The organism is Acinetobacter sp. HZNU-JH01 (assembly GCF_037996845.1).
In the GTDB taxonomy this organism is placed as follows: Bacteria; Pseudomonadota; Gammaproteobacteria; order Pseudomonadales; family Moraxellaceae; genus Acinetobacter; species Acinetobacter haemolyticus.
The window spans coordinates 1-55,828 of sequence record NZ_JBBMZX010000002.1; the positions used below are offsets into that span (position 1 = coordinate 1).

Genomic DNA, 55,828 nt, shown 5'->3' on the forward strand with positions numbered 1-55,828 from the left:
ATGAAAAAGAATAATCCATCCAAATTTATCGACTTCACAAGAGGTAGTGAAATTTGGACACACCAGTTAAAAATGTTTTTAACTGGAATCTCAAATGTTTTGATTTTAGCTTTATTCCTAACTATCTCAGTGATGGGATTATTTTTATATTTAAAACTAGATAATCGTCATTTCTATGCTTTAAAAACGGAAATGGAAATTGTCTATAAGCAATCTCTTAATGTACCTAATCAAGAGATTGAACTTATGATAAATAATGAACCAACAAAGCTAACAATGGAACAAGCTGAACAGGTAATTCAGCCTTATGTTAATACTTTTTGGTGGGCAGTAAAACGATCACTTTTGATAGGGATGATATTCAGTTTTGCTATCGTTGGTGGGTTAATTTGGTACTGGTACTCTTATGGTCGAAAGATTATGGAAGATGAACAATTAAGGGGAGCTAAGCTAGTTGAAAAAGAAAAGTTAATTGAACTAATTCATAACAATAAAGATGCCAGCCCTTATAAGATTGCTGGTGTGCCAATGCGTAAGGGAACTGAGGGTACTAACGTTTGTTTTGTTGGTGCGCCATTTTCAGGTAAATCACAAGCTATACGTGCTTTATTAGCACAGATTAGAGGACGAGGAAAAAAAGTAATCTGTTATGATCCTAGTGGAGAATTTACACAAGAATTTTATCGAGAGGGTAAGGATATTATTCTTAATCCGTTTGATGAAAGAAGTCCACAATGGAATGTTTGGAATGAAGTAGAAGAGGATCATCACATAGATTCTATTGGAGACGCTTTAATTCCTATTACACCTAACGGTGATCAATTTTTCCCACCAGCTGCACGTAGATTAATAGCTGACGTTATACGTGTTCTTGGTCAAAACGAAAACACCAAAACCAATAAACATTTATACGAATCTATTTCGCTTGCTACATTGCAAGAACTACATGAAATGTTAGCTGGAACTTCTGGTGCAACGTATGTTGATCCAAAGACAGAAAAGACTGGCGTTAACATCAAAATGCAAATTTTGAACTATCTAACACCTTTCAGATATTTAAAAGATGAGGGTGAAAAATTTTCTATTCGTAACTGGATTCATGAAGAGGATGATAGCTGGATTTTCATCACGACAAAGGAGGAGCAAAAAGAAGCTATTAAGCCCATTATTTCACTTTGGATAAGTACAGCAATCAAGGCAACAATGTCGCTTCCAGCGATCCATAGAGAGCGTATGTGGCTATGTATTGATGAAATGCCAACATTACAAAAAATGGATGATTTAGTCTTGTCTCTTACAAATACACGTAAGTATGGTTTGTGTCATATTATCGGGCTTCAAGACTTTAGCCAATGTGATAATACTTATGGTAAAGACGTTACCAGTACAATCATTTCTACACTCCAAACCAAATTGATTTTGCGTGTTACTGATAGTGTTTCAGCTGAACGTTTATCAAAAATTATTGGTCAGATGGAGGTTGATGAAAAGAATATGTCTAGGAGTATGGGGGTTCAGGATAATCGTGATGGTGATAGCTTTTATAGCCAACGTAAGGAGAGAAATATCGTCATGCCATCCGAGATCATGGATTTACCAAATTTGGTTGGATATTTAAAAATTGTAGGGAACTATCCTGTAGCAAAAGTAACAACAAAGTATGTTCCATTTGCTAATAATGCCATTCCATTTATTCCAAGAAAAAAATCAATCAATATTGAACTTATAGAGGAATTAACAAATAAGGATACTAGAGCTGTTATTGACTCTTTGACGCATAAAAGTAAAGAGATTGAAAACGCAAATGAAATTGTTAATTCTACAGTGAATGATATTGAAAATCAGGCAGTGGAAGATCAGGTTGAAATTGATAATACAATTGGTAATCTTGAACATGATACTGCTGATAACATTGATTCATTAGCGTCAAAAACTGAGCCAGTTGAAGTTGCGGAAGATGCAAATAAATTTGCTGAAAAAGATGTTAAATCTGAGCCTAAAGAAGCTGAAAATGATTCACTATTAGAACAAGGGGAAAATGATTCCAAAGATCAAGGTGAAAAGAAAACTTATCAAACAAGTTTTTTTGACAATATGGATGACTTAACTGGAAGTAAATAATTATGATGAGTATGACCACTTTAAAGTCTGCTTCACAGGCTTCAACTTATTATTCAAAAGATAACTACTACACTAAAGAGGAAACACCTGAAAGCCTAGAGAAAGCTGGTTGGTATGGCAAGGGCGCAGCTGTTTTAGGTTTGGATGGAGAGAATTTTGACCCTGAAAAATTTAAGTCTTTATTGGAGGGAGAAATTGATGATAATAAGAAAATTGGTCGTACTGTTTATGATGAAAATGGGGTTGCGGTAACGCAACACAGACCAGGGGTAGATTTAACTTTTTCTGCCCCTAAATCTGTTTCAATTCTTTCTGAGGTTTTTAAGAATGATGATGTTAGAAAAGCTCATGAAGATGCCGTTAAATCAACGTTAGATTTAGTAGAAAAAAAATATGCTCAGACCAGAGTTAGTATTGATGGTTCAATGCAAAGAGAGGATACAGAAAATCTAATTGTTGCATTATTTTCACATAACAATAGTCGTGAACTTGATCCACAGACTCATACCCATGCAGTAGTAATGAATGCAACACTGAATAGTAAAGGTGAATGGACTGCATTAACCAATGAAGAGATATATCAAAATCAAAAGTTGGTAGGGGCAATTTATAATTCAGAACTGGCGAGTAACTTAAAAGATTTAGGTTTAGATTTAGAGTTTAAACCTAATGGAAATTTTGAAATTTCAGGAATATCTCAAGACGTTATTGATGAGTTTTCTCAACGAAGAATGGCAATGATTGAAAGCGCAGAAGCTAAAGGAATTGATCTTTCTACAGCTTCCGCAAGTATGCGTGAAGTAATTGCATTAGATACAAGAAAAACTAAAAAGAACGTTACACAAGAAAGTTTGGATAATGACTGGAAAGAAAGAGCTGATTCATATGGCTTAACAAAGGAATATGTTGAAAGCCTTTTTTCAAAAGATAATGTAAGAGAAAAAGAAAAATCTGATCCTGACAGCAAGCAACCTGGCAATGGTAATAAACAGCCTGAGAGTGGTACACAACAACCTGAGCATGGTGATAAACAGCCTGGGAGTGGTACACAACAACCTGAGCATGGTGATAAACAGCCTGAGAGTGGTACACAACAACCTGAGCATGGTGATAAACAGCCTGGGAGTGGTACACAACAACCTGAGCATGGTGATAAACAGCCTGGGAGTGGTAAAGGAGAATCTGCACCTGGTAGTAATCAACCTGGCAACGGGAAAGAACAGCCTGAGCGCAATAAAAGTAAAACGATTGAACAGGATGGACAGGACACAACAGAAACAAAAAGCTGGCTAGACAGGTTATGGAATTTTTTAAAAAGAGACCAGCCGAAACAGAAACCAAATAATACGAATAAGGAGAAAAACCAAACAGCTGAACCAATAAAAGAATGGGATGGATTGTCCGAAAAAGAAAAGGCATTGAGAGAAGCTGTATTCTATTCAGTAGGTCATCATACTGAAAGAGAAATGATGATTAAACGTGGTGATATTGAAGCTACGGCCTTGGATAAAGCTGAGGGATTGTTTACATACAAGGATGTGGAAAATGAAGTAAATCGCTTAATAAAATCTAATATTCTAGTAGCAACAAAAACAGGAAAGATTACTACCCAAAGACTAGCACATAGTGAAATATGGTCAATTGACCATGTTAGGGAAGAGCGAAAGTCAGTCGATAAAATATTAGATTCTGATGTAATTAAATCTGAAATTGCAGAGAGGGAAGCATTACAAAAATTTAAATATACAGAGGGGCAAAGGGATGCAATTGAAAGCATTTTCACTACAGATAGTCGTTACCATTCTGTGAATGGTTTAGCTGGAACAGGTAAGACTACAATGTTAACGGCATTAAATAAGATTGCTGAAAAACAAGGGTTCATTGTTAAAGGCATGGCTGGATCAGGAACAGCTGCTAAGAATCTCGAACTTGAAACAGGCATCCCATCATCTACGAATGCGATGTTCCAGCTGAATGAAAGCAAATTGCAAAATGATTTAGCTAAAACTAATGGGGCGGTAAGTAGGAAGAATGAAATTTGGGTAGTGGATGAGTCTAGTATTACTGGTCAGGAAAACTTTGCTGAGATCATGAAATTAGCAAAATCAGCAGATGCAAGAATAGTATTTTTAGGGGATAAGCTACAGCTTCAAGCAATTGATGCTGGTAAACCATTTGAGATTTTACAGAAAGAAATGTCATTCTCTTCAATGGAAAATATTAACCGGCAAAAAACTAAGGAGCTTAAGGATGTTGTTGCGGTTATTACTGCGAAGAACTCCAAAGGTGAAATTGCATTATCTGAGAATGAAAAGGCATTCGATCTACTGGATCAACAAGGTCGAGTAATGCAGGTTAATCAAGAGGACTTACATCATGAGCTGATTGATGAATACATGAGTCATGATCAATCCAAACGTGACAATAGCTTAATCATAACCCCATTCAATAGCGATAGAAAAATCTTAAATGAAATGGTTAGAGAACAGCGTTTAAAAAAAGGAGAGTTAACAGGGGAGGAATTAGAGTTTTCTACATACTCGAATAAGAATTTAACGAAAGCTCAGCAAAGTGAAATTATTGAATATAAGGCTGGTGATGTTATTAGATTTAATAAAACTTATAGTCCAGAGGGAAAGACATTTAAAAAGGATGAATATTACACTGTAGTTGATACTTATAAAAATACCAAGGGTAAACGAGAACAGGGTTTAAAACTCAAAGATAAGGATGGTGTTATTCAAGATTGGAATAGTAAAAATAAAAATTTAATTGAAGTTTACGAAAAAGAAGAAAAAAAATTATTAAAGGGTGATCTAATAAAAATTAATAGAACAAATGGTAATTTTAAAAATGGTGAGAAGTATACGTTTAAAGGAATTGAGGGAAATGAAGTCTTATTAACTAATGAAAAAAATGAAGAGCACAGAATGCCATTGAATGAGTTTAAGCATTGGGATCATGGCTATGCAACGACAATATATTCGAGTCAGGGCTTGACGAAAGAGAATGTTTTTATGTTAATTAATAGTAGCACTCTATCCAATGCTAAAAATGACGAAAAGGCAGCCAAAAATTTAGGTAAAATCTTTGGAAATAGAGCGTTCTATGTGGGCGTGACACGTGCATCTAAAGAATTAAAGATATACACTCACGACAAAAATGTAGCACGAATGGCTGTGGGTTATTCACAAGACAAAACAAGTTTTGCCCAAGAAACTCAATATGGGAAAGATGAAAATCAATTTGAAAACAATAAAGGGTTTGACATGGAACATTGATGCAATTTGAAACTTATTGAGTACCTAAAAATCTAAAGACTGTAATATAAAAATATAGCTATAATGTTATATAAATGACTATGGTTGTTGATGTTTTAGGGGAGTGGGGCAAATGGGCGAAGTAGTGGTTGAAAAAGGCATAATGAGTAATGTTAGTGCAAAATTATACGATGAGAAAAGGACAGTTGATACTCTGTACATAGAGCCTGAGTTAAAGAAATTTGCTACTTCATTGGGGAAGAGAACTAATCTATCTCTAACTTATGTTGTATCAAGAATTATCGAATTTTGTGTAGAAAATAAATCAAGTATCTATGTTGATGAGAACCAACTTGAAAATAAAATTTCAAAGACTGGTTTAAAAACTACTGTCAGGGTAAAAAAGAATGTTTATTCAAGTTTTACTCGATTGGTTGAGCAATTGGGAAAGCAATTGGATCGAGAAGTCAGTAGGTCAGCTTACTTAAACATGGTTTTAAGGAAGATGTATGAGAAGCAAGAGCCGGACAATGAATTTAGCGCAAAACTCTTAGAACAAGTATTGATCATATAATTAATAAAATATTTAGCCCATAGAGGGCTTTTTTTTTGTCTAAAGATTTATTTTTCTGTTTAAAAAAAGTAAAATGCTGAAAAATAGAGTTGACGGTTCTGTCTATTTTTGAAAATAAATGCGATTTATAAAATATTGTTAATAAAAATAAAAAATGAATAAAAAAATAACTTTTAAAAACAACGATGTATAAATTTCTGATTAAAAATAATTCTAAACGTCACTTTGACAGCCAAAAAGAAAACAGTGATAATTATTGAACAGTTAAAAGGTGTGACTTTTCTCTTGGATTGTTTCACTTGTCAAAAAATACAAAAAGTGGATAATCCATCACATTTTTGTGTAATTGACTTGTTAATGAAATGTAAAGGGGAGTGAGGGTGAAAATCTCTAATTTTAAAGAGATTTAAAAAGTAAAAAATTTACCCATAACAAAACTAATTTAATGGAGTTCTTGATGGGTTTAGCGACCAAGACTCTCTCTCAAATTGAGGGTGATATAAAGCGCACTGTATCAAGCATTCAAGTTTTATTAGCCATATCAGTAATTGGCTGTTCTCAACAACTCAACTCAAATTCAGGTGGGTGCAGTCAAAAAAACAATAATCTTCCGGATTATTGATTTTGGTGTGTTAAGCCCTGGTCACAAAAAAATTGGGGCATTTCTTAAAAACCAGGTTGAAAGGAGTTCCTCATGGAATTGGCGTTACAGACCCCATCACAAAAGATGGATCAAATCATGGTACGTGTTCGTCCATTGCTTCGCACAGTTTTATTAGTGCTTGCTGTACTTGCAATGGGAACAATGTTGGCAATGTTTGCAGAAGCAGCGTCAACAACAGCTAAAGAGTTCGATGCATCGGCTACCAAGGTTGAAGCATGGATCAAAGGTAACTTAGGTAAAACGATTATCTTGGGTGGTTTGATCTTCTCATTAGCGGCATTTGCTTGGACACGTGACTTTAAATTGTTGTTCCTACCATTAATTGCAGCTGTAGTTATTGGTGTTGTGATCGGGATTATTAACTCGTCATTTACGGCAGTTATCTAATTCTAATTAACTAAAAAAAAGAAAGGTGATGTATGAACGATGATCTACAACATTATGTGCCGACCAAACTGGACGATCCTGGCAAGTTTCTGATCTTTGATCAAAGCGTAGCAATCCTGGCATTGATGTTATTCATTGCTGGATATTGGGTAAATCATCCGTTTATAGGTTTGGTTGTAGGTATTGGCTTGGCCTATTGGTTCAATAAGGTTAAAGCTGGTTATCACATCGGTTTCGTACAACACCTTTTTTACTGGATTTCGGGTACTCCAAAACTGGATGAACTGCCCGAATCAGGTAATAGGTACTTCTTTGGATAAACTTTTGTCGAAGATTTTTCTTCTATTTAATAAGCAGTTTTACCAAGACCGTATAAGACAATGTTTTTTATAAAGAAAATATTGTTCTATACGGTCTAATTTTTTGGACTTCACTTTGACAGCCAAAAAGGAAAAAGTGATAATTATTAGGTGCTTTGAACCTCATTTGAGCTTTGAATATGAATGTTTTTAAAGAACTAAACTTACAGACTGAGACCAAGAAAATATTTGGTGCAATTGTGTTGGTGATGGGTGGTTTCGGCATTCAGGCAGTTCATGCCGAGTGCTGGGATGAAGCAGCTGCTATGTATGGTCATGATCCCTACTTGTTGAAAGCAATTGGCTGGAAAGAAAGCAGAGGGCATGTTGGGGCAGTTGGCTCATTGCTACGTGATGGAAATAGAGCATTAGGGTTGATGCAGATAAACACGATCCATTTGCCAGCTTTAAGCAAGCAAGGAATAACTAGGACTGATCTATTTGACCCATGTACATCACAAAAAGTCGGTGCTTGGGTTTTGGCAGATTGTCTAAAAAAGAAAGGTGAAGTATGGGCAGCGGTTGGTTGTTATTACGGTGGCCCAGCATCTAAAGCTTATACCGCTATGAGGAACTATGCGAAAGACGTAAGGCGTTATTACGAGGGCTATAAGCGTAAAGCTGGACTGCCTATTACCTATCAGCCTTTGCTTGGTTATCAACAACCAGCAACCTTACCAAGTCCTTTATCGAGTAAGAATCAACAGGTTTCTTATAAGAATCAAGAAGAAAAGAAATCAACCAGTTTCAAAATAATCCAGTTCTAATCGACCCAAGGAGGTGATGGAAGATGAAGTTAAAAAACATATTCATAGTTGCTGTATGTTGCGTTACCGCAACAACAGCAATGGCAACTGAACCCAATAAGTCTAAAAAGGAAAAGGCACAACCAATGAGTGAACCTAATCCAGTTCAGGCTTATGTAAACGTTGTACCTCAAGGTGGAGAGGGGCGTGATACATCCTTCATCCTTTGTGAGCATTCACAAAAAGGTTGCGAGAAGCCGGTTCGGACAAAAAAGCATTTGGCAGTATCCAACAACTCAACTCAAATTCAGGTGGGTACTGCCAAAAAAAACAATAATCTTCCGGATTATTGATTTTGGTGTGTTCTGCCTTAGTCACATATAAAAAAATTGGGGCATTTCTTAAAAAAACAAGTTAAAGGAGTTCCACATGGAATTAGCGTTACAGACCCCATCACAAAAGATGGATCAAATCATGGTACGTGTTCGTCCATTGCTTCGCACAGTTTTATTAGTGCTTGCTGTACTTGCAATGGGAACAATGTTGGCAATGTTTGCAGAAGCAGCGTCAACAACAGCTAAAGAGTTCGATGCATCGGCTACCAAGGTTGAAGCATGGATCAAAGGTAACTTAGGTAAAACGATTGTATTAGGTGGTTTGATCTTCTCATTAGCGGCATTTGCTTGGACACGTGACTTTAAATTGTTGTTCCTACCATTAATTGCAGCTGTAGTTATTGGTGTTGTGATCGGGATTATTAACTCGTCATTTACGGCAGTTATCTAATTCTAATTAACTAAAAAAAAGAAAGGTGATGTATGAACGATGATCTACAACATTATGTGCCGACCAAACTGGACGATCCTGGCAAGTTTCTGATCTTTGATCAAAGCGTAGCAATCCTGGCATTGATGTTATTCATTGCTGGATATTGGGTAAATCATCCGTTTATAGGTTTGGTTGTAGGTATTGGCTTGGCCTATTGGTTCAATAAGGTTAAAGCTGGTTATCACATCGGTTTCGTACAACACCTTTTTTACTGGATTTCGGGTACTCCAAAACTGGATGAACTGCCCGAATCAGGTAATAGATTTTTCTTTGGGTGAGAACTAGATGCGTAGACAAAATGGTGAAAAAACAATAGGGGAGTTAAGTGCTGATAGGCGAGCAAGTAGATTATTTTCGTTAATTATGAGTGTTTCCAATATCGGTCTGATCGGGCTATTGGGTTATGTGCTCATGAATCAAACAGTAATTATTATGCCATCACAGCAGTCAGCTCAATATTCAATCGGTAATGATCAGGCCAATAAAGAATATTTTATCGACATCACAAGAGACAATCTCAATCTTTTATACAACGTAACTCCTATCAATGTTGATGAAAATTTTGGGAAGTTGCTAGAGGGTGTTTTACCTGAACATCAGAAAGATATGAAAAATTATCTTGATAAAGCAGCAGAACAAATCAAACGTGATCAGGTAACTCAGGTTTGGTCAACCACTGGTATGTATGAATTTTTCCCAAGTGAAAAGGCAGTAATCGCAACTGGTGTAACAAAAACATATTTAGCAGACAAACTCGTTACATCCAAAACTCAAAACATCCGTTTTGACTATGTGATGAAAAATGGTCGTTTGTATCCTAGAAATATAATGGAAGTTAAGCAGGATGAGACTCAGTAAATTCGCATTAATACCACTATTGCTATCAGTTAGTGGCTTTACATGCGCTGCTCAGCATGTAGATAAAGCTTACCTTGATAATGTCACTGTCAATGTATCTAGTACAGAACAAAACGTTTTAGCAGTAGATGGAAGAAAAATCACAAGTGTAATTCCCTCAATAGGGGATGCACTGGAATATCAAAAAGATGTTAGTCAGGGAGTGCTTTATTTCAAAGTAGCACCTTGGTATCAGAACCGCACAATTTCTGCATTTGTTAATGATGATCAAGGTACACGTTATAAGTTGGTTATGCGTCCAACCGCAAGTTTGGGTGCCGAAGAAGTTATCTTAATACCGCCAAAAGCAAGTGACTCAGCTGGGACTGATAAAGGGGCACAATCATTCTTACAGCAAATCAAAGAGCTGATTTATGTAATGGGTGATGATTCAGATGATCCTCAAGATGAATTAGCAATTTCAGGAATCAATCGGAGCTTTGTGAATCAACCAATTCCGTTGTGGAAAGAAGCAAATATGCTTTTTGTTGCACGTTATGATGGTGATGAATTATACGGTGAACATTACCAAGTTACGAATACTACAGCATCTAATTTAATCCTATTAGAGCAAGAGTTTTATCGTAAAAAAGTATTGGCTGTATCAATAGAGCACCTTAATTTGCTGCCTGGTCAAACTACCAATGTATATGTGGTTCGAGAGAGATAGGGAGTAGATTATGAGTGATGATATTGAATTAAACCCTAATGAGAAAAGAAAAAAGCAGCAGACCACTATTTTAGTTATAGGTGGAGTGCTCTTACTTGTAGCGATTATTGGTTCATTGTTTTTTTTAGGTGAAGCTCCACAAGAGCAATCTCCACAAGCTAAATCAGAACAGGTTCAGCTCACACCGCCTGGTGGGGTTGATGATAATGCTGCATTACGTTCAGGTTTGTCTCAAGAGCTTGCAACAACCAATGAACGATTATCAGGATTAGAAACTCAACTAAACAACCGTGATCAGGAAATTACAGGTTTAAAAGATGAGCTTAATGAGGTTAGCTCAAGAGCAAAAGAAGCCGAAAGACTAGCTAACGAAGCATCAAGAGCACCTAGAACAATAGCATCCCCAACAAACACAAACCCACCGACTAATACTTCATCTGCATTTGGAAGTATTCCACCTAATCGTCAGGGGTTGCATGGAAATTCAATCTTATCTGATCCAATGGGAACAACGGTTGATCCAGCTACAGGCCAGGTAATCCCTTTACCTAATAACGAAAATGTAGCAGCTGCAAAAGGCTTTGGAATTATTGACCTAACCCAAGGTGATACAAACCAAACAAGTAATACAGTTGCGTCAACGCAACCGAAAGCAAATAGCACATTCATAAGTGATGGTTCTTTTGTTCGTGTTGTGATGGTGACAGGGATTGATGCTCCAACTGGCGGCCAAGCCCAAAGCGATCCTTTACCAGTATTGTTTGAAACAGTTGGTAAGTTGGATATGCCAAACAATTACAAAGTGAACATTAAGGGATGTCGCTTCTTGGGTTATGCCTGGGGTTCATTGTCAACTGAGCGTGTCAATGCTCGTATTGAATCTGGCAGCTGTATTGTTAATGGCAAGTCAGTACAAGTGAATGTGAAAGGTGTGCTGGTTGGTGAAGATGGTAAACCAGGTATTCGTGGCAAGGTCGTTAGTAAGCAAGGGCAAGCATTAAGTGCAGCAGCTTTAGCAAGTGCATTAGAAGCAATTGGTGGCTTATATAGCAACACACAAGGAACAACAACAATGGGTGCCTTGGGTGTACAGCGAACTGTTAGCGGTCAAGACTTGAAAAACAGTGCCGTTGGTGGAGCGATTTCAGGCGCAGCTGAAAAACTATCAGACTTCTACCTAAGACGTGCTGAAGAGTTATTCCCTATTGTAGAGGTTCACGCAGGACGTGCAGTAGAGATATTGGTAACAAAAGGTGCTGAGGTTGAGGGTTTAAAACTTCATGGTTCAGCTGGAAGCAATAGAAATAAACGTACTTTATTGGATGATTAAAATGAAAAAATCAGCACTACTAATTTGTTTATTGGCCGTATGTAGTTTCAATGCAAATGCAAATGTTGCAAAAGCAACGGCTAATTTAAAAAAGACTTATCCAGCAACCACATTCAATAAGATCAATGAGACACCAATTAAGGGAATCTATGAAGTTGTGATGGGGCAGAATGTAGCTTATACGGATGAAAAAGGTCGCTATTTTATCTTTGGTAATCTTTATGATATGCATAGCCAAAAGGACATTACAGCAGAAGCGGACAACACAAGAAAAGTGTACTTCCCAAATGCTGAACAATTAAAAAATGCAATTAAAGAAGTGAAAGGAAATGGGCAACGTAAAGTTGTGGTTTTCTCTGATCCGGATTGCCCTTACTGTGCCCGTTTGGAACAAACCTTAATAGGGCTTGATAACGTCACAATCTACACTTTCCTTTATCCACTAGAGCAGCTGCATCCAACAGCGAAATCTACAGCTATTAATATTTGGTGCTCTGATAACCCAGTTAAAAGCATGAAAGATTATATGCTTGCAAAAATTAAGCCTGAGATCAAAACCTGTAAAAACCCGATAGATAGCAATATTGCGTTTGGCGCAGGTTTTGGTGTTCAGGGAACACCAAGTCTAATTTTTGAAGATGGCACCTTAATTCCTGGGGCTATGAGCCTAGAAGCAATAGAACAGCAATTGCAAAAATCTCATGACAAGGTGGTGAACAATGCGAATTAAATTATTAGCACTGTCATTAACAGTGGTTGGGCTGACAGGTTGTAATACATTGGATGGCCTAAATGCAAAGGGAAATTTTGATTGTAAAGCACCGGATGGAGTCATCTGTGACTCGATGACTGGTGTAATGGCAAATGCAAAAGCAAATAATCTGCCTGGTCAACAAGTAAGAAGATCAGAAAAAACACCAGCAAAAGGCAGCGAATATATAGCTGTCAGATCAAAACCTACAGCTTCCGTTTTACCAACGATGGAATATACCGGTGCGCCAATCTTAAGAAATCCAAAGACATTGCGTGTATGGGTGGCACCTTGGGAAAGTGCGGATAGAACTTTATTCGATCAACAGTTTTTTTACATCGTAATTGATAACTGGAAATGGAATATCGAACATAACAGTAGACGTGTTCGTATGGCCTATGCGCCTAGTTCTGCAAGTGATTATGTGGTTTCACCAAGTAGCTCAAGCTCAAATAGCCAGGATTCTTATAAATATAGAATTGATGGAGATAAAGCTATTCCTGATGAAAATGCACCTATCCCTGTAAATGGTGGAAAGGGTGAATCAATTAATCCTATGCCAGGAAAAAGAGATATTGATGCGAATGTGGCTAAAGAGCTGCAAAACATGAATGTTGATATTTCGCAGTTTACCAAACCTCTAGCAGCTGGGGGGCGTTAATACTATGTTGGATATAAGAGAAACACTAAAAAGATTTTGGAATGAGGCAGTTTTAGGTGAAACACCTGATTCTAAAAAGCCTTCTCCGGTAAAACTCTCTAATAAAATTTTAGAGTCATACGGAATGCACCAAATCTTTAAATACGATATGTATGATGAAGAGACTGGAATATTTATTAACGAGGGTACTTTAGGCTTTTGCCTAGAAGTTCTACCTCAGACTGGTGCAAATGAGGAAATGGTTAGCCGACTTTTAACCATGTTCACGCCTATTCCAGCTGAAACAGGTATTCAGATACAAATGTTTGGCAACACTGTATTTGATGGAATGATTGATCGCTACTATTACATTAGAGAACAAGCTAGACAAAAAGGTGATATTGATAGTTTTGGGATTGAGTTAGCAAAAAAACGTGTAGAAGCTGTATTTACTAAAAAAATTGGCGAACCTCTATACGGAGTTCAAGCTAATTTTTCTATTAAAAAACCAACTCTTGTTATTTCAGTAACAAGGGATGGGGATTTTAATAATAAGGAACAAGTCGAAAAAATGACTACTATGAAGCATTCTATGATGGCTTCATTACGTCAAGCTGAGCTTTTAGCATTCCACATGGATGTGACTGCTTTAATCACTCACCTAACAATTATCCTAAATCCTGAAATTCTATTCAAGAAAGATGCTCTACCTGTTATTGAATATGATGGGTACAAGCGAGTTAAAGAGCAAATTACCAAAATAGGGCATAGTGCAGAAGTCAGAAGAAAATCAATTGTATTTGGTGCTATTCCTGAAAAGGGTGAAGCCGATGAGCGCATTGCTATGCGACATTTTGGAATCACACGTTATCCAAAGAGAAAGCAGCTATGGGAAATGGGGGATATTATCGGGGCAATGTTCGATGATGCTCTACAATATCCTTGTCCGTATATTATCACATGCGGTATTTACACATTAGACGCAAACCAAACTGAAACGATGGCACGTGTTAAACAAGCACGTTCTAAACAGAATGCTCAGTCAAGTATGGCGAAATTTCAGCCTGAATATGCAGAAATTGCACAAGACTGGGATTCAGTGGTTTATCACACAAGTAATGGCGGTGCCATGTGTGAGATGTACCACATGATTACTCTAATAGCTCCTTTAGAAAAAATTGAAAGCTACACACAAGCAGCTGTAAACATTTGGTCGAGTAACAAATTCAATATTATTCCATTGGATTTTATACAACTGGCTTCTTTGTATGTTTCATGTCCAATGACATTAAGCAAAAGAACACGTGATGATCTAAAAAAATTAAAGATCATGACAACAAAGAGCACAATTAATGCAATTGATATGAGTCCTTTATTAGGTGAATGGCAAGGGGTAGGTGATCCTGTAGTTATGCTGTTCGGCCGTAAAGGAACTCCTTGTTTTATTGACTTTTATGCTAATACGGATGGTAACTATAACCTGTATGTTTGCGGTGTATCCGGAGCTGGTAAATCGGTTCTTCTACTTGAAATTCTTGCTGCATATAGAGCAGTAGGGGCACAACTATTTATCCTGGATGTTGGGCGTTCATTTAAAAACTTTGTTGATTTAGCGAAAGGCACCACATTTGACTTTAATAGTGGTAGACGCTTGTGTATGAATCCTTGGTCATGGATTCAAGTAGCAGAAACAGAAGAAGCAGATGGACTTAATACATTCCAGCAAGAACTTCGTATGTTGTTACCAATTTACGCAAAAATGGCATCACCAAAAGGTTCTTTGACACAATTCCAAGAAGCATTACTCAGTGAAGCTCTAACAGCAACTTGGGAAAAATTTGGGAATCAGAACAATGTAGATAATGTTCAAGCGTATCTACTACAGATTAAGGATGAAACAGGTCAAAACGTTGACCGTATTGCATTTGAGCTTGGTAAGCAGCTACAGCCATTTACTACAAAAGGCATGTACGGAGTGTATTTTAACGGTGAAGCAAATATCTCATTTGATAATGATGTTATTTACTTAGAGCTTGAAGAACTCAAAGATGCCCCTGCTTTACGTGCAGTAGTGATGTTCTGTGTAACAAGCAGAATTATGAAAGAAATGTACTTATCACGTGACCGTAAAAAGCTATGTTTCATTGATGAAGCTTGGCAATTGTTGGGTGATGATGCTGAAACTGCAAAGTTTATTGAAGAGGGCTACCGAAGAGCACGTAAGTATAACGGTATTTTTGGAATCGGTACTCAGGGTATTGATGACGCATTTAAAAATGAAGCTTCACGTGCTGCATATACGAACGCTGACTGGAAAATATTCTTACGTCAGGATGAAAAAAACTTCCAAGAACTGATTGACTCTAAAAAAGTTAGTTTCTCGCCATACATGCAAAGAACCATTAAATCATTGCGTAAGGTAAATGGTATGTATGCAGAAATGATCATTAGTTCGCCAAGGGGTGAGCACCTATTACGTCATATTCCTGATGATTTCTCATTAGCAATGGCTTCAACAAACGCCAAAGACTACACACGCCTGGATCAATTAATGAAAGAGGGCAAAACAACGATTCAAGCTATCGAAATTTTACTTGCAGAAAAAGAAACTGAGAAATATGGGAGAAGTGCATGAGTGATCAATTGCTACAAGAGCAAGCTCAGGAAGAAGTGAAAACTGTAGAGCCAAAAAAAGAAAGTCAAAAAACAAGGAATGATAAATCAGGCGATAAATGGTTAAACATCACAAAATTTGTCATGGCAACGGCATTTATATCGTCACTTATCACTATTCCTGGCTTGTACATTGTCAAACAAGGTCAAACCAAAATTGGTGTGGTGGATGTTCAAGCTCTAATTATGGAGCATGAAAAGAAAGTGACTCAACAGCTGTATGCAAACCAAGGGGCATATCAAAGCAATGAATCAGCAGCTTTAAATAGCGGTGTCGTAGAGGAACAGACAAAACAATTTGTTCAACGAATGGAATCATCCATTGATGAAATAAACAAAGATTGTGGTTGTGTATTGATTAATAAAGCAGCGTTGCTAACTCAAACAGGTAACGTTTCTGATTACACGCAAACGGTTAGAGAAGCATTAGCAAAATGAAACTGAATCGAACCAATGTAATAAATACGATTTTCTACTTTTTTATTTTGTTGCTGGCTCTAGCTGTCATGGTCGCTATTAGTAATCGCTGGTTTATTTATAACATCAACGTAACACATAGTTTGAATGGCCTGGTTTATGCGATCCATAAGGGAGCAAAGGTCGAAAAAGGAAATTATGTTGGTTTTCGCTGGAAAGGTGATCAGTTTTATAAGCAAGGTTCAATTTTTGTGAAAATTGTCTCAGGTGTGCCAGGTGATGAAATTAAGGTTGAGGGAAGAAAGGTCTTTGTAAACGATAAGTTTATTGGCATTGCAAAGGAAAAATCAAATGAGGGTATGCCACTTGAAGCAATAAAACCTACTGTTATTAAAGAGGGAGAAATTTTTGTTAGTACACCGGCCAAAGATGGCTATGACAGTAGATATGCAAGAGTTGGGTTAATTAAAGACAAACAAATTTTAGGAAAAGCTTATGAAATTTTTTAAAGGGCTTGGAGTAAGTTTACTTGCTTTTAGTTGCGTTACCGCAACACTAGCAGCGGACTTAGGTAAACATGGCGAAGTATATAAGATCGAGGAAAAGAATGCCTTAGATGCCATTTATGAAAAACTCAAAACAATGGAAAAATCAGGCGAACTAGCAAAAAAGAAGAAAGAAGCTATCGACCGTTCTATGCATTCAGCGAAGAACCCTAAACCAGTTGTGGGGATCGTAACTGCAACTCAGAAACGTGTTTTTAAATTTGACCCAAGCATGGTTTTGAGCAACAACATAACCACAGATGAGGGGCATATTATTGCTTTAGCAGGCACAAGAATTAATCCATTAGACACCATTACCATGTCACGTACATTGGTATTTTTTGATGGAACTAAACAAGATCAAGTTAATGCAGTTGAGCAACTAATTAAAGTTTATGACCGAAAAATCACACCTGTTCTTGTAAATGGAACCTGGCTTGAATTAACAAAAAAATGGAAACGCCAGGTTTATTTTGACCAAGCCGGTTATATGACAACAAGATTTGGGATCAAAGCAGTACCAGCAATAGTACGTCAAAGTGGCAAGGTTTTAGAGGTCACAGAAATGCCAGCACAGGAGCTTAAGCCATGATGAAAAAATTTATCTTAGCGTTTATTTTGATATTCAGCTCATTAGCAGTGTTGGCAGAAGAAAATAACAATGGTAACAGCGCATCTAATATTAAATGCGCTGGAGAATTTGCAAATCCATTAACAGATATTTGCTGGAGCTGTATTTTTCCTCTTTCAATCGGTGGACTGGAGCTATGGAGTGGTGGACAAGAAGATATTAAAAACCCACCCGATGTTTTGTGTAGCTGTATTGATGACCTCATGTTTTTGGGGATTACACTAGGATATTGGGAGCCAGCTCGAAGAGTTGATGTTACACGTACACCATATTGCTTTGTCAGTCTTGGAACTGAAATTGATGTAGGGGGAGCTGCACCAGAGGGTGAAGTAAGACTTTATGATAGTGATAATACACGTAGCTCTTTCTACCAAGCTCATTGGTATTCAGATCCAATTTTATATTGGTTAGAAGTAATGTATGAGCATCCTTGTTTAGAAACAGGGAAACTAGACATTGCATACATGACAGAACTTGATCCTTTATGGAATGATGATGAGCTATCAGCAATTTTAGCCCCTGAATCAAACTTGGTTGCAAACCCACTTGCTCAAGCTGCCTGTGCTGGTGACTGTGTTCTTGCTTCAAATGGATTCGGTACAAATGCATTATTTTGGTGTGCCGGTTGTCAAGGAAGTATTTATCCATTTACAGGAAATGTGGGATACCACGTCAGTCATATTCAGGCAAGTTCTCTCATTGCACAACGTTTAGCTGCAAAGATGCACCGCCAGTTCTTAACCTGGGGAACACATGGTTCACAAGGTTTATGCGGTGTATATCCACTGCCTGTTATGGATAAAACAGCATACAAATATCAAATGCTTTACCCACGACCTCAAACTGACAAGATCGGTGGTAAATGCTGCCAACCGTTCGGACGTACAACAGTTAAGTGGGGAGCTGGCCGTTCATATCCAGTTAAAGGTGAACATTTCTCTTATGAAATGTTTAGAAAGAAAAATTGCTGTGTCGGCATCATCACATATAAATAATAGGTGTTCACATGAAAAAAACTACATTTTTGGCAGCATTACTTATTGGTTTAGTTGGGCAAAGTGCTCACTCAAATTACTATGTAGATGAAGCAGATATTAAAAAGAACATGCTCAATCCAAATGTGTTTAATGAAGATAATGCAAATTGGAAAAAAGCGCAGGAAAAGGCAAAGGAACAACGACAGGCTTTCGATAAAGTACAACTTCCGGAAAGAAATAGTTTCCCGAATGTACAGGTAGGAAAGTTCAGTAATATTGATGTTCAAAAAATTGCTGAACGTTATAAAAAACGTGTGGATGAAGAAAAGAAAACAGTAAGCGGTGTAATTGCTTTTGTCAGTTTTTCGATGCCTGATGATTCGATTAAAAAGATCATTGCGGATACGTTAAAAGTAAATGGAACGGTTCTTTTTATTGGGTTCAAAAATAACGAGTTCAAAGAAACAGCAAAAGAAATCAGACGTTTGGATATTCGCAAGGGCAATATTCAAATTAACCCTAATGCTTTTAAACAATACAAAATAGACGTGGTGCCAAGCATTGTTTTAGTAAAGGCCAAAGCAGAAGAGCGTATTGATGAAGAGGGATGTGTTCTGCCTGAGAATTACTCAAAAGTAACAGGTGATGTATCCCTTGAATATGCCTTGGAATTGATGGCAAAAAATGAAACAGCTGATCTTAAGAGCCTTGCAAATGAGTATCTAAATCAGGCGAGAAGAGGGAAAACGTATGAATAAGTTTTTTCTGCCATTTATGGCAATGCTTCTAAGCACGAATATTTATGCAAACACTTCTCAAGGCCAACAGTTAGGATTAGAAGCTGGTAATCAGGGGTTGAGTGGGGCATCCAGTGCCGTGAATAAGGGTAATGGTAGCCAATGGCTTCCAGGATACTCAGAAAAGGCAAAAGAAGAGGGCTATTATCAAGGGGGCATGGGTAATGTTAATCAAAGTGGTGCTGATAAATATGCTCGATGTGCAAATGCCAATACTGTCTTAACGGCTGATGAGAAAATTGAATGTGATGCGATTAATTTCGTCAATAAAAATCCACGTTCAAGAAAGCTGTATGAAGTTGATCCGAAAAAAGACCCAGTAATCAAAAGTAGTAATGAGATCAAAAATAATACTTTTGAATCATTTAAGAACAATCAAACGTGTTTTCAAAAAACAGTAAAAACTAATCCTGTTTATGAGGAGCAAGTTTGTACTCAAGGCGTTGCATTGTCAGAGCAACAATGTTTCGAGCAAACTGTGAATGATGTATGTCCTGTTTCAATTGATGGAAACACGTGTAATGGTGAAACTGGAATTGAGCGTGGTGCTCTAACAACAAGCGGAGATCATAATTCATATATAAAGTATGAGGGTAATACACTAAAACTAGGACTAGGATATAGATCAAAAAATGCAATAGGTTCAGCAACATCAACATTTAGAGTGACTATTAGAAATCGAGCAAAATTAAACAATATCAAATTGCTCAGTAGTTATTACGATGATGCTTATGTACTAAAAATCAATGGTGTCGAAGCTCTTGCAGTCAATATGGGGGGAGGAAGTGACGGTTCAACAGACCACTCTTCAAATCAGGAGTTAGGACAGTATTTTGTAGAGGGTGAAAATAAAATTGAGCTAACTGTATATAACAACGTTAGGAACTCACCTTATTTCGCTGATCTGATCATAAGTGTTCCAATGTATTGTGAGTGTACAACCAAAAAAACAAATACATGCAGCGAAGATGTTCTAAAAAATGCAAATTGTGGCATCAAAGACAGTGTATGTGTTGAGCAAGACTGGAAAGGAAACTGTATTAAAAAACAGATTAACTACCTGTGCAAGAACACAATGTACACACAGAAAAAGCAGAGTTGCCAAACACAGACTCAAATGCAATGTAAGAATCCTTCAGGTGTCTTAAGAGACAAGACAACGTGTGACCAGGGGATTGATTACGATACGTTGCAAATGACTCAAAATGATGGGAACGGTAGCTTTAATAAGCTTCCTGCATCGTTCACTGTAAGTACAAGTGGTGATGATGGGAGAAGAGGTTCTAGCAAACGCAATTATGTTGTGACCTTTAACATAAAGGACGTTAACTCAACAAAAATGTTCTTAAAACAAGTTCACTATGACAATAGAGGAATTGTTTATGTAAACGGTACAGAAGTTTTTAACAGAGCTACTGGATCGAATCAGACTGACAACGTAAATATTGATCTAAAACCTTATTTGAATGTGGGTTCAAATACGATCAGATTGTATATAGACAACTGGGCTGGGCCTTGGTCGGGATCAATTAATGTGGAAACGAATTATCAATGTTCATGCCAGGAGCAAAAAATTGATACATGCAGTACCAATAGTTCATGTAAGTTAATTTCAGAGACATGCTCAGATGATTCAACAAAAATTATTAATGGCGTGATGGTTAAAGGTTGCTGGAATACAACTAAAAATTATAGCTGTGAAGCAAATGGAACAACTGTATCAGATTGTCGTCCTTTGCTAGAGCGAGGATGTTCACAGATCGGCAGTGTTTGCACCAGTAAAGATGCCAATGGAACATGCCTAACTTATAGTCAAAAGTATCAATGTGAAAAGACACCAGCTAAAGAAGAAGAGCAAACAATATGTGTTGATGCTGATTGTGTTGATGGTAAATGTTTAGAAAAAGCAGCTGATCAAAAGGATGCTGACTTTGCTCAGGCCGTTACTATGATGGAAGCAGCACGTGAAGCTGGTGTTTATATGGAAAAAGACTATAAAAACACATTGCGCTTATTTGTTGGTGAAGAAAATAAATGCACAGTTAAGTTACTTGCTGGAAGCAACATTATGAGTTGCTGTAAAGAGGTAAAAATTGATGCAAGTTCAGCAACAAATAAAAACTCCGGTAGTACAGCAACAGGCGCATTTGGTAATGATCCAAATGCACCAACTCAACAGACACAAGGTTCAAGTTATCAGTATGACGATGTGTATAACGATGACAAAACAATTAAACAATTACAGTCGCAACTTACTTTCGGTTGGTTGGAGTGTTCTGAGGGTGAACGAGAATTAGGTATTAAACGTGGTAGCAGTTTATGTACACATGCAAGAACCTGGTGTTCAAAGAAAGACCCAATTTTCGGATCATGCCTGGAAGAAAGTCGGGCGTGGTGTTGTTTTAAATCCATCCTTGCAAAAATTATTAACCGCCAAGGTCGAGAACAGTTGGGTTTATCACTTGAGACCTGTGAGGGTATCAAGATTGAGGAATTGCAGCGTTTAGATTTTTCCAAAATGGATATGACTGAATTTAAAAATTCAATTACACCAGCCAATATGAATTTGGATCAACGTGTAAAAGAATTGCGTGACCAAGTGACAAAGCGTTCAGTTGGGGGGTACTACAATGATGCTGAATAAAATGAAATATCTTTCCTTACTAATTTTGGCATTGGCTGGAACAGAGGTAAGAGCTGAAAAATCGGTGTTTGATTACGATTCAATTTGGAAATGTGACCAAGCAAAACGCAATTGGTATTGTGATGAAGAAGAAAAGAAATCAACACCAGCTCAGCGACCTGAGCAAAAACCAGTTGCGGCACCGCAACAGTTACCCCAATTGAAAGACCTAAGCAAGATAAAAACAGCAGAAGAGCTTAGACAGGAACTCAAAGTTCGAGAGGACATTGCTGTCATGGCTCCTACTGAGAAGAACATTAAAAACTATCTTGATGCTTGGCACATGACAATGGATAAGGGCACCGTGTTTGCAGATCAGTGGCGTAGAGTCGTATGGAAAAATCCGGAATACGATTATTCATTAAAGAACCCTGTAAACAGTACGGCAGTTAGAACCAATAATCAGGCCAAAGACCAAAATAGAACGAACTATATGCGAGAAATCGCTAAAGAGCATGGGCTGATTTTCTTCTTTAGAAGTGACTGTCCTTATTGCCACCAGTATGCACCAACTCTAAAAATGCTTTCGGAAATGTATGGCATCGAAATATTGGGAGTATCTATTGATGGCGGTGGATTGCCTGATTTTCCTAACCCTAGGGATGGTAGAGCAGTTGCTCAGAAATGGGGGATTGAAAAGGTGCCAGCAACATTTATTGCATCTAAGAAAACCGGAGAACATGCCCCTGTAGGCTTTGGAGTCATGTCACTTCAAGAAGTTATCGAACGTATTTGGACTTTAACCAACACTCAACCTGGACAAGATTTTTAAGGTGAAAATATGAATAAGAAAATAAAAGCCCTGATCTTGGGTATTGCTTTAGGTAGCGCATCGGTGAGTGTGAATAGCTCACAGTCTATGGGTGATGTATTTGACCAAATAAACGCCTATGGAAACATAGGCGGTGGAACTGCAATTGAGGGGCAGACCATGAACTACTATAGCGGTGGTTCTGCATTTGTCCGCATCCCTAAGAATACATACAACCTTGCTAGTTTAACTCCACCCTCAGTTAGTGCGGGTTGTGGTGGTATTGATTTGTACACTGGTGGATTCAGCTTTATCAATAAAGAACAGTTTGTTGCAATGGCGAAAAATATTGGCTCAAACGCATTGGGATATGGTTTTAAATTAGCGATTCAAAACCTATGTCCAACGTGTGATAACGTCATGCAAGCTTTACAAGCGACAACCCAAGCGGTCAATAGAATGAATATTGATAGTTGTGAAGCTGCAAAAGGTGTTGTGAATGCTACAACAGCACAGCTCGACCTGAAAGGTCGAGAACAGTCAGCAATCAACTTTGGTACATTTAAAAATATCTTCTCAGATGTAACTGATGCCTGGGGAGGAATTAAAGGGAATGCTGGGAAAACTGAACAAGTCAATCAAAACTTACAACAAAATGACCCAAACATTAAAGATCATACTCCGGCCAATGGAAATTTAACCTGGAAAGCGTTAAGTCGTGCTGGCTTAACTACTACAGAAAAACAGATGATCATGGGTATGATCGGAACGGTCGCTATTACCAAGGATTCAAATAACAACAATATTGTTAAACCATACGCTAGACGAGTGAACAATATTACTGACTTTATTGGAAAGCCTGGTGAAACAAGCGTTAAATTACCTGTTTGGGCTTGTGCAAATGGTACAGGGGTTGACCAGTGTACAGAACTAACCGCAGCGGAACAAAACAGTACAAGCTTCTACTGGATGGTTAAGCTGAAACTGGATGGTTTAATCAATGCAATTGCAAATAGACAAAATATAGCCAACTCACAAGAACTTATTGATTTTGTGAATGTTACTGATATTCCAGTCTACAAGCTTGTTGCTGTAAATACACGTTATGGCAATGGTGATGCTGCTCGTTTTGCATTGAATAATTATTATGAGTTATTGGCCGCAAAATATGCTCAAGCATATGTTGAAATGGTGGCTCGTGATGTTAATGCTGCCTTAGACAACTATCTAGCTGGTACTCAAAGTGAATTGTATTCTCAGGAACTAAAACGCCTGAAAGAAGAAATCATTCAATTAAGAGCGGAAATCAACACTTCTATTTCAACAACATATCAGCGGACTAATGTTGCTTATAACATTGCTATGGAAGTAAACCAAATGGAGAGAACATTACATTCTAATATGTCTCAATCTCTTCGCCAGTCAGTTAATTTTGCAAACTCCTTGCAACAGTAAGGATAAGGGGGAATTATGGATTTTGAGATAAATACATATTGGAATGTGGATGTCACATATCAAGTATTCAATGGCGTTTCTGCAATTATGCAAAGCGGAAACTTTGTTGGTTTAATTAAATTAGCCTTTCTTATTATGTGCCTTATCTCCTTGATCACATTTATGTGGAATAAGGATATGGGGTTCTTTAGATGGTTTTTCCAGGCATTACTTTTCACTATGCTGATCAATATGCCGATTGCAAAAGTGGTGCTTACGGATAATTTGTCTCAGCAACCACCTAAAATTGTACAAAATGTACCTTGGGTTTTAGCAGCTGGCGCAGCATTCATTAACAATGCATCGGGATGGGTAGTAAAAACTTATGAGACAGTCTTTAATATTCCTAATGCTCTAAGTCTGCATGGTACTGGCGATATGGGATATGGTCAGGCTTTAATTAAACATACAAACAAGGTAACAATTACTGATCCTGTTTTGCGTAGTGATGTAATGCAATTCTTTAAAGAATGTACCATTTACGATATTCAGGATGGATATGTTAGTCCTGTAGAGTTAGCGAACAAAACAGATACATGGAATTATGTTCTTAATAATACCAACCCTGCCCGTTTTGTGACATTTGGTTCATTAGGAGGTACACGTGTTACAAGAACGTGTACAGAAGCAGCGAGTGACCTAAAAACAAGAGTACAAAATGGTCTTGAAGCTTCAATGAGAATGTATGGGAAAACTTTCTTTAATAGATTTTCTGATGAAATGGCGTACCAAATGTACCTTAACTCTTTAGGGACATCATATAGCTGGTTAATTAATTCCAATCAAAGTGCAAGTGATGCTGTCAAACAATCAATGTTTAACAACGTATGGCGTGAAGCTGGCACCGAACTGCCAGCATTGTTAAATGATCCAAGTAGAGTTGCTGAAATTACGGCAAATGCTGGGGCTGCATTAGGAGCACAACAAGTACAAGGAAGCATGAGCGTGGTTACTAAACTCGCTTATGAAGTCATTCCTCAGTTAAGAAACTGGCTTGAAGCAATCCTATATAGTATTTTTCCTATTGTGCTTGTAATGATGGTCTTAAGCAAAGCTGACAATATGTTAGCGATTTTAGGGGCATATTTTTCTTCATTACTGGCTTTAGGAATGATCCCAATTTTCTTTGCAGTCATTAATCACATTTCAATTCTTTATATGGAAATGAAAGCGAATGCGCTTGACCTTGCAAGTGGTGTACCTTTTGGAAAAATGGGGGTACTAGAAAGTACATTGATTGATGAACAAACAATGGTGGGATACATGGTTATCCTATCACTTGCTTTAGCTGGCTGGTTGGCTTTTAAAATGAATGGTTCAATTACCGGTGTAGGTCAAAGAATGATGATGGCTTGGAGTGCAGCTGGTGGAGCTGGTTCAAGTCTTGCAACTGGTAATGCCAATATTGGTGAGCAAACGATTGATAATATCAGTGCAAACAATACAAATATGCATAAGATGGACACAAGCGAGCTTTATAACAACAACGGCCGTAGTTATGTTGGTAGTGATGCAACCAGGACTCAATATAATAATGGAGACGTTGCAACTCAATACCATAATAATGACTTGCATTATGGTGCCAGTGTAGGAAGTGGTATTTCACGTAATTTGGGTTCTGAAAGAAGCTCAGAAATAGGTTTAGCCAAAAATTCTAATTTTGAAACCAATTCAACCCAAGGCACAACTTTTAGCCATGAAGTGAATAGAGGGCAGGGACGTTCTGATTTACAAAGTATTGGTGTTAATGCAACCAGTGGTGTTAATGGCGGTGATCGTAGAGGGTTCGATAACAATTTAGGAGTTGGTTCTACCTCAGCACAACATAGTGGTTATACGGATAGCAGATCGTTTGATCAAAGTCTAAATGGTGGTATGAATGGTAATTTAGGGCTTGCTTTACCTGGCGGTGGTGGCGGTAGCAACTCTGGAGCAATTAATCCTAATACTGGTGTACCAGCAGCAAGTTCACAGGGTATACCAGGCGCACCAGGCGGAGCTGGTGGCGTTCCAGGCGGAGCTGGTGGCGTTCCAGGTAATAATGCCGTACCAAATGCAAATAACGCTGCACCTGGTAAGGGCGGTAAAGGATTACCTGTCTATGGTAGTTTGGGTGCTCAAGGTGGAATTGATTTCCGCTACAATGAGGGTGCTCAAGTTACGGATGGGGCTGAATCAAGAGTTCAAGGTGATAAGAACCAAGGTGTAAACCAAAATATCTACCATGACAAAACTGGCAGTCTTACAGACACGAATGAATCTCAACGCCAATCTAATCAAACATGGGGTATGCAAAACACAGGCTCGATCTTTAATAATGATCAGGTTATTACTGGTCAAGGTACAAACTTAAGTGAAAATCAAGCATCAAGAGAAACTGCCGGACTTAACTATTCACGATCTCTTAACTTCGATACTGATTATGGACGTAGTGTTACACACGCAACAGATGTTGCTAAAGCAAATAATATGTCGCCTGGACAATTCTCACTGTTAAGTCCTAAAGAGCAACAGGCGTTGTCGCAAGAGTATTTGATGAAGCAAGAAGCTGGTTCTTTGCAAATGCCAAAACAGTTCCTTGATGGCTCTAACGTTCAAAATAGACCTGATTTGTATGTAAGTTTTGATCAATACAAAAATGAAATTGCTGAACGTTACGGCTTTGATCAGAAAGCACAGGATAATTTAGATCGGGTTGGTGTTACTAACAATGATGTTGCAGCATTAAAACCTAATCTAAGTACGCCTAGTGTGGTATCCGGAGCAGCTGGTGTAATTAGTAGCCAGGCTGCCGATCTAAGCGAAAGAGAGAAGAGACTACGTGATGGTACAAATGAACGAGTTGACTATGATCAGAAGCTTGAACCTAACAGCAAAATAACCAAAGAACTTCAAGATAAATTGGGAACATGGGGCGGTGGAGATAATCAACCAAAAAAGTAAAAGACCATGCCTTAAGACCTAATTTTGATAGGCATGGTAATCATGTAATTCAGGCAGCAAATGAAATTGGTGTTAATCCAAATTTAGCTGTCTCAATGGCAGCAGTTGAGAGTTCTTTTAATCCGAAAGCAGTATCGAGTTCGGGAGCAACTGGGTTAGGACAGTTTACAAGAGGAACATGGCTCGATAGGATCAAAAAGGCTGAACATCCGGAGCTAAAAGCATTGCAGAAATTGCCAGCAGCAAAGCAATTGCAGTACAGAGATAATCCTAGATTAAACTCACTTGCACTTGCTGAAAATATTGTAGAAGCTGAAAAGCGTATACAGAATGCATTTAAGCTTAATGGGATTCAAAGTAAAGTCACACCAGCTGATATTTATGCACTACATAATATCGGCAACCCTGGAATGTCAGTGGCAGCAAGACAGGGTAAAATGGCAAGAGTTGCGGTAAGTCAATCTGCATTGGAGCTGAACAAAGGTTTATATATCAAAGGTGTTAATACAACGGCCAGTGAGTATTTAAACCAGGTAACGAAAAAGATGAACCAAGGTATGTATGACATACAACATGGTCGGTCACGTAAGTAAATAAAAAAACCGCTTGTAAAAAGCGGTTTTTTATTTGATGTGTTATGCACCCAATTCAAATGCAATAGGTATTCTTTGAGCATGTTTTCTAATAGTGCGAATGCCTTTTTCTTTGTCAGTAAATCGCCAGACTCCCTGAGCATCGTTCAAATGACCAAAGCTTGAATAGGGAGTTCTACTAATATTTCGCAATGCAGCCGAATAGAAGCCCTTATGTGAAAATATAACAAGCTCTAATTTCATATCCCCCCATTCTTCAATATTGTCCATATTTTCTAATAAACGCTTAGTTTCAGTGTTTAGCCGGCCGTTAAATTGCATATATTCACCTTTAAATGAGCAATATAGCATCGTTTTAGTATGATACTTTATTACCTAGTATGAGACTTTAATACTTGGTATGAATCTTTATAATTACTCACCCATACTATGCACTGGGCAGCAGGGTTATCGAATTACGACCTGTAGAAGCCTGTAGGCGGTGTCTACCGCCACAGTCGGGATGTTCGCCCTGGCACAGTCTCACTCCTTGATTACCTAATCCCTTAAGTCGCTGTGACGTGGTGCCGGCAAAGCAAATTTGAGGGGGCAATAAAAATCTGTGATTTTTTGCAGCACACTCTAATTTGCGACATGGAGTAATTATGATTTTTCGATACTTCTAACTTGATTAAATTTTAAATTATTGAACTCAATTGCGAAATCACATAGGCTTAGGTTTTTATCAATATGTAAATTATCTTTCGGTGTAACCTTTAATACTTCGGTTTTATCTAAGTGGTTCTTTAAATCACTATCATAACTTTCCAGTGCATTACTATAATCATAACCTCTCACATAACCTGGCTTATTGACACTTCTAAAACTTGTTCCCTCAGTAGTACATGGTATAACGATTGAATTTACAAAACCATTTGAACCCACACCATCCTTTGCTTGTTGAAGTAGTAAATTTTTCACATTGTCTTGAAGTATCCCAGGGATCGGGGCTGTATTCATTGATAGATAAGCAACAAGAGTTAAGGGGAATGCAAGGGAAAAGGCTAAGGAAAATACTGATTTTACTGGGACTTTGAATAGGAGTAAGGTAATTGAGCCTAATATGTGCATAAGCATAAACAATACTAATGTAGAGTAAAGGCTGCTCTCATACATAAAATTTAAAAAAGTAATCATTAATAAGACCTACTTGTTACTTCATAGACTCTTAATCAGAGTGTAATATTTTGCCAATTTGCTAAATTTATGAGAAAAAAGTTTTTTCTTATAAAACATTGTGTTGCTAGAATCAGTAAGTTGGATCTCCGATCGTTCCAGCTCAGCGGTCGATGTTATATTTTGCCACAAAAAAAAGATTAAGTTGAACAAAGTGCTTTCAGTATGACTATTGCATTGTATCAATTCTCTTTAATATAGTTATCTATAATTTCATTTTAAACTACTCATAAAAAGTGTTTCTATATGCAAAATTTAAGAGGTTAAATAAACTAAATTTTGGTTTTAATAATCATATTTTGATTGATTAATATACTTGATAACTCATTAGAATTAAATATAATTAAACGACATAAACAATGTTGAAAATTAATTAAACGAGAAAATTATGACTGATATTCAAAATTTATCTATTGAAGAATTAAAAAAACTTCAAGAAGAAGCCGGTGCTTTGATTGTAGTGAAACAAGAACAGGAAATTATTGATGCTTATGACAAAGTGTATGCAATTGCTGACAGCGTGGGGCTTACACTTGAAGATTTATTGGAAGAGGGTGCAAAAAGAAAACGTAAATTGCAGAAAAAACCAGTTGAGCCAAAGTATCGTAATAAACATAATGCCGAAGAAACTTGGACAGGGCGTGGGAAACAACCAAAATGGCTTGTGCTGGAACTAGAGAAAGGTGCTAATCTACAAGATTTTGCAATTTAAACTAAAAAGCTTCTGAAATATTCAGAAGCTTTTTTAATTTTAAATATAAAATTAAAAAGGTAAAAATACTGATTAATAATTGCGTTAACGCAACAAATTAATGTTTATTCGTGAACTGATCATGTAGTGGATGATCCGGAAGATTCACTATGTTTTGTGGATTATTATTCAGTAATGGACTATTGGCTGCATCTTCACACCACTTTTCTGCTTCATATTCATCTTTAATTATTTTTACAGATAAAATAAAAAGTTTAAGAAAAATAAGAGCAAATACCATTGCCATGATTGGATTAAACTCAAACAATACAGGCACAAAAAGCACTAAGAACGTACCTGTTATTAGTGCATTGAAAAACCAAATGAGTTTAGACATAAACTACTCCTAGAAAGAAGTAGAAATATACAAACGATCCCAGGATTTATTGTTGTTCAATAATTAAAGCTGCAATATTTCCTTGAAATGCTAAAGATGCTACTCGATAGCCCTTGCTGTATATTTCCGAAATTGTTAAACGCTCAGCTCCAAGATCAGGACACTGAAATTTAACTTCATAGATATTAGACATTTGACTTGATACACTGGTACAAGCAGTACCTTTTTTTGCTGCCTGGGCAGAAGTTACGAAGCCAAGTGATAAAGTTGCAGCCACAGCTACTAGGCCAAGTTTGGTTAAGAGTTTGTTTTGGTTCTGCATACATTTTCCTTTTTGTAAAAGTTTTAACAATGTTTTTTATAGGTTAATATTGATTTCAGAATGAAGTCAAACTTTTTAAACAACAAAAGTTGAACATAATAATTGTGTTTTGGGTATGCCAAAGCATAAAATAGACTTCAATGTGAAGTCTAAATTATAACAGGGTAAATTCAATGAAAAAAAGAATTGCGTTAACAACACTGATAGGTTTATGTTTTCTTTCAGGGTGTTCAACATTTCACCAATCAGATTACAATGGTATAGGCCAATGTCGTACTGGTTCAGTTAATTGCGGATCATGCTAGAAATTAACGCTAGAATTGGCATATTATTTATGATAATTTATTTACAAATTTGGACTTCACAATGAAGTCATTTAATTTATATAGGGTTTCTTTTTCTTTATACTTTTATAAATAAATATGAAGAAAAATTAAAGCCCAAGTCTGGAAAACTTGGGCTTTAATCGGTTTCAGCGGAAACTAAAACCTTAAATTTTTGGGATGGCACCCATTAGGACTAACATACAAGTTATCGAATTGGCGTTCAGACTTGTAATGTACTTAAGCAATAATACATGCGCTTTTTTCTTTTCGCAAGTGTATTTCGATGCGTGAGGTTTGTCCTGGTGGTTAAAAACAGGATAAAACCATGTTCGGAATGACAAATAATAACTTAGCACTTGCAAGCAATGATTCATTAACCATTGTTCTCAAACGTTTTTATAATAACCTTCCCGATAAGCCGTATCACTCAAACGGATTTGATGTTGAGGGGCTAAAAATTAATCGGAAAATTGAAGCAATTAAGAAAAAATACATCCAGTTTAATCATCCAAAATGGAAAAAATACATTTTAATCGACATAGATCGCCCTGGAGCAGTCACAGATTGGCTATATGAATCTCCGCATCTACCGGCACCGAACCTGATAATAGAAAATAGAAAAAATGGACATGCTCATTTTGTTTATGAATTAATAGATGCTGTGAGTTTTACAGAGAGAAGCTCATTAAAAGCACAGAACTACTATAGTGCAGTAGAAAAGGCATTAACCAGCGAATTAGGCGGTGATGAACGATACAATGGGGTTGTAGGGAAAAACCCATATTCTGATGAATGGCGTACTTCAACATATAGAACCGAAGCTTATCACTTAAAAGACTTAGCATCTAAACTAGAGTTAACATCTATAGGTTTAATGCCAATAGAAATGCCACAAAAAGCTCAAAATGATGAATGTGCTATCAATGGGCGTAATGATGAAGTGTTTCATTCAGTACGCCACCTAGCCTACAAAGATATAAGGGATTTCAAGAATAATGCTGGGTTGCTATTTAATCACTGGTTTGATCATGTACTAAAACTGGTACAGGAAAAAAACTCGTTTTTTATAAATCCGATGGATTACAAAGAATGCACACATATTGCTAAATCCATAAGTAAGTATTGTTGGCGCAATCATGAAGAGTGCTACAGAAAATTTGTGGAAAGACAACGTACTAAAGGATCAAAAGGGGGAACCAAAAGATCAGCAAAATACGATGAAGCAAGACGTATGACAAAACAATTGTTTCGACAAGGCGTAACTCTCAAGCAAATTGCTGAAAAGCTCAATATCTCGTATAGAACAGCCGTTAGGTACACGAAAGGGTTATTGCGAATTAAATTACTAAGCTTTAATGACATAAATATTTTGCGTAAATCCGCTTTAGCGGACAAAAAAGCACGAAGCGAAGCGAAGTGCATAAAGAACGAGCGAAGCGAGAGCATTAATAATGTTTTTAGTTTATGTGACAGTAGCCAAAATCAGGTATTAGCCGCTAGGCATACCCATCTAGGCCATAACGGAGTATTTTTCAAAAAGCTCTTAAGCTTCACTTTTAAAAATTTAAAATTTGAATTGCTAAAGGTGGGAACAATATTTAATTATTATGCAAAAATACCTTAAACATTAGATAGCTTAGGCTATTTTATAGGCTATATCTTATATTGAATTATATCAAAGTGCTTGATAAGTTTCCATATTTTAAAATTTATTTGTTACTAATTAATAGGTTATCTCAATTTTAGTTGGCTGGATGTTGTATAGGGTTTTGCTGTAAAAGTTGCGTCAACGCAACAATAAAACTTTTGTTGCTTAAAGTTTATTATGGTCAAAAGATAACCTTTATAATGTGGTTAAAGGAGTCATTTATGTCAATAGCTTTCGATGAATCAGAACGAAGAGAGTTTGACCGCAGATTTTATTTGCTTACTAATATTCAATACGCTATTTCAATTTACCAAGGTGTTTTATTGGAAAAATATATTGAAAATCCAAAAGAAAAGATTATAGAGGATTTTAAATCTTTAAGTGAATTGCAAGCAAATTTAGCTCAACAAAACACTCAGACTTTAAGAAATATATATCATGATATATCAATTAAAATGGGAGGACTTTTAAATGCGAGATAATTTTGAGAATTTTATTAAAGGTCTTGTTAATCTTTCAAGTGCCCATTGTATTGAGCAAGAACATCCAAAAGCAATTATAACTGTTGGAGAAGAGGGATCAGGTAAAGAGGTTCTTGCATTACAAGCCCAAGATGAACTTTCTAGGCGTGGTGGAAGTGTCTTAATTGGCGAAAACTATTATAAAGGCTTTACAGAAAATTATTTAAATAATGTTAAAGATAATGACATTAAAGCTGCAAAAGATTCAGAAAAAGAAGCAAAATATTTATCTGACAAAGTTTTAGATAAAGCTATTGAAAATAAACATAATGTTGTTATCAATGAAAAAAGTGAAAATCCTTATGACTTCAAGGATGTAACAGATAAATTACATAGTAATGGCTATGAGGTTGAAGTCAGAGCTATGGCAACACCGCATGAGCATAGTTTGATTAGAAATAATACTCAATATGAAGATCAAAAAGGTAATCTAGGTTTTGGTGATCATAAGGGTTTTAAAGATTTTGATTCAAAGAGTGTTGAATCAATTCTATCAATTTCAGAAGATCATAATGCTGCTGATAAAGTAAAAGTTTATGATCGAGTTGGTAATGAAGTATATAACAATGAATTAAATCCGGATAAGGAAACATGGTTTAAAGCTATTGATGCTGAGAATACGTTTAAGTTTGAAACAAATAAACCATTGGCTAAAAGTGAGTATCAATATAATCAAGTGGCGTGGGAACAATTGATACACATGAAAAATTCACTTATGGCACCAAAAGGTGAAATTGATCAGACGATTGCTGAAAAAGAATCATCCAAAGAACAATTTTTAAATAAAGAAAAGATCGAAGAAAAAGATTTGAGTAAACTTATTATTAAATCACCTGATTTATATAAGGGTTTGCAACATGGAAAGGTTATAGACCAGGATGAAAACAATGTGTTTATGCAAATTAATCGTTACACAGCAATTAAGTATGCTCGTGACAGGTTGCAAGATAGCAATAATCAAGAACTAGAAATAGGGCAACAGCTTTTTATTAATCATGGTTCACAGGGTAATTATCATGTGGTAGAGCACCAAGAAGCACAACAAATGCAAGAGCAGCAAGAAATGGCTCAGCAACAGAATCAACAACAAGATTTAGATCATGAGTTTACGAGGTAACTATGTTAATCAGAATAGGTGGCATGGAAGTTGATCCACATGCAGAAAATATCCAGGATATTTTACGTCAGGCTTATGCTGAACGGCAAAGGCCATTATGCCTATGTGTGAATGGCGGTGTACCACTATACATAGCAAAAGTGAATAACTCGTTTATTGTAAAAAGGATGCCTAATACTGGTGGATCACATAATCCTGGATGTGTAAGTTATGAACCACCACATGAACTTTCAGGACTTGGAGAAGTGCTAGGCCAGGCCATTCAAGAAAATCCGGAAGATGGATCGGTTGCATTGAAGTTTGATTTTGCCTTAACAAAACGAGGTGGGAAAGCTCCACCACCAGCTACAGGCAAAGAACATGATAGTGTTGCAACGGATGGGAAAAAACTTACATTACGTGGACTGTTACATTACTTATTTGAAGAGGGCAAACTTAATTATTATCAACCTAAAGAGAAAGCAAATAATTGGTATTTTGTACGGAAACAGTTGTTACGTGCTGCATCTGATAAATCAGCAAAAAAACAGGACTTAGCTTCAACCCTATACATCCCTGAAACATATAACCTGGATATAAAGAAAGACATTGCTGCAAGGCGACATGAGCAATTATCAAATTTAAGTGCTCAGAATTTAATGATTGTAATTGGTGAAGTTAAATCAATTGAAAAAGCACGTTATGACTTTAAGCTAATTGCTAAGCATTGCCCAGACTATCATTTTTTTATGAATGAAGATGTGCATAACAGAATAAATAAACGCTTTGAAAAGGAGCTAGGCTTATGGAATATGTATGGGGATCAATGTCATTTGATGTTTATCTGTACTATTCTCAAGACAGCAAGTGATCTTCCACTGGTTCAGGAAATTTCATTTATGCTAGTTAATAAGCAATGGGTTCCATTTGAAAGTAAATATGAGTATGAATTAATTGAGGATATGATAGATAATAGCCGGCAATTTATTAAAGGATTGCGTTATAACCTACCATCTGATAAGCCGTTAGCTTCTCTTGTTGCAGTAGATACAGAACCAAAACCTACAGCAATGTATATCATTCCATCCAGTGAAAGCGAAAGTGAATCATACGCTCAAGGGATCGAACAGATGATAGCAGAAAGTGACTATGCAAGTTGGCAATGGTTTGTTGATAAGGCAATGCCTGGATTGCCTAGTAAAAATGTTGAATGAGGTGTGTCATTGAAAATTTCTTATGCTTTCACGTGTGGTCGTTTGGAAACGGTATTTAAAATATCTAATCATATTCAATATGGTCAGGCAAATGACGCTGCAAAAGAGAAAGAAATTGTCGAAAAATTTAGAAGTGATGTTTCTTCAGGGAAATCCTATGAAGAAACAGAACTCTTCAAAGCACTAAGCAAAAATGAAGAAAAAATAGTGGTTAATAGGTTCACCAGGACGTTGAAAGAAAATGCTGGGAATCGAAATGTTCCATTTTCATTTAATGAGTATCGAGCTGGCCTTTATAATGAACTCGATGATTACAAACTTGCTGTAAGATTTAATGAAGCCAAAGAGCTTTTAAATAAGAAGCATTTGGATAAAACAGGCATGAACATTACTGTGAGAGATATATGTGCAAAAACTGGGTGGAATCCAGCAAATGTAAAAAATAGTATTAATCATAAAAGGGGAATTGTTCTTGGAATGCTGGAAACTCTTGAGAAATTAGCAAAAGACTATTAATATAAAGGTGTGTTTTTTGTGTATTTTACGCTATGTTAAAAATGAATCTAATTTATCCTGTAATTAAAACAAAAGGACATGGAACACTTTCATTCCATTCTAAAGATTTTAATTTGCATGTTGAAGCTGAAAGTGTTCCGGAGGGTATCCGGAAAATCAAAGATCAAATGGTTCTAAAAATTACCGAAATATCTAAAAATGGTAATCCTCTACCTGATCCTGACTTAGAGCTTGATGAACCAGGTGTAATTTATATTGAAATTGACTCAAGCCTTGCTAAATATAGGGTTGAACGTGTAAACATGACTATCCCTGTTAATCAGTTAAAATGGATGGATGATCGAAGTTTAAATAGGAGTAATTATGTGTCTGAACTGATTTGGGAGGACATGAAAAGACAAACTAAATAAACGGTAAAATTTACGAATAATGAATAAAATATCTGTGGTAATAATTTACAATTTAATAAAATATCGAATGATAAAAACTTTATAAAGGGTGTGTTTTTTGTGTATAATGAGGGAGTAAAGCTAATGGCTTTGAGTACGATGATGAAAAAACACGTTAGATTTTGGGCGTTCTCTTCCGAAATTATTCAAACTAATGGGGTTCATGAAGATCTTCATAGCTTTGAAATTAATATCGGGAAAGACGTATTAGAAGCTTTAAATGACCAAATTGGTTATTTAAAGGAAAATGACTTAACACGGTATTTTGCTGCCTATATTTTCAGCTCAGATGAAATGAAGCATGTATCTGTTCACATGAATGAACCTGATACGGTAGAGGTCAATGATCTTTACTTGATGGGGAATACAAGTGGCTTATATGCTAAGTTTCATATAACACTGCATGAAAAACTTGTTTTTTACCTGGTGCGACTTATAGCGTATGGAAAGGGATAAATTTGTGGATCAGCTATAGGCATTCTGCTAATTAGATTATAGCTTTTTTGCCAGTGTCTTTATTTTTGCAGTCACAAAAATTTAGTGTTCTTCAAAAAATCACAGATTTTTTTTGACCCCGAAATTTTGTTCGGTAGACACCACGTTAGAACAATTTTAGGGATTGGGTAATCAGGGAGTAAGAAGTTGCTGAATTTTGATATTCCGACTGTGGCGGTAGACACCGCCTACAGGTTACTACTGGAATGAAGCAGGAAATATTGGTTGCTTTTACTGGCAGGGTAAAGTAAGATTTTTATATAACCTAGGTTATATATAATTAAACCTCAATCAACAAATGCCGAAAGGCTTGGAGTCAGAAACATGAATAGTTTAAAAGAATTGTTATCGTTAAAGCCTGGATTCTTAATTGAAGCTCATGGGAATGGACATAGTATTTACTTTGCATCGTGTGGAAGTAAACGGAAAAAAATTAAGATTTCTCATGCACTTTTTGCTTATGCAAAAAAAGCAAATTTATACCCGATTGTTAATAAGCATTTGAACTTGGTGAAATAGTCAAATACATAGTTATATACTGCTATCCTGAGAAACAAGGGCGAGAGATATGCAAAAGGTTGAATGGAGCTGGGGCTTTAAGCTGCAAGAAGAGCAACTACGTTCACTAATGGCTGATGGTGCATTGGATTACGTTAAATTTCACTATGCAAAAGAAAGCAATAATGGTGAGCTGTTATTGTGGTGTGTTTTTAATGCGAAATTTCAGCGTTCAGCACGATATTTAGAGGACGAAAAAGGTGAAAAGACCTGGCTAACCAAAGCAGATGCAATAGCCTATTTACGAAGTATCGGCTATACAGGTGAAGTTCTTGAAGATGATATGGATTATCCAAAGCCTGAGAATGAAGATTTTCTGTTAAAACGTGCTAAAAATGCCCAGGATTACAATCAATTTAAAAGTCCGTATGAATTAGCTGCTGAGCTAATTTTTGGTGAATTTGCAGATCGTTTTAATGAAGTGGAAGATATTCAGGAAGACACTGAATTGAGAGCTGAGATCAACCAGGAAATTGCGTTGTTGATTAGCAAGGCACTTGAATACTGGCCGCAGCGTTAAATAAAGTAAAAAATTGGAGAAAGATTTCATGTCGAATGAAATATTAAATGAAGCGTTAAGTGAAGAAGTCTTAAACTTATATCGAATGGGGCGTAAATGGAATGCCGAACCTTTCCTTGCGAGTCAATCAATACCAGCTCATGCAGATAAAGGAACCCCTAAAAAGCAGAACCCAGCATTTGAGGACTACATTCGTAGCTTACCATTTGGTAGCAAATTGCCACGTGGTAAATATTTCCAAGGTCGTTCACCAAAAGATAATTTATACATGATAGATGAACTTTGGTTGGCAAAAAAATAATTTAGGTTTTGTGATTTGGTACAAATATAAGGAAAGAGGATGACTGAGCGTTCAAGTCAAGATGATGCAGCGAATGATGCTGAGTTAGAGTTAAAAAAATTAGATAATTTTTTTAACCCATTAAATAAGGTAATCAAAATCTCATTTTGGATTTGCTTTGCTTTGTTCATTTGCTTGGTTAGCTATTTGGAATACCAATTTATTTTTAAACAGGTTTTTCCAAGATTTAAAGGATACTGGGGTTATCTTACCAATTTTAGTTTTTGCTTTTTAATCTGTTTTTATGCGATCAAAAATTTTTTAATTGCGTTGAAAAAACGAATGACCTTAAAGATTTTAGCGGACTTATTAACTGTTGATGGTAGTCATAGTGACCTGGCATCATTGCGGATCAGTCACAATAATCTCTATATTTCAAGTCATGTGGCCTTGTTCATTTTTGGATTGTCTTTGGCTTTCATATTGCATAAATATGGAAATATGCCATTAGTAGAAGCAGAAACTCTTCTATCTAAACCTGGTGCATTGCTTTGTATAGGTGCTCTTATTTACTATGTGTTAACCAGGGTATTTTATTATTTTAGAAATAAAAGTCTGGACGATGCAGTTTTTTATGCTCAAATTGAACATTACAAAGAAAGATATTACAAAGAAAAGGCTGAAAAAGAACAGCTTGATTCAAAAAGTGAAATTTAGGATTTCTTTATGTCTTTACATAACTGGCTGGTATTTAAGCCATTCGATGAATCAGAGGAAGAGTTGCATTTTGATTTAAATCAGAATCAAATTTATTTGTTTCTAACAATTGTGACTTGGGTTTTGGCCTTATGCCTTATTGGTGTAATGATCTACGATATTGATAGCTTTGCATCAATGGTGTTTATTGGTTTGTATTTGGCGACAAGATCAGTCCAGGTATTGATGGAATGGCATTCAGGGTTTAAGAATATAGCGAAAAATCACCTATATTACATACTGTTTATGACTATTGCTTTTATGGTTTTAAGAACCACATGGTAATTAGAAAAATTTATAGATTAAAGAGTTGCGTTAACGCAACTTTTTTTTGCTTACCACTTGCGAAAGGTGTGTAAATTGTGTATATTAAAGACTGGATACCGAAAGGTAAGGAGTCGTGAAAAATGAAATCAAACAAGGTTAATCCTATGAAAAAATTAGTAGTAAGCAATCGTAAGGGTGGTGTGGGCAAAACATTTATTAGCACACATTTGGCTCATTCTGCTTTAGAAAAAGAATTGAAACTATTATTTGTTGACAATGACCCACAGGGAAATGCTGGTGATAGCTTAGAAGCCTATGCCACTAATGTTTTTAAAACAATTGATATTTTCACGCAAAGAATTGATTTTGCAGGTTGCTGTGCTGGTGATCAATATTTCATTCTTTTTAAAGGTACTGATGACCTAGAAGAGTTGGAAGTTGAAAACCTTGAAATACTGGTTGATAACATTGTAGAAGCAAGCAAATACTTTGATCTTTGCTTGATCGACACACCACCGACAAGTGGCAAGCTACAAAACTATTCGTTTTTGATTTCGGACTTTATCTTAAGCCCTTTCCAGTTAGATAACTTTTCATATACTGGCTTTGCTACTCTAATTGAAAGAATTGCAGAAATTAAAGAGATTAATGAATCTATTCAATTCCTTGGTTTTATTCCTAACTTGGTAGACTTGAGAAGTAGTTTTGATCGTGAACAGCTGAAAACTGTCACAGAGGAATATGCGAGTTATATGTTTGGTGCTGGTGCATATATTCCATTAAGAACTCATGTAAAACTAGCGAATCATACTGGTATTCCAGTATGGAAAGTGAAGAATGGCGCAAAAACTGGAAAACTTGTTCGCCAATTGAATAATGCTATTTTTGACAAGATTGGAGTGTAATGACCATGAGCGAACCAAAGAAAAAAGGACTAGATGCACTAAAAGGTGCGGTATCAAAACTACACACCAATAACTTAGCAGCTGGTGACAAAATTCATATTCTTGCTATTGATGATGTGCAAGAAGATCCAAATAATCCACGCAAAAAATATAACGAAGAAAAAATTGTTGAATTAGCTTTATCCATTGCAGCGGTTGATCAGTTACAGCCAATTTCTGTACGTGATAATCCGGAAGAGAAAGGGAAATATTTAGCTAATTTTGGATCAAGCCGTATACGTGCAATACGCTGGTTGAAAGAGAATATGCCGGATCATCCGAACAGTTCTACCATTAAAGCTGTAATTAATAATAATTTCAGAAAGATGGGCAAGTTAGTAGAAAATGTCCAGCGAGAGGGATTAACTGCTTTTGAAATCGGAATGATGTTAAAGGAAGAAGTTGAAGAAACTGGTATTACACCTAAAGAAATTTGTAGTGAAGTGGGCAAGGATAAGACCTGGGTGTCACGTCACTTGAAAGTTGCCGAAGTGTCAGAATATGTAAAATCTCTGATCAACGAGGGTGTTATATCAAATGTCGAAGTTATCTTAAATGTTGAAAAACTGTATAAAGAAAACGCAGATAAGCTAAAAGCAACAGTTGACGCATTTTTATTTGAAAATAAAGATGCAGATATAAGAGTAGTTACTTTGGCTGAAAGCCGTAAATGGCTAAAAGAAGCAGCTGCCCCTATTGCCATTGAAAGCAATCAAACAAACAGTGGTAATAGTGAAGAACCTACTACTATTGTTATAGAACATGATGAGCAGAGCAATGATGGTGAAGAACCTAAGCAAATTGCTGATAGTCATTCAGATCAGGGCGGTGATACAGACAGCTTTAAGTTGACTGAAACTGATTCTACAACTTCACAAGAACAAGATGGTGAAATTCATGGAATCGAACCTAATGATTATGTGAAGATCGTTATTAACGATAAAAACGGAGATGGAGAAAAGCCGGCACCAAAAGACAGCAAAACGTCTAAAGAAAAATTGAGTGCTGGGTTGAAAAAAGAATATGCAAGCGGTGCTCTTTTGGGTTATCGCCATTTATATGAAATGGCAACCGAAAGCGAGGATGAGATTGAAGCAAAGCTAAGTAAGATTGTTTTGAAAAGTTTTGCTGGTCAGTCATTGGCACTTAATTGGTCAGAAATTGGCGAATATCCTGATTTATTGGAGGAAGTTGGTCAAATCCTGGCATCATTCCAAAGCGTAGGTTTTGTTCCACCATCGGCTTTGAATGATGAAGAGATAAACAATCTGATCAGTCAAGAAGATTTAATATAGTAAGTATGGGCGGTCAATTTGACCGCCTTTTAGGTGTTTTATGAATAGATACATTAGCCTATACGATAAGCAAAAATTAGAAGATTTAGACTTTATTACACCAGCCAAGAAAGCACTTCTTTATGGGTTTTTAGGAATTGTTTTGGGTGTGTTTGGGTACTTGCTGGCACCATTGGCAAACTTGAATAATTACTCCTATGGCAATCTTTTTCTTGGAATAGTTATAGGGTTGATCATTTTTGGCATCTGCTTTAAAAGTTTTTTAAGGCTCAAAAGGCTTCATAAAGCGAAAATTGCAATGCTGGGAAATATTGCCGAGATTGAAAATAAATTATTTGTTGAATCAGGCGTTAATCCTTGGGAAACATTAATCGGGTTGTCTAAAGAAAATGCTTTGCTGGTATTGGGGCGAAATAAGGACTCAAAATACTATGTTTTTATAGCAACGCATAAGTATCTACACTTTTCACCAGTTAGGATGACAGAAAATCAAGCATTAGATTTTGAGCATAGCCTACAGGGTGAAAAAATGTTTTTCCAAGTCAAAGAAAGCTTGTAGGAGATTTTTATGTCAACGCAACAAGACGTGATAGCTGTAATTGTAAACAATGAATTTCAGGAACAGTATTTCACAAATGAAAATCAATTAGCTACTTATATTGAGTCAGTACGTTCAGCTGGACACGATGCTAAAGCTTTGGTTGTTCCATTCTATAAATTTAAAGCTTTACTGAATATTCAAGAGCTGGTGAGTACCTATCCGGATTTTAACTCGATCATGCTGGCAATAGAGCAATTGCCACAGGATCAACAGGAAAGTATTTATAAAAATATTAGCATGATACACAAATCAGCTTTTGCAAAAGAATACCTGGATTACTTTGTAGCAAACAGATTGTTGTTATCAAGTGATCCGGAGTTTATGCCTGAGTTCGCTGAACGAGAAAATACAGCTTCATATAAATCTTATGTGCAGCTGCAAGCTAATTTTCTAACAGACTTGCTGACTACACTGGAATAGCTTTGAGGTAGGAAAAGCGCAGCATGGAAAATAATGAGTGGTATGAGAAAGGATATAAAGCAGGTTGTGAATTTTTGGCTCACCAATCCGACAATGATCTTCTCTACTGGTTAGATAAGTATGGTTGGGATGAAGATTGTCCTGAATGTGATGCTTTTTCTAAAGGTTTTGGTTCAGCTTATGGTTGTGATGATCTAATTGATGGATAGCTGGTGGTTAAAGAATTAAGAGTACGGCCAGATATGTGCCAAAATAAAAACCACTGAAAAGTGGTTTTTCTACGTTTAAAACTCAGATCATGCTGTATTTACACATTAAATTCTTAAACTCATACAATACTAAATCAATAACTTACATTGTGTGTTTTGAACAAATTTACATTATAGTTCTAAACTCAATCTGAATTGAGTTTAGAAAATTAAGCAATTTTGACATAATAGTTTTAAACTGTAGCCTACTTTTTTGAGGGAAATAATAAAAAAGGTAGTCCCAAAACAGCTAGAATCAATAATGATAGAACACCATCAAGCCATTGATCGAAAAGAGCTGAGAGATTCAATGTAATTAAGTTGTCAAAAGCACTAATGACATTTGAACTCAATGTATTAAACATTACTTCTACAGAAGTAGCATTACCTGTTAGATATAAGACAGCAATAAATCCAAAAAAACCTAGCATAGACAGCATGAAAATATAAGTTGCCTTTCTAATTGTTTTTTCAGGAGCTTTTTCTACTTTTACAGCCATATCAAATTTACTCCGATAATTATGAACAATGAAATTTTAATATAATCTAATTAAAAATATCAGTTGCTTTTGTTAAGTGTACGTCTTGATTTGTCGCCAGTAAAACTCAGTTTACAACTATATTGTTTAAGTTTAGAACTTTGATGTTTAGTTTGAGACTATATTGTCTAAACATACATGCATAGATAAAAATGTCTATGCTCGATTCAAATTAAAAGACCTGGGAGCATAGATAAAACTATCTATGCACTGGATAGCTGGGTTGTCGAATTACGACCTGTAGAGGCCTGTAGGCGGTGTCTACCGCCACAGTCGGGATGTTCGCCCTGGCACAGTCTCACTCCTTGATTACCTAATCCCTTAAGTCGCTGTGACGTGGTGCCAGCAAAGCAAATTTGAGGGGGCAATAAAAATCTGTGATTTTTTGCAGCACACTCTAATTTGCGACATGGCATAATGGTTCTATATTTTGGTGAACATAAAACTTATGGCTAAGATTTTTGCTTTTATATTGGCGATTGCTTTTTGTACTGAAAGTTATTGTGCAACTGGTGAAGTAAATAGCCTAAGAGAAAATAGTGATTGCAAGAGAATGGTCAACTTTGCTGTTTCAAAGCATGATGAATATGCAGATGGAAAAAGTATTCAGGAATTGATTGATCAGGAAAATATGAGTCAGGATCAGGTACACCAAAAAGAATACAAAATATTAGTGATCGAGATATTAGATACATTTGCTGTATGGGACGATCCAGCTGAGAAAAATCGTGTGGATGAAGAAATCCGAGATCATTTTTTTTCAATTTGCGATCCTGGAAAAGTTAAAGGTATTTTTTAAGTTAAGGAGCTGTTGAGTGGACGCATTAAAAGAAGCGATAGCCAATCTGTATGCGATCATTTCGATGATGGCCGTAAACAATGAAATATTAATTTTAGTGGCAGTGGTCGTACTTTATATTGGATATAAACTGGGTAAGCTTGTAAAAAATCTTATTGGCTTTGCCGTTGTGTTAGGTTTACTTTATTTTCTACCGATAAATCAAAATCTAAATAATGATCTTTTGAATCTATCAAATTCTTTGGTCAAGAATGGCGTAGATAACTCTCAGTTCAATGTGGTCGTAAAAGCTGTGTGTGGTGGTGATGCAAATCATTCTTTAAATTTGTTCCAGTACAAGCAGCTATCGGATGCTTTTAAAAATGACGTAGATAATTTTTTAAAAGATGGAAGTGGTGGTTTTACATTTGATTCAACAAAAACATTCAGTACAGATAGTATCTGCAAGAAGAATATCTAGCCCCCTACTCTTTCGACTTAACACAATATATAGAATAGCTTCCAAAGCTTTTGATACTACATATTGTGTTCTTATCTACTGCTGGACTACTTGATGCTATGGTACATTTTTTTTAGCAACTCATAACTGCCCTGTAAAAATAAACCGAAACTAATACATAAAATTGGAATTATTGTAATTGTGCTAATGAATGCATTGTCAATTACCTTGGGAACAATTAACGCAATTAAAAAATAGAAAATACCAAGAGCTATTAGAATTAAAGTTTGCTTGGTTGTATGAGTGCTTGATGACGTTATTTCATTTGTATTCATAAATATCTCCCAAGTGAAGATTCATATTAAATTACAAGTCGGTACCATTTCTTAGCATATTGAAATTCTTAATTGTTTGCTGGATAGATTGCAGACTCTAACTCAATTTTTCTTTCGTCAATATACTCATAGATTGATTGTCTTACTTCCGTATCGGTAATTCCCCAGCTGATGATATTGCCTATGATGTAGTCATCAAAATACATGAATAAGGCTTTCAATTGTTCGTGGGTTGGTTCAGTTTCACCAAAATCAAAGGTCGCCAATAGGAGGTATTTCAAAAAATCCATAGTCCCCTCGTCATCCTTGCTATGCAACCAATAGGATTCTTTCACGGCCAATAGTCGGTTTTTTTCAGCTTCTTCTTTCAATTTGCTTTGTTCCTTACGTGCAGCACGTTCTTCTTCGCTCACATCAACAAAAACAATATTTGGATTATTCTTGGCAAATTCCTCACCTATGGATTTACCCTTTCTAGGTGTACCCAATACTATAAATGATTTACCTGAGTCGTCTAGGCTGAAAAGAGATTGTTTACTCATTGGATGATCTCCGGATCAAAATTGAATATAGAAATGCACGTTCTTTCTTTATGTCGGAATCGTGAAAGAAAGAATCGTTAAGTTTGTAATGTTCAGGTGAATCGTTGTTATGGTAAATATTACCTTGTTTGAATTTAACCAGGGCTACTTTCCCTTTGTGATCAACTTCCATCAAACCCCATGAATCAGGAATGCGGTCAATGGAAATCAGGCCAGCTGGAGCGCAATAGAGTCTATAGTTCCCTACCCCCAACTGTGATCCATTACGCTCAGGTTTTATAAAGTCTTTCCTGAAATCAGCGAGACTGGTTTTACATTCTATAATTAAACTTGTTTGCGCCCTAAAAGCTAAAACGTCAGGTATTTCACGGCTGCCAATGCATTTTAATTCAGTAGCCACCACAGGAAAATTAAGTTTTTTCTTTACCCATTTTGAAGCTATGGAAACAAGATCATGATGTGAGTGAATTGACTTGTCAATTTTACCCATAATAGAGCTTAAATCACTCATAAAATACTCTCAAATTTAGTAACCGGTACAAAGCATACTATGGTCAATTATTGACTCTTGTTTTTGGTCGATTTCTTGTCCACACATACTACAGCGGAAAAATCTGTACTCAGTATAGTTTAGCGGAATTGAGCCGGTAAGAGATAACTCAACTGGTGCAAAATTATTTCCCATTCTATTAGTCGAATCTTTGTTAGTGATTGTTTTCATTGATTTTCCAAGTGTTGCGGTAACGCAACTTAGTTTCCAGTCAAACCACCAATATTTTTTTGCTAAATAATAGTAGTGTGTTTTTTGTGTATAATACTATCTAGGCATTAATGTCGCAATAGGGTATACCTATATGACACATTTTTTTACGTTTAAATTTGCTAAAAATGACAGAGGTTGAGTCGTTTAACAATGTTTCATTTGAGTCCATAAAAAATATATGAAACAATGTAGCATTAGGGTTCATCTTTTCACTTAAAGAGAGTTTTTTATGAGCAATTTAAACCAGGCTAAATTTAGCAAGGCGAACGATGTAATTGTTTTCCCACGTCCATGTACATTGTGTGAGGGCAAAAATCAGGTGACACAGCAATTAGGTATTTGGGTATGTGCAACATGCTTGGGTAATATTCAGCAAACTAATCCAAATTTATTTCACGTAGATAATAAGAGTTTGCCGATTAATTTTTAATTGCTATGAATAAAGAAGATAATGAACCACGTGGTTTTAAAGTTGGTTATGCAAGAGTATCTTCTGAGGATCAAAATCTTGATAGGCAGTTAGAAACTTTTAAGAATCTTGGGCTTGATAAAATATTTTTTGAAAAGGTACAAGGTGATAAAGAGGATAAAGATAGACCTGAATTGATTAAATTCATGGACTATTTAGAATCGGGTGATACTGCTTATTTTTCGAGTTTTGATAGATTAAGTAGAAAAAACTTAAGGCTATTATCACTTATTGAGGAAATTAAAAGTAAAGGCGTATCCATTCATTTTATTGAAGAAAGGATATATTTAAGCCCAACTATTGAAAATCCTTATGATGAATTGAATGCAAATATATTTGCAGCATTTTCAGACTTTTTTAAAAAGCAGTTAAAGTTAAGACAAAAGGCTGGTATTAAAGCTGCAAAAGATAATGATCCTAGTTTATATACAGGGAGGAAGTCATCATTAAGTTTGACAGTTAGAAAGAATATTTTAAGGAAAATCATTCTAAAGAAGTCAAGCTATGCTGAGGTGCAAGCAAGGTACTCAATAAGCAGATCGACAGCTTGGAGAGTAGCATATAAAGATGAAAGTCTAGTTGAATTAAGACAAGAGTGTCTTAAGTTGCGTTACGAAAATGAGCTTAAGAAATTAGCTCAAAAAAATCTAAAACCTAGATGCCGTAAGGCTTGGAGTCACACAATGAATTTTGATGATGTGTTGAGACGATTGAAAAAATGCCTAGCATTGACCAAAAGCTCAAATGAATTTGAAGCAGCAGCAGCCTTAAGGCAAGTCCAATCATTAATGAAAAAATACAACTTAACTGAGTTGGATGTGCAGCTGTCAGATATAAATGAGCAGTATTATCAGACTGATCACAAAAGAAAGAAAATGGTTGAGATTAGACTTGCTCAAATGATTGCTGATGTTTTTGAGTGTGGTTTTTATATAAAGAATACCCAAAATAAGCAGTTTGTTTTTTATGGGGTAAGTCCAAATACAGATATAGCTGTATATAGTTATGAAGTGTTAGAACCTATTTTAATGCAAGCTAAAAAAGAGTATGTGGCTTCATTACATGGTAATACAAAGTTAAAAAGTAAGAGGTCGTTATCTAAAAGCTTTTGCTTGGGTTGGATTAATTCAGTCCGTAATAAGTGTGAGAGATTAAATCCTAATATTGATTTGCAAGAACTATTAAAGAAGTATGAGGAAAATAAATTAAATCTTAATACGTTTGATTTCTCTAAAATACAGCATAGGGATAAAAATAAGTTAAATGAAGCTAGGAGACAGGGTTATCTAAGGGGTGAGTCTGTAAACTTATTTCATGCTGTAGATAAAGATGATGTGCCAGGTTTAAGCACATTAAAACGAATTGGATTAAATTAAGTTGCGGTGACGCAATTAGGAAAATTTTATGAAAAGAATTTTATTAACAGTATTGGGATTATCAAGTGTTCTATTGATAACTGGATGCAGTAAAAATATTGATAAAGAAAGCTATGAAGAACTTAAATGGGATGAAGTAGGATACGCAGCTCGTCATTTAGTAAGAGAGCTTACAAAACCGCTAGAACTGGACGTTAATACAAACCATCCATACTCGATCACTGAAAATGGCAATCCTGATGGAGAAGTAAATTCATCACCATTTCGGAGTAATGATTATGGATATTATTTTGCAAAGCAATGCCAGGACAAATTTAATCTCAATAAGGATGATATTGAAGCAAAATGGAATCCTTTGAGAGGTACAAGTTATAGTGTTAATAAGATTGATTCATCTCAATGGAAAGCTTTTAATGATTGTGTTGTTGATAGATTTAAAAATGATCCGATAACAAGTGAGGATTTAAGGATATTTTTAACTGAACCTAACCTGATTAAATTTAAGGATTTTCCTGTGATAAGAGATCATATTGATAAAATAAAAGAAGATAATATTATTAGTTTGAAAGAAGTAGTTGATACTTATGTTTTGCTCGATGAGGTTAATAAGTCTAGTTTCAATGAAGAAAATAAAATTTTGTTAGAGGAGCTTTAAAATGAGACTTCTTGCATTTATGTTAATTTTGTCATTAACAGCGAAGATAGTTTTTAATGTTTGGTTTGGCTCTAATAACTCATTTTGGTTTTACGTGTGGATTGCATTCTTAGTAGGTGCAATGATTATTCAATTCATACATCGGTTTAGGGATGAAATTTTTAACAAGGATAAAAAATCAACTGGTGATCCAATAGAGTCAAAAAATGAAGATGAGTTGATACCTGGGCTAAATAAGGATGGGATTTCTTACATTGCATTTTCATGTAAATCAGGCTACTACTTGCACAACCAAAAAACACAAAAATTGCGGATTCAAGTCATTAAGGAGATCAATGTTTTTATGCAAGAACATCCTGAATATAGAATTTTAAACCTAGAGCATGTTTGTAATGATCGAGGTTGGCTTGAAGAGATCGGGGTTTGGTTGATTAAGAAAGATTATCTACAAACAGACAAGTCTGAATGAGTTGCGTTAACGCAACAAATTAAATTAAAGGTGTAAGTTAATGCAATTATATGGAACCGTAAAAACACATAAAGAGCAGAGAAAGTTTAGATTGAACGAGTTACTTAAATCTTATTTACTCTTTGTGGTTACAGTATTGATAGTCTCATTTTTTATATGGATGTATATTGGTGGTAAATACATGAATGTTTTATTGCCTTTTGTGTTATTTAGTGGCTTTGTTATGATTGCCTTCAATCATCTAAAAGATTTGACAAAAATATATGATAAGCATGTTGAATTGTTGATGCTAATTGGTCAGAAAAATCCTGTATTTATTAATACACTTGATTATATGCTTAAGAAAAATGGAAGTGTAAATGCAGCAGACCTTAAAGGATTAATGAGTGAAATTTATTGGGAAAATAAATACTTTGATGAGCAACTGTTTAACAAAGCTATAGATAAAAACTCAATGGATAGCAGTGATAGGAAGATTTCTGAGATATATATTAAATATACAGTTAATAGAAAAATTTTAGAATGTATAAAGACCATCCTTAAAACAGAGTATAAAGATTAACTTTAAATCTTTGTCGATTTTTCCCAAGTCTGATGCTTTTTTAAGTAGTAAAATATCGGTTAGGTGGTTGATATTAGGTGTAATCTTGGATATTAAAAAAATTTCTGCATCGTTATTGGTATTTTTGGCAAGTAGTGGATTTGCTCATGCTGATTTTGTTGGTCGAGTTGTTGGGGTACACGATGGTGATACAATCACTGTCCTAACCCATAGTAATACTCAATATAAAGTCCGGCTGGCAAACATTGATGCACCTGAACTCAAACAGCCTTTTGGTCAAAAGGCCAAACAGGTATTGTCTGATTTTGTCTATAACCAGCCTGTTCTTATCCAGGATAACGGCCAGGATCGTTATGGTCGTGTGATTGGTACTGTACTTAAAGGGAATGACAATGTTAACAGGCTCATGGTGCGATATGGCTACGCCTGGGCGTACCGACAGTACCTAAATGATAGTGTGATGATTAACCTGGAGTCGTATGCTCAACAGCAAAAATTAGGTATATGGCGTGATGCTAACAATATTTCACCTGAGCAATGGCGCAGAATGAATAGCCAAAAGTAGAGTGTTAATGACTGATTTACTGAATTTTTTAAGCGATCTTTTCTATGTTGGTTTTCCTATTGGTATGGCCTTTGCTGTAGTCTGGTTTTTAATTAAATTTGTGATGCGTAATTTCCCCGATGCTACGCCTTTACGCTATTTGGCTACATACATCATTAAAAAAAGAGCTATTCAGTTGGAACAATTGGGTTTCACGGTTTACGTTTATATTTCTTGGGCAGATGGACGCAAAATACCTGTTTCACGTATGGCTAAAGAAAATGAAATTGTTGTAAATGATCCGCTGATATTTGAGCACCATGTTTATAAGGATATTCCCTTTATTGCAAATGAAAGTGTTATCTTTGTGAACCAAAAGGATCATACGGTTAAGGGTTACTTTCATCGTATCAATTCTAAGGATAGGGATGTCTATCACGCTCAACTGGTGAATATTGTGGCTCGTGATTCAGGCAAAGGGGATCAATAATATGATATTTATTAAAATTGTACTGATCTTATTTTACTTGTGGGCTGGATTTTCATTTACCTCATTTATTCTAACCAGGCTTCGACTACTTTACGAAAAAAAGATTCTCCGTAAGAATGAGCTTTTCTCGATTGCTTCGGCTGGTGATGAGTTGGCTGCAAAATTTGATGTGAATACTTGTGTCACAACTTATGATGTTCCGGATGAAAGCTGGGAAAATTATTCATTCAAGGAAAAGAAAGAATTGATGAATTTTTTTACTCTAATGGATGATTTTAAAATTCCATATATGTATGTTGCTGATAAGGATGGAGTGAATTTGCTTCACGTTGCTATGAATCATTCTGTTAAAACAGCTGGTATTAAGTTGATTGATATTAATAAATAAAAAAATAGTGAGCAGGGTGCTCACTAGAAAGTAGAAATTTTGTTGATCTTTTATAAATTAATTTTCTCGTAACATCAAGCTCTTTTAAAACTGGGCGTTCCCTTTCAGGTCGGGCTAATTGGCTTCGCTCGAACTCCAAGCAAAAGATGGTCTAGCCTGTTTAAAATCTAGTTTCAGGCAAGCCTGAACCTGATTTTAATACATGCTTTATGGACCATCTTTTTAGCTTGAATTTCGCCCCTACGGGCAACATCCCTAACGCACCCACGTCCACTGCTTTACTCGATATTAAATGTGGAAAATAGAAAGAATTAAGAACACGGTGAAATCTTAGAAATAATAGACCTCAAGGCATCCTGGGCATTTGGAATAACTCTATCATGTAATGGAGATAAGGAAGCTTCATCAAGCCGGTCATTAAGCATGGATAAAAGTTGATTGGAATATTTAATTAATAAGTCAGGATTGTTACCGTGTAGCAATTGGTCACATATACCATTAGATGCAATTAGTGTCTCACTAAGAATATGTATAAGAAATTGATGCCCAACATTTTTATGGTCTTGATTAAACCACCTGATATGAACGCCTATTTGTGAAGTAAGAGTCAATAAATGTGTAAGCTCTTCTGTAAGATTCAGATTCAAATATTTCATGGCAAAACACCTAATCAATATGGCTTATGCTATTTCTTCAAATTAAGCCTAATTGTACCTATAAGACTTCAAATTTTGGCTGGGTGGCTGTAATCAAGCGTTCTATTTCTTCCCATTGGGGTAAATATAGAGACGATGGCAATAAGATACCTGATAAAAAATTAAAAATAACCTGGGGGATTGTCTTATCCGTAATGTGAAGATCTTCAAGTAGAGTAGATAGGACTTCAAAAAGCCATGCATTGTATTCAGCAATAATTAGCTTGGCTTCTGGAACATGAGTTAGCTCTATTGAAGATTTAATAATGAGATTACTTCGGTAATCAAGTTCAGTGAGTTGTTCCAGGTGCCAGTTATAAATGGTTTGTAGGCAAGCCAAATTGCCGTTAGGTTTAGCATCAAAGATACGTGACTTAAGAGCATTTTGAACATTAAAAACTTCGTACTTTAGACAATCTAATATGAGGTGATCTTTTGATGGAAAGTATTTATAAAAGGTCACTTTGGCGACTACAGCATCGGTTATGATTCGATCTATGCCAATCCTGAAAAAGCCACTTCTTTTAAACAATTTGTAAGCTGTCTCTAAAATGTCCTTTTCCTTTGGGCTAAGTTTTCTCATAATTTATTCTTCATAATCATAAATAAAGTCAGGAATTACTGTTTTCAATAAATCAACGTCCATCTTCACATTCAGTAATAAGGACTTCTTCTAAATCTTTGCCTATATGTTGATGGGCAATTGTTTTGAAAAGCTCATGTATGTTTTTAGTCATGGAAACTCACTGTTATTGGAAGAAAGGAATATTTCACGGCCAGGATCATACTGGAGGTTATTGTCAGCCCATATCAGTTGAGCACATAAATGAGGGGAATAGTCATCTTTATAGTCAGAACGAAGAGATTCATCACTCCGGATCAGGAAGTCTAAGTTGTCCTGGTTAGAATGCTCTTCTCCTAAATTATTCTTTAAGTGCTCTATAACTTGTTCTTTCCAGGCATCAAAGCTAATTTTAAATTGCATGAGTGAATCTCCTTTAATCTAATGGTATTTTTGATAAAAATGGATGTAAAGGGTTGGGGTAACTTTTGTTGTTTTTATTGGTTCATGTCGCAAATGTGAGTGTGCTGCAAAAAATCACAGATTTTTATTGCCCCCTCAAATTTGCTTTGCTGGCACCACGTCACAGCCACTTAAGGGATTGGGTAATCAAGGAGTAGGAAGTTGCTGAATTTTAATATCCCGACTGTGGCGGTAGACACCGCCTACAGGTTACTACAGGGTGAGATTCAAGTCTTTGATTTCATTGATAAAATTATATAAAAGAATGTCGAAAATAATTCATAAGTGTTTGTTTTCAAAAGGTTTATTTATTTGATTATATAACCTAGGTTATATATAATCTAATTATAAACAATGAAATGCCGAAAGGCTTGGAGTCAGAAAATGGAATCTAAATTTTTAGCAAGTAAGTTAGAGCATAAAAAAGAATTTTTAGCCTGGGTTGAAAAGGGCAAACGTTCATTTCCAGTGCAGAAATTATCTGAATTAACAGACGTTACGAAGTTGCCTTTTGGTGATATTGCAGTGGGAGATACTATTGAGGTAATCAATGGTTATGGTCATCTATTGAAAGGGTTTACAGTGCTTGCTATTGAGGAAGATAGCATTGAAAAAGGTCATTTTTATGTGTACTTAGACTGGGATTGTTACTGGTTCCCAAAAAATATTAGTTACATTGTTCGGAAAGTAGAGCCTACAGAAGATATTGCCATTGATGGTGTGGAAAAATGGGGTTAGTTGCGGTAACGCAACTTTAAAAGCCTGCATCGTTTGATGTTTGATGTAGGCTTTTTTATTATAAAATAAAATTGAATATATAGCCTAGGTTATATAAAGTTAATACTCAAAAACCTAGATGCCGAAAGGCTTGGAGTCAGAAAATGTTAGAAAATAGTCAAGGTGTAGATTTTGAAACAATTGATAATCACGATGATTTAAATGTTGTTCCCAATGTTTTAAATAGCTCAATTGGTCAAGTGGTAGAAACAGAGGACAGAATATTTTCAGCACCGGAAATAGATTTAAGTTTTTATGATCTTATTGTTATCAGCATGAGTGGTGGAAAAGACAGCATTGCATCTTTACTGCATCTAATTGAGATGGGCGTGGATATGTCAAAAGTTGAGTTATGGCATAACTTGGTAGATGGTAATGAGGGTAGTCTTTTCATGGATTGGCAGTTTATGGATAGCTATAACAAGCAACTGGCTAAGGCATTTAAGTTGCCACTTTATAATAGTTGGTTAAAGTATGGGTTCCAGGGTGAAATGCTCAAAAAGGACTCTATCAGTCATGAGTATGTTGTTGAGACACCCAATGGCAATATCATCATTCCACGTAAACGTGCAAAAGCCAGTACACGTTTGAAATTTCCACAGCAAGCAAAGGATTTGAATGTTAGATGGTGTTCATCAGCACTAAAAATAGAAGTAGGACGCAGAGCCTTTTCTAATCAAGAACGGTTTAATGACACTAAAATTTTGTTTGTTACTGGTGAGAGACGTGAAGAGAGTTCTAATCGGGCAAAATATTTCCAGCTGGAAACTCATTTTTGTGATAACCGGAACGGAAAAAAGGGACGTTTGATTGATGCTTATCGTCCTGTGTTGGAGTTTACTGAACGTCAGGTATGGGAGATTTTAGAGGGTCACAATGTCGCTGCACCAGTGCCCTACAAGCTGGGATGGTCAAGATCAAGCTGTATGACGTGTATCTATAATAGCCCTAAAATATGGGCGACCATCAAGCACTATTTTCCTGACCGAATAGAGTCAATAGTTGGATATGAAAATCAATTTCAAACCACGATTAGCCGCAAGAAATTGAATGTAGTTGATATTAGTGCTGATATAGAGCCTTTTGATATTGTTGATATGGAAGCATTATCCCAGGCAATGAAAAGAGAATACACGTTGCCGATCTTCACGAGTAACTGGCAGCTTCCGTTAGGGGCGTTTAGTGTAGAGGGTTGTGGTTCAGTATAGAAAAAGATACAAGCCCATATTGCATATTTTGATATGGGCTTTTTTCTTGAATTGGTTGATATTTTATGTATTCGACCAGTGAAAAAAAAGAGCAAATATTTTCAACATGGATACTTGAAAATATAACCTAGGTTATATATAATAAATACTCTAAAACCGAAATGCCGAAAGGCTTGGAGTCATGAAAATGGGTAGTTGGACTGCAAAAAAACTAATCGAGTATGACGAGAATCTTAGTGAACCTGTCATTACTCAATTCAAAAAAACGGCACAGCAAGTTACATATAGCACTTTCTCAAGAAAGCTAGGTACTGATCTATTGGATATAGTTCGCAAGAAGATGAACTATGCGAAAGACAAGCGTTCAGGTGTCACAATCTCAACTGATGATGCAACAAAGTTTTATCGTGGGTTTTACGATGAAAAACGAGCTTTAGTAATTGAAAATAATAACAAGTGCATGGTGTTTACCTATGAAGCTGGAAAGTTTGGAGGATGATATGATTTTTAAAATATTAGCCTTAAAAAATTTCTGTATCGGTAATTACAGAGGTAATCCAGGCATAGGATCAATTGAGGGCATCCAGCCAAATATCAACTTCAATGGTGGGTTAGATTACCTGGGCGAAAATATGTATCACTGTGATGATTATATGATTGCTGAGCTGGGCACCTGTAAGCAATTCAGGGAGTACATTGCTGGATTGGAAAAAATCAATGGCATTTTGGAAGATTGTCCATTCCTGGAAGCATGTAAATCAACCAATACGTTAACCGGTTCAATCATTGCAGAGTGTCAAATTTGGTGGGAAACGAACATAGACTTAATTTTCAAACCGCACTTGTTAAAAGACTTCTTTACAAGTGAATTGGAGCACCTACAATTTCAGGCCATGCACCTTAAAATGCTTGAACTATTCCGTTTTTGTGCAAAGTTTGGGTTTATCCAGCTGGCAACTAAACAAGAACTAAAGTTCTAAGTGTAATTAAGTTACTATCTCATAAAAAGGATGAAATATTATGACATATCCAAAACCAAAACAGTTTGAGCCAACTCAACAGGAAAAGGACGAAATGATGAACAATATATTTGCTTCTATGCAAGCTGATGAGACGTTCAGCACCAAAGCCCATGAGCAAGGAGAACCAGCTCTATTACGCTTGATCAATATCGCAAATGGTGATTCAGGCCAATGTATCACTGTTCGCAAATTCTTATTGGGCTGCTATAACGGAGCACGTTT

General features: G+C 36.1%; 68 protein-coding genes (1 of these 68 cut by a window edge). 58 read left to right on the forward strand and 10 right to left on the reverse strand.

Annotated features, from left to right (window positions below; translation table 11 throughout):
* The 25 genes from AAC851_RS15455 to AAC851_RS15575 all read left to right on the forward strand — a co-directional run.
* Window positions 1–2,121: type IV secretion system DNA-binding domain-containing protein (locus tag AAC851_RS15455; protein WP_340601051.1), on the forward strand; the 2,121-nt coding region annotated here is incomplete at its 5' end.
* A gap of 2 nt (window positions 2,122–2,123) precedes the next feature.
* Window positions 2,124–5,402 carry a MobF family relaxase gene (mobF, locus tag AAC851_RS15460; RefSeq protein WP_340601052.1) on the forward strand — a complete coding sequence of 1,093 codons (3,279 nt, stop codon included), beginning with the start codon at window positions 2,124–2,126 and terminating at the stop codon, window positions 5,400–5,402.
* Between the two features lie 112 nt (window positions 5,403–5,514).
* Window positions 5,515–5,955, forward strand: coding sequence for a hypothetical protein (locus AAC851_RS15465; RefSeq protein ID WP_340601053.1), 441 nt, complete (start codon window positions 5,515–5,517; stop codon window positions 5,953–5,955).
* Between the two features lie 694 nt (window positions 5,956–6,649).
* Window positions 6,650–7,006 carry a hypothetical protein gene (locus AAC851_RS15470; RefSeq protein WP_340601054.1) on the forward strand — a complete coding sequence of 119 codons (357 nt, stop codon included), beginning with the start codon at window positions 6,650–6,652 and terminating at the stop codon, window positions 7,004–7,006.
* 32 nt (window positions 7,007–7,038) lie between these two features.
* Window positions 7,039–7,326 (forward strand): type IV conjugative transfer system protein TraL, encoded by a 288-nt coding sequence (traL, locus tag AAC851_RS15475; protein WP_059273195.1) that lies wholly within the window; start codon window positions 7,039–7,041, stop codon window positions 7,324–7,326.
* A 179-nt stretch (window positions 7,327–7,505) separates the two neighbouring features.
* A complete protein-coding gene (locus AAC851_RS15480; RefSeq protein WP_340601055.1) occupies window positions 7,506–8,132 on the forward strand; it encodes a lytic transglycosylase domain-containing protein in 627 nt (208 codons plus the stop codon).
* Between the two features lie 23 nt (window positions 8,133–8,155).
* Window positions 8,156–8,464: a hypothetical protein gene (locus tag AAC851_RS15485; RefSeq protein ID WP_059273193.1), complete on the forward strand. Its 309-nt coding sequence runs from the start codon at window positions 8,156–8,158 to the stop codon at window positions 8,462–8,464.
* A 76-nt stretch (window positions 8,465–8,540) separates the two neighbouring features.
* On the forward strand, window positions 8,541–8,897 hold the full coding sequence (locus tag AAC851_RS15490) for a hypothetical protein (RefSeq protein WP_340601056.1): 357 nt from the start codon (window positions 8,541–8,543) through the stop codon (window positions 8,895–8,897).
* A 32-nt stretch (window positions 8,898–8,929) separates the two neighbouring features.
* On the forward strand, window positions 8,930–9,217 hold the full coding sequence (gene traL / locus AAC851_RS15495) for a type IV conjugative transfer system protein TraL (protein WP_059273191.1): 288 nt from the start codon (window positions 8,930–8,932) through the stop codon (window positions 9,215–9,217).
* Window positions 9,218–9,224: 7 nt separating this feature from the next.
* Window positions 9,225–9,797, forward strand: a complete 573-nt coding sequence (locus tag AAC851_RS15500; protein ID WP_340601057.1) for a TraE/TraK family type IV conjugative transfer system protein — start codon at window positions 9,225–9,227, stop codon at window positions 9,795–9,797.
* Complete coding sequence (locus AAC851_RS15505; protein ID WP_340601058.1) at window positions 9,784–10,506, forward strand: TraK domain-containing protein; 723 nt, start codon at window positions 9,784–9,786, stop codon at window positions 10,504–10,506. Before AAC851_RS15500 ends, AAC851_RS15505 begins: the two co-directional genes overlap by 14 nt.
* 10 nt (window positions 10,507–10,516) lie before the next feature.
* Window positions 10,517–11,836: a TrbI/VirB10 family protein gene (locus tag AAC851_RS15510; RefSeq protein WP_340601059.1), complete on the forward strand. Its 1,320-nt coding sequence runs from the start codon at window positions 10,517–10,519 to the stop codon at window positions 11,834–11,836.
* Window position 11,837: 1 nt separating this feature from the next.
* On the forward strand, window positions 11,838–12,566 hold the full coding sequence (locus AAC851_RS15515; protein WP_340601060.1) for a DsbC family protein: 729 nt from the start codon (window positions 11,838–11,840) through the stop codon (window positions 12,564–12,566).
* Window positions 12,556–13,248: a type IV conjugative transfer system lipoprotein TraV gene (gene traV, locus AAC851_RS15520; protein WP_340601061.1), complete on the forward strand. Its 693-nt coding sequence runs from the start codon at window positions 12,556–12,558 to the stop codon at window positions 13,246–13,248. The genes AAC851_RS15515 and traV overlap by 11 nt, the downstream gene beginning before the upstream one ends.
* Before the next feature lie 4 nt (window positions 13,249–13,252).
* Complete coding sequence (gene traC / locus AAC851_RS15525) at window positions 13,253–15,862, forward strand: type IV secretion system protein TraC (RefSeq protein ID WP_340601062.1); 2,610 nt, start codon at window positions 13,253–13,255, stop codon at window positions 15,860–15,862.
* On the forward strand, window positions 15,859–16,338 hold the full coding sequence (locus AAC851_RS15530) for a hypothetical protein (RefSeq protein WP_340601063.1): 480 nt from the start codon (window positions 15,859–15,861) through the stop codon (window positions 16,336–16,338). Before traC ends, AAC851_RS15530 begins: the two co-directional genes overlap by 4 nt.
* Entirely contained in the window at window positions 16,335–16,826 is a 492-nt protein-coding gene (locus tag AAC851_RS15535) for a S26 family signal peptidase (protein WP_340601064.1), read from the forward strand. The genes AAC851_RS15530 and AAC851_RS15535 overlap by 4 nt, the downstream gene beginning before the upstream one ends.
* Window positions 16,813–17,454 carry a type-F conjugative transfer system protein TraW gene (gene traW / locus AAC851_RS15540; protein WP_340601065.1) on the forward strand — a complete coding sequence of 214 codons (642 nt, stop codon included), beginning with the start codon at window positions 16,813–16,815 and terminating at the stop codon, window positions 17,452–17,454. Before AAC851_RS15535 ends, traW begins: the two co-directional genes overlap by 14 nt.
* The gene (gene traU, locus AAC851_RS15545) at window positions 17,451–18,488 is read left to right on the forward strand and encodes a conjugal transfer pilus assembly protein TraU (RefSeq protein ID WP_340601066.1); all 1,038 of its coding nucleotides are present in this window, start codon (window positions 17,451–17,453) and stop codon (window positions 18,486–18,488) included. The genes traW and traU overlap by 4 nt, the downstream gene beginning before the upstream one ends.
* 11 nt (window positions 18,489–18,499) lie before the next feature.
* On the forward strand, window positions 18,500–19,228 hold the full coding sequence (trbC, locus tag AAC851_RS15550) for a type-F conjugative transfer system pilin assembly protein TrbC (protein WP_340601067.1): 729 nt from the start codon (window positions 18,500–18,502) through the stop codon (window positions 19,226–19,228).
* Window positions 19,229–19,346: 118 nt separating this feature from the next.
* The gene (gene traN, locus AAC851_RS15555; protein WP_340601068.1) at window positions 19,347–21,911 is read left to right on the forward strand and encodes a conjugal transfer protein TraN; all 2,565 of its coding nucleotides are present in this window, start codon (window positions 19,347–19,349) and stop codon (window positions 21,909–21,911) included.
* Entirely contained in the window at window positions 21,898–22,722 is an 825-nt protein-coding gene (locus AAC851_RS15560) for a conjugal transfer protein TraF (RefSeq protein ID WP_340601069.1), read from the forward strand. The genes traN and AAC851_RS15560 overlap by 14 nt, the downstream gene beginning before the upstream one ends.
* Before the next feature lie 9 nt (window positions 22,723–22,731).
* Window positions 22,732–24,156, forward strand: coding sequence for a conjugal transfer protein TraH (locus AAC851_RS15565; protein WP_340601070.1), 1,425 nt, complete (start codon window positions 22,732–22,734; stop codon window positions 24,154–24,156).
* A 15-nt stretch (window positions 24,157–24,171) separates the two neighbouring features.
* Complete coding sequence (locus AAC851_RS15570; RefSeq protein WP_340601071.1) at window positions 24,172–27,138, forward strand: conjugal transfer protein TraG N-terminal domain-containing protein; 2,967 nt, start codon at window positions 24,172–24,174, stop codon at window positions 27,136–27,138.
* Between the two features lie 47 nt (window positions 27,139–27,185).
* Window positions 27,186–27,731, forward strand: coding sequence for a transglycosylase SLT domain-containing protein (locus AAC851_RS15575; protein ID WP_191029287.1), 546 nt, complete (start codon window positions 27,186–27,188; stop codon window positions 27,729–27,731).
* A gap of 42 nt (window positions 27,732–27,773) precedes the next feature.
* Here the strand turns inward: AAC851_RS15575 and AAC851_RS15580 are convergent, their stop codons facing one another.
* Entirely contained in the window at window positions 27,774–28,052 is a 279-nt protein-coding gene (locus tag AAC851_RS15580; RefSeq protein WP_340601072.1) for a hypothetical protein, read from the reverse strand.
* Window positions 28,053–28,373: 321 nt separating this feature from the next.
* On the reverse strand, window positions 28,374–28,907 hold the full coding sequence (locus AAC851_RS15585) for a hypothetical protein (protein WP_340601073.1): 534 nt from the start codon (window positions 28,905–28,907) through the stop codon (window positions 28,374–28,376).
* A 424-nt stretch (window positions 28,908–29,331) separates the two neighbouring features.
* Between AAC851_RS15585 and AAC851_RS15590 the strand changes: the two genes are divergently transcribed.
* Window positions 29,332–29,658 (forward strand): H-NS histone family protein, encoded by a 327-nt coding sequence (locus AAC851_RS15590; protein WP_223861276.1) that lies wholly within the window; start codon window positions 29,332–29,334, stop codon window positions 29,656–29,658.
* A gap of 97 nt (window positions 29,659–29,755) precedes the next feature.
* On the opposite strand, the gene AAC851_RS15595 is transcribed toward AAC851_RS15590, so the two are convergent.
* Both AAC851_RS15595 and AAC851_RS15600 read right to left on the reverse strand, forming a co-directional pair.
* Window positions 29,756–30,034, reverse strand: a complete 279-nt coding sequence (locus AAC851_RS15595; protein ID WP_191029270.1) for a hypothetical protein — start codon at window positions 30,032–30,034, stop codon at window positions 29,756–29,758.
* Window positions 30,035–30,080: 46 nt separating this feature from the next.
* Entirely contained in the window at window positions 30,081–30,356 is a 276-nt protein-coding gene (locus AAC851_RS15600) for a hypothetical protein (protein ID WP_191029271.1), read from the reverse strand.
* A gap of 651 nt (window positions 30,357–31,007) precedes the next feature.
* Between AAC851_RS15600 and AAC851_RS15605 the strand changes: the two genes are divergently transcribed.
* The 17 genes from AAC851_RS15605 (at window position 31,008) to AAC851_RS15685 (ending at window position 42,471) form a co-directional block, all read left to right on the forward strand.
* Window positions 31,008–32,306 (forward strand): replication initiation protein, encoded by a 1,299-nt coding sequence (locus AAC851_RS15605; RefSeq protein WP_340601074.1) that lies wholly within the window; start codon window positions 31,008–31,010, stop codon window positions 32,304–32,306.
* Between the two features lie 245 nt (window positions 32,307–32,551).
* Window positions 32,552–32,812, forward strand: a complete 261-nt coding sequence (locus AAC851_RS15610; protein ID WP_340601075.1) for a hypothetical protein — start codon at window positions 32,552–32,554, stop codon at window positions 32,810–32,812.
* Window positions 32,802–33,968: a zeta toxin family protein gene (locus tag AAC851_RS15615; RefSeq protein WP_340601076.1), complete on the forward strand. Its 1,167-nt coding sequence runs from the start codon at window positions 32,802–32,804 to the stop codon at window positions 33,966–33,968. Before AAC851_RS15610 ends, AAC851_RS15615 begins: the two co-directional genes overlap by 11 nt.
* Window positions 33,969–33,991: 23 nt before the next feature.
* Window positions 33,992–35,161, forward strand: a complete 1,170-nt coding sequence (locus AAC851_RS15620; protein ID WP_340601077.1) for a DUF1173 family protein — start codon at window positions 33,992–33,994, stop codon at window positions 35,159–35,161.
* Between the two features lie 9 nt (window positions 35,162–35,170).
* Entirely contained in the window at window positions 35,171–35,677 is a 507-nt protein-coding gene (locus AAC851_RS15625) for a hypothetical protein (protein ID WP_191029276.1), read from the forward strand.
* 32 nt (window positions 35,678–35,709) lie between these two features.
* Window positions 35,710–36,087 (forward strand): hypothetical protein, encoded by a 378-nt coding sequence (locus tag AAC851_RS15630; RefSeq protein ID WP_004949590.1) that lies wholly within the window; start codon window positions 35,710–35,712, stop codon window positions 36,085–36,087.
* A gap of 123 nt (window positions 36,088–36,210) precedes the next feature.
* Window positions 36,211–36,582 (forward strand): hypothetical protein, encoded by a 372-nt coding sequence (locus tag AAC851_RS15635; RefSeq protein ID WP_004949594.1) that lies wholly within the window; start codon window positions 36,211–36,213, stop codon window positions 36,580–36,582.
* 363 nt (window positions 36,583–36,945) lie between these two features.
* Window positions 36,946–37,140, forward strand: coding sequence for a hypothetical protein (locus tag AAC851_RS15640; RefSeq protein WP_004949597.1), 195 nt, complete (start codon window positions 36,946–36,948; stop codon window positions 37,138–37,140).
* Window positions 37,141–37,189: 49 nt separating this feature from the next.
* On the forward strand, window positions 37,190–37,699 hold the full coding sequence (locus AAC851_RS15645) for a hypothetical protein (RefSeq protein WP_340601078.1): 510 nt from the start codon (window positions 37,190–37,192) through the stop codon (window positions 37,697–37,699).
* Between the two features lie 28 nt (window positions 37,700–37,727).
* Window positions 37,728–38,000: a hypothetical protein gene (locus AAC851_RS15650; protein ID WP_340601079.1), complete on the forward strand. Its 273-nt coding sequence runs from the start codon at window positions 37,728–37,730 to the stop codon at window positions 37,998–38,000.
* A gap of 39 nt (window positions 38,001–38,039) precedes the next feature.
* Complete coding sequence (locus AAC851_RS15655; protein ID WP_340601080.1) at window positions 38,040–38,696, forward strand: hypothetical protein; 657 nt, start codon at window positions 38,040–38,042, stop codon at window positions 38,694–38,696.
* A 9-nt stretch (window positions 38,697–38,705) separates the two neighbouring features.
* Complete coding sequence (locus AAC851_RS15660; protein ID WP_340601081.1) at window positions 38,706–39,020, forward strand: hypothetical protein; 315 nt, start codon at window positions 38,706–38,708, stop codon at window positions 39,018–39,020.
* 122 nt (window positions 39,021–39,142) lie between these two features.
* Complete coding sequence (locus tag AAC851_RS15665; RefSeq protein WP_340601082.1) at window positions 39,143–39,907, forward strand: ParA family protein; 765 nt, start codon at window positions 39,143–39,145, stop codon at window positions 39,905–39,907.
* Window positions 39,908–39,912: 5 nt separating this feature from the next.
* Window positions 39,913–41,241, forward strand: a complete 1,329-nt coding sequence (locus AAC851_RS15670) for a ParB/RepB/Spo0J family partition protein (RefSeq protein ID WP_340601083.1) — start codon at window positions 39,913–39,915, stop codon at window positions 41,239–41,241.
* Between the two features lie 40 nt (window positions 41,242–41,281).
* The gene (locus AAC851_RS15675) at window positions 41,282–41,800 is read left to right on the forward strand and encodes a hypothetical protein (RefSeq protein WP_191029282.1); all 519 of its coding nucleotides are present in this window, start codon (window positions 41,282–41,284) and stop codon (window positions 41,798–41,800) included.
* Between the two features lie 9 nt (window positions 41,801–41,809).
* The gene (locus tag AAC851_RS15680; protein WP_191029283.1) at window positions 41,810–42,262 is read left to right on the forward strand and encodes a hypothetical protein; all 453 of its coding nucleotides are present in this window, start codon (window positions 41,810–41,812) and stop codon (window positions 42,260–42,262) included.
* Between the two features lie 23 nt (window positions 42,263–42,285).
* Window positions 42,286–42,471 carry a hypothetical protein gene (locus AAC851_RS15685; protein ID WP_340601084.1) on the forward strand — a complete coding sequence of 62 codons (186 nt, stop codon included), beginning with the start codon at window positions 42,286–42,288 and terminating at the stop codon, window positions 42,469–42,471.
* A gap of 245 nt (window positions 42,472–42,716) precedes the next feature.
* On the opposite strand, the gene AAC851_RS15690 is transcribed toward AAC851_RS15685, so the two are convergent.
* Window positions 42,717–43,010 carry a hypothetical protein gene (locus AAC851_RS15690; protein ID WP_340601085.1) on the reverse strand — a complete coding sequence of 98 codons (294 nt, stop codon included), beginning with the start codon at window positions 43,008–43,010 and terminating at the stop codon, window positions 42,717–42,719.
* A 487-nt stretch (window positions 43,011–43,497) separates the two neighbouring features.
* Between AAC851_RS15690 and AAC851_RS15695 the strand changes: the two genes are divergently transcribed.
* Both AAC851_RS15695 and AAC851_RS15700 read left to right on the forward strand, forming a co-directional pair.
* A complete protein-coding gene (locus AAC851_RS15695; RefSeq protein ID WP_340601086.1) occupies window positions 43,498–43,848 on the forward strand; it encodes a hypothetical protein in 351 nt (116 codons plus the stop codon).
* A 16-nt stretch (window positions 43,849–43,864) separates the two neighbouring features.
* A complete protein-coding gene (locus tag AAC851_RS15700) occupies window positions 43,865–44,308 on the forward strand; it encodes a hypothetical protein (RefSeq protein ID WP_340601087.1) in 444 nt (147 codons plus the stop codon).
* 382 nt (window positions 44,309–44,690) lie between these two features.
* On the opposite strand, the gene AAC851_RS15705 is transcribed toward AAC851_RS15700, so the two are convergent.
* Window positions 44,691–45,164 (reverse strand): hypothetical protein, encoded by a 474-nt coding sequence (locus AAC851_RS15705; RefSeq protein ID WP_340601088.1) that lies wholly within the window; start codon window positions 45,162–45,164, stop codon window positions 44,691–44,693.
* The gene (locus AAC851_RS15710) at window positions 45,157–45,675 is read right to left on the reverse strand and encodes a hypothetical protein (RefSeq protein WP_340601089.1); all 519 of its coding nucleotides are present in this window, start codon (window positions 45,673–45,675) and stop codon (window positions 45,157–45,159) included. Before AAC851_RS15710 ends, AAC851_RS15705 begins: the two co-directional genes overlap by 8 nt.
* A gap of 481 nt (window positions 45,676–46,156) precedes the next feature.
* Here AAC851_RS15710 and AAC851_RS15715 point away from each other — a divergent pair, with 481 nt between their 5' ends.
* From AAC851_RS15715 to AAC851_RS15750, 8 genes are all read left to right on the forward strand, one after another.
* Window positions 46,157–46,357 (forward strand): hypothetical protein, encoded by a 201-nt coding sequence (locus AAC851_RS15715; protein ID WP_004949639.1) that lies wholly within the window; start codon window positions 46,157–46,159, stop codon window positions 46,355–46,357.
* 5 nt (window positions 46,358–46,362) lie between these two features.
* Window positions 46,363–47,772: a recombinase family protein gene (locus AAC851_RS15720; protein WP_340601090.1), complete on the forward strand. Its 1,410-nt coding sequence runs from the start codon at window positions 46,363–46,365 to the stop codon at window positions 47,770–47,772.
* 28 nt (window positions 47,773–47,800) lie between these two features.
* Window positions 47,801–48,427 carry a hypothetical protein gene (locus tag AAC851_RS15725; RefSeq protein ID WP_340601091.1) on the forward strand — a complete coding sequence of 209 codons (627 nt, stop codon included), beginning with the start codon at window positions 47,801–47,803 and terminating at the stop codon, window positions 48,425–48,427.
* A 1-nt stretch (window position 48,428) separates the two neighbouring features.
* Window positions 48,429–48,896: a hypothetical protein gene (locus tag AAC851_RS15730; RefSeq protein WP_340601092.1), complete on the forward strand. Its 468-nt coding sequence runs from the start codon at window positions 48,429–48,431 to the stop codon at window positions 48,894–48,896.
* Window positions 48,897–48,936: 40 nt separating this feature from the next.
* A complete protein-coding gene (locus tag AAC851_RS15735) occupies window positions 48,937–49,458 on the forward strand; it encodes a hypothetical protein (RefSeq protein ID WP_004949655.1) in 522 nt (173 codons plus the stop codon).
* Window positions 49,459–49,543: 85 nt separating this feature from the next.
* Complete coding sequence (locus AAC851_RS15740; protein WP_340601093.1) at window positions 49,544–50,023, forward strand: thermonuclease family protein; 480 nt, start codon at window positions 49,544–49,546, stop codon at window positions 50,021–50,023.
* A 7-nt stretch (window positions 50,024–50,030) separates the two neighbouring features.
* On the forward strand, window positions 50,031–50,492 hold the full coding sequence (locus tag AAC851_RS15745; protein ID WP_064851207.1) for a hypothetical protein: 462 nt from the start codon (window positions 50,031–50,033) through the stop codon (window positions 50,490–50,492).
* A 1-nt stretch (window position 50,493) separates the two neighbouring features.
* Window positions 50,494–50,880 carry a hypothetical protein gene (locus AAC851_RS15750; protein ID WP_340601094.1) on the forward strand — a complete coding sequence of 129 codons (387 nt, stop codon included), beginning with the start codon at window positions 50,494–50,496 and terminating at the stop codon, window positions 50,878–50,880.
* Window positions 50,881–51,191: 311 nt separating this feature from the next.
* On the opposite strand, the gene AAC851_RS15755 is transcribed toward AAC851_RS15750, so the two are convergent.
* The 3 genes from AAC851_RS15755 to AAC851_RS15765 all read right to left on the reverse strand — a co-directional run bounded on the left by AAC851_RS15755 (window position 51,192) and on the right by AAC851_RS15765 (window position 52,560).
* Window positions 51,192–51,536: a hypothetical protein gene (locus AAC851_RS15755; protein WP_340601095.1), complete on the reverse strand. Its 345-nt coding sequence runs from the start codon at window positions 51,534–51,536 to the stop codon at window positions 51,192–51,194.
* Between the two features lie 58 nt (window positions 51,537–51,594).
* The gene (locus tag AAC851_RS15760) at window positions 51,595–52,158 is read right to left on the reverse strand and encodes a TetR/AcrR family transcriptional regulator (RefSeq protein ID WP_340601096.1); all 564 of its coding nucleotides are present in this window, start codon (window positions 52,156–52,158) and stop codon (window positions 51,595–51,597) included.
* 150 nt (window positions 52,159–52,308) lie between these two features.
* Window positions 52,309–52,560, reverse strand: a complete 252-nt coding sequence (locus tag AAC851_RS15765; RefSeq protein ID WP_340601097.1) for a hypothetical protein — start codon at window positions 52,558–52,560, stop codon at window positions 52,309–52,311.
* 423 nt (window positions 52,561–52,983) lie between these two features.
* Between AAC851_RS15765 and AAC851_RS15770 the strand changes: the two genes are divergently transcribed.
* The 5 genes from AAC851_RS15770 to AAC851_RS15790 all read left to right on the forward strand — a co-directional run.
* Window positions 52,984–53,337: a hypothetical protein gene (locus AAC851_RS15770; RefSeq protein ID WP_340601098.1), complete on the forward strand. Its 354-nt coding sequence runs from the start codon at window positions 52,984–52,986 to the stop codon at window positions 53,335–53,337.
* 143 nt (window positions 53,338–53,480) lie between these two features.
* On the forward strand, window positions 53,481–54,584 hold the full coding sequence (locus AAC851_RS15775; RefSeq protein ID WP_340601099.1) for a phosphoadenosine phosphosulfate reductase domain-containing protein: 1,104 nt from the start codon (window positions 53,481–53,483) through the stop codon (window positions 54,582–54,584).
* 187 nt (window positions 54,585–54,771) lie between these two features.
* On the forward strand, window positions 54,772–55,083 hold the full coding sequence (locus AAC851_RS15780) for a hypothetical protein (protein WP_340601100.1): 312 nt from the start codon (window positions 54,772–54,774) through the stop codon (window positions 55,081–55,083).
* Window positions 55,058–55,564, forward strand: coding sequence for a hypothetical protein (locus AAC851_RS15785; protein ID WP_340601101.1), 507 nt, complete (start codon window positions 55,058–55,060; stop codon window positions 55,562–55,564). The genes AAC851_RS15780 and AAC851_RS15785 overlap by 26 nt, the downstream gene beginning before the upstream one ends.
* Window positions 55,565–55,604: 40 nt before the next feature.
* Window positions 55,605–55,828 carry the 5' end (the start) of a DUF7673 family protein gene (locus tag AAC851_RS15790; protein ID WP_340601102.1) on the forward strand. It continues 343 nt past the right edge of the window, so 224 of the gene's 567 nt are visible here — the first part of the coding sequence; its start codon is at window positions 55,605–55,607; the stop codon falls past the right edge of the window.

Excerpts from the sequence above, each read along its gene's own strand:
- traL (WP_059273191.1), top strand. The coding sequence starts at position 8,930 with ATGAACGATGATCTACAACATTATGTGCCGACCAAACTGGACGATCCT.
- traW (WP_340601065.1), top strand. The coding sequence starts at position 16,813 with ATGAAATTTTTTAAAGGGCTTGGAGTAAGTTTACTTGCTTTTAGTTGC.
- AAC851_RS15560 (WP_340601069.1), top strand. The coding sequence starts at position 21,898 with ATGATGCTGAATAAAATGAAATATCTTTCCTTACTAATTTTGGCATTG.
- AAC851_RS15610 (WP_340601075.1), top strand. The coding sequence starts at position 32,552 with ATGTCAATAGCTTTCGATGAATCAGAACGAAGAGAGTTTGACCGCAGA.
- AAC851_RS15470 (WP_340601054.1), top strand. The coding sequence starts at position 6,650 with ATGGAATTGGCGTTACAGACCCCATCACAAAAGATGGATCAAATCATG.
- AAC851_RS15755 (WP_340601095.1), bottom strand. The coding sequence starts at position 51,536 with ATGAAATATTTGAATCTGAATCTTACAGAAGAGCTTACACATTTATTG.
- AAC851_RS15780 (WP_340601100.1), top strand. The coding sequence starts at position 54,772 with ATGGGTAGTTGGACTGCAAAAAAACTAATCGAGTATGACGAGAATCTT.
- traC (WP_340601062.1), top strand. The coding sequence starts at position 13,253 with ATGTTGGATATAAGAGAAACACTAAAAAGATTTTGGAATGAGGCAGTT.
- AAC851_RS15650 (WP_340601079.1), top strand. The coding sequence starts at position 37,728 with ATGTCGAATGAAATATTAAATGAAGCGTTAAGTGAAGAAGTCTTAAAC.
- AAC851_RS15705 (WP_340601088.1), bottom strand. The coding sequence starts at position 45,164 with ATGAGTAAACAATCTCTTTTCAGCCTAGACGACTCAGGTAAATCATTT.
- AAC851_RS15665 (WP_340601082.1), top strand. The coding sequence starts at position 39,143 with ATGAAATCAAACAAGGTTAATCCTATGAAAAAATTAGTAGTAAGCAAT.
- AAC851_RS15580 (WP_340601072.1), bottom strand. The coding sequence starts at position 28,052 with ATGCAATTTAACGGCCGGCTAAACACTGAAACTAAGCGTTTATTAGAA.
- AAC851_RS15600 (WP_191029271.1), bottom strand. The coding sequence starts at position 30,356 with ATGCAGAACCAAAACAAACTCTTAACCAAACTTGGCCTAGTAGCTGTG.
- AAC851_RS15630 (WP_004949590.1), top strand. The coding sequence starts at position 35,710 with ATGTTAAAAATGAATCTAATTTATCCTGTAATTAAAACAAAAGGACAT.
- AAC851_RS15635 (WP_004949594.1), top strand. The coding sequence starts at position 36,211 with ATGGCTTTGAGTACGATGATGAAAAAACACGTTAGATTTTGGGCGTTC.
- AAC851_RS15670 (WP_340601083.1), top strand. The coding sequence starts at position 39,913 with ATGAGCGAACCAAAGAAAAAAGGACTAGATGCACTAAAAGGTGCGGTA.
- AAC851_RS15515 (WP_340601060.1), top strand. The coding sequence starts at position 11,838 with ATGAAAAAATCAGCACTACTAATTTGTTTATTGGCCGTATGTAGTTTC.
- traV (WP_340601061.1), top strand. The coding sequence starts at position 12,556 with ATGCGAATTAAATTATTAGCACTGTCATTAACAGTGGTTGGGCTGACA.
- AAC851_RS15710 (WP_340601089.1), bottom strand. The coding sequence starts at position 45,675 with ATGAGTGATTTAAGCTCTATTATGGGTAAAATTGACAAGTCAATTCAC.
- AAC851_RS15690 (WP_340601085.1), bottom strand. The coding sequence starts at position 43,010 with ATGGCTGTAAAAGTAGAAAAAGCTCCTGAAAAAACAATTAGAAAGGCA.
- AAC851_RS15735 (WP_004949655.1), top strand. The coding sequence starts at position 48,937 with ATGCAATTATATGGAACCGTAAAAACACATAAAGAGCAGAGAAAGTTT.
- AAC851_RS15605 (WP_340601074.1), top strand. The coding sequence starts at position 31,008 with ATGTTCGGAATGACAAATAATAACTTAGCACTTGCAAGCAATGATTCA.
- AAC851_RS15585 (WP_340601073.1), bottom strand. The coding sequence starts at position 28,907 with ATGATTACTTTTTTAAATTTTATGTATGAGAGCAGCCTTTACTCTACA.
- AAC851_RS15730 (WP_340601092.1), top strand. The coding sequence starts at position 48,429 with ATGAGACTTCTTGCATTTATGTTAATTTTGTCATTAACAGCGAAGATA.
- AAC851_RS15500 (WP_340601057.1), top strand. The coding sequence starts at position 9,225 with ATGCGTAGACAAAATGGTGAAAAAACAATAGGGGAGTTAAGTGCTGAT.
- AAC851_RS15785 (WP_340601101.1), top strand. The coding sequence starts at position 55,058 with ATGAAGCTGGAAAGTTTGGAGGATGATATGATTTTTAAAATATTAGCC.
- AAC851_RS15655 (WP_340601080.1), top strand. The coding sequence starts at position 38,040 with ATGACTGAGCGTTCAAGTCAAGATGATGCAGCGAATGATGCTGAGTTA.
- AAC851_RS15750 (WP_340601094.1), top strand. The coding sequence starts at position 50,494 with ATGATATTTATTAAAATTGTACTGATCTTATTTTACTTGTGGGCTGGA.
- AAC851_RS15640 (WP_004949597.1), top strand. The coding sequence starts at position 36,946 with ATGAATAGTTTAAAAGAATTGTTATCGTTAAAGCCTGGATTCTTAATT.
- AAC851_RS15485 (WP_059273193.1), top strand. The coding sequence starts at position 8,156 with ATGAAGTTAAAAAACATATTCATAGTTGCTGTATGTTGCGTTACCGCA.
- AAC851_RS15620 (WP_340601077.1), top strand. The coding sequence starts at position 33,992 with ATGGAAGTTGATCCACATGCAGAAAATATCCAGGATATTTTACGTCAG.
- AAC851_RS15765 (WP_340601097.1), bottom strand. The coding sequence starts at position 52,560 with ATGCAATTTAAAATTAGCTTTGATGCCTGGAAAGAACAAGTTATAGAG.
- AAC851_RS15465 (WP_340601053.1), top strand. The coding sequence starts at position 5,515 with ATGGGCGAAGTAGTGGTTGAAAAAGGCATAATGAGTAATGTTAGTGCA.
- AAC851_RS15645 (WP_340601078.1), top strand. The coding sequence starts at position 37,190 with ATGCAAAAGGTTGAATGGAGCTGGGGCTTTAAGCTGCAAGAAGAGCAA.
- AAC851_RS15675 (WP_191029282.1), top strand. The coding sequence starts at position 41,282 with ATGAATAGATACATTAGCCTATACGATAAGCAAAAATTAGAAGATTTA.
- AAC851_RS15535 (WP_340601064.1), top strand. The coding sequence starts at position 16,335 with ATGAAACTGAATCGAACCAATGTAATAAATACGATTTTCTACTTTTTT.
- AAC851_RS15745 (WP_064851207.1), top strand. The coding sequence starts at position 50,031 with ATGACTGATTTACTGAATTTTTTAAGCGATCTTTTCTATGTTGGTTTT.
- AAC851_RS15685 (WP_340601084.1), top strand. The coding sequence starts at position 42,286 with ATGGAAAATAATGAGTGGTATGAGAAAGGATATAAAGCAGGTTGTGAA.
- trbC (WP_340601067.1), top strand. The coding sequence starts at position 18,500 with ATGAAAAAAACTACATTTTTGGCAGCATTACTTATTGGTTTAGTTGGG.
- AAC851_RS15510 (WP_340601059.1), top strand. The coding sequence starts at position 10,517 with ATGAGTGATGATATTGAATTAAACCCTAATGAGAAAAGAAAAAAGCAG.
- AAC851_RS15595 (WP_191029270.1), bottom strand. The coding sequence starts at position 30,034 with ATGTCTAAACTCATTTGGTTTTTCAATGCACTAATAACAGGTACGTTC.
- AAC851_RS15570 (WP_340601071.1), top strand. The coding sequence starts at position 24,172 with ATGGATTTTGAGATAAATACATATTGGAATGTGGATGTCACATATCAA.
- traU (WP_340601066.1), top strand. The coding sequence starts at position 17,451 with ATGATGAAAAAATTTATCTTAGCGTTTATTTTGATATTCAGCTCATTA.
- AAC851_RS15615 (WP_340601076.1), top strand. The coding sequence starts at position 32,802 with ATGCGAGATAATTTTGAGAATTTTATTAAAGGTCTTGTTAATCTTTCA.
- AAC851_RS15715 (WP_004949639.1), top strand. The coding sequence starts at position 46,157 with ATGAGCAATTTAAACCAGGCTAAATTTAGCAAGGCGAACGATGTAATT.
- AAC851_RS15505 (WP_340601058.1), top strand. The coding sequence starts at position 9,784 with ATGAGACTCAGTAAATTCGCATTAATACCACTATTGCTATCAGTTAGT.
- AAC851_RS15680 (WP_191029283.1), top strand. The coding sequence starts at position 41,810 with ATGTCAACGCAACAAGACGTGATAGCTGTAATTGTAAACAATGAATTT.
- AAC851_RS15760 (WP_340601096.1), bottom strand. The coding sequence starts at position 52,158 with ATGAGAAAACTTAGCCCAAAGGAAAAGGACATTTTAGAGACAGCTTAC.
- AAC851_RS15775 (WP_340601099.1), top strand. The coding sequence starts at position 53,481 with ATGTTAGAAAATAGTCAAGGTGTAGATTTTGAAACAATTGATAATCAC.
- mobF (WP_340601052.1), top strand. The coding sequence starts at position 2,124 with ATGATGAGTATGACCACTTTAAAGTCTGCTTCACAGGCTTCAACTTAT.
- AAC851_RS15725 (WP_340601091.1), top strand. The coding sequence starts at position 47,801 with ATGAAAAGAATTTTATTAACAGTATTGGGATTATCAAGTGTTCTATTG.
- AAC851_RS15530 (WP_340601063.1), top strand. The coding sequence starts at position 15,859 with ATGAGTGATCAATTGCTACAAGAGCAAGCTCAGGAAGAAGTGAAAACT.
- AAC851_RS15565 (WP_340601070.1), top strand. The coding sequence starts at position 22,732 with ATGAATAAGAAAATAAAAGCCCTGATCTTGGGTATTGCTTTAGGTAGC.
- AAC851_RS15660 (WP_340601081.1), top strand. The coding sequence starts at position 38,706 with ATGTCTTTACATAACTGGCTGGTATTTAAGCCATTCGATGAATCAGAG.
- AAC851_RS15695 (WP_340601086.1), top strand. The coding sequence starts at position 43,498 with ATGGCTAAGATTTTTGCTTTTATATTGGCGATTGCTTTTTGTACTGAA.
- AAC851_RS15720 (WP_340601090.1), top strand. The coding sequence starts at position 46,363 with ATGAATAAAGAAGATAATGAACCACGTGGTTTTAAAGTTGGTTATGCA.
- AAC851_RS15770 (WP_340601098.1), top strand. The coding sequence starts at position 52,984 with ATGGAATCTAAATTTTTAGCAAGTAAGTTAGAGCATAAAAAAGAATTT.
- traL (WP_059273195.1), top strand. The coding sequence starts at position 7,039 with ATGAACGATGATCTACAACATTATGTGCCGACCAAACTGGACGATCCT.
- AAC851_RS15490 (WP_340601056.1), top strand. The coding sequence starts at position 8,541 with ATGGAATTAGCGTTACAGACCCCATCACAAAAGATGGATCAAATCATG.
- AAC851_RS15480 (WP_340601055.1), top strand. The coding sequence starts at position 7,506 with ATGAATGTTTTTAAAGAACTAAACTTACAGACTGAGACCAAGAAAATA.